This window comes from Desulforhopalus singaporensis, from assembly GCF_900104445.1.
GTDB classification, from domain to species: Bacteria; Desulfobacterota; Desulfobulbia; order Desulfobulbales; family Desulfocapsaceae; genus Desulforhopalus_A; species Desulforhopalus_A singaporensis.
In genome coordinates, this window is record NZ_FNJI01000006.1 from 1 (window position 1) to 57671 (window position 57671).

General features: G+C 50.7%; 51 protein-coding genes (1 of these 51 running past the window's edge). 22 read left to right on the top strand and 29 right to left on the bottom strand.

The genetic code is table 11. The features are described from left to right. On the bottom strand, nucleotides 1-387 hold a 387-nt coding region (locus BLQ17_RS05075), incomplete at its 3' end, for a carboxyl transferase domain-containing protein (RefSeq protein WP_281180498.1). An 859-nt stretch (nucleotides 388-1246) separates the two neighbouring features. Between BLQ17_RS05075 and BLQ17_RS05080 the strand changes: the two genes are divergently transcribed. Beyond that, nucleotides 1247-1564 carry a hypothetical protein gene (locus tag BLQ17_RS05080; protein WP_092220462.1) on the top strand — a complete coding sequence of 106 codons (318 nt, stop codon included), beginning with the start codon at nucleotides 1247-1249 and terminating at the stop codon, nucleotides 1562-1564. Nucleotides 1565-1653: 89 nt separating this feature from the next. Here the strand turns inward: BLQ17_RS05080 and BLQ17_RS05085 are convergent, their stop codons facing one another. The 3 genes from BLQ17_RS05085 to BLQ17_RS05095 all read right to left on the bottom strand — a co-directional run bounded on the left by BLQ17_RS05085 (nucleotide 1654) and on the right by BLQ17_RS05095 (nucleotide 4262). Beyond that, complete coding sequence (locus BLQ17_RS05085) at nucleotides 1654-2334, bottom strand: sulfite exporter TauE/SafE family protein (protein WP_176761099.1); 681 nt, start codon at nucleotides 2332-2334, stop codon at nucleotides 1654-1656. A gap of 334 nt (nucleotides 2335-2668) precedes the next feature. Next, nucleotides 2669-3565, bottom strand: coding sequence for a DMT family transporter (locus BLQ17_RS05090; protein ID WP_092220465.1), 897 nt, complete (start codon nucleotides 3563-3565; stop codon nucleotides 2669-2671). Nucleotides 3566-3686: 121 nt separating this feature from the next. Further along, nucleotides 3687-4262: a VOC family protein gene (locus BLQ17_RS05095; RefSeq protein WP_092220467.1), complete on the bottom strand. Its 576-nt coding sequence runs from the start codon at nucleotides 4260-4262 to the stop codon at nucleotides 3687-3689. 336 nt (nucleotides 4263-4598) lie between these two features. On the opposite strand from BLQ17_RS05095, the gene BLQ17_RS05100 reads away from it, so the two are divergent. From BLQ17_RS05100 to BLQ17_RS05110, 3 genes are all read left to right on the top strand, one after another. Continuing rightward, entirely contained in the window at nucleotides 4599-5489 is an 891-nt protein-coding gene (locus BLQ17_RS05100; protein ID WP_092220469.1) for a DMT family transporter, read from the top strand. Between the two features lie 259 nt (nucleotides 5490-5748). Continuing rightward, a complete protein-coding gene (locus BLQ17_RS05105; protein WP_092220471.1) occupies nucleotides 5749-6372 on the top strand; it encodes a thiol peroxidase in 624 nt (207 codons plus the stop codon). Nucleotides 6373-6617: 245 nt separating this feature from the next. Next, entirely contained in the window at nucleotides 6618-7427 is an 810-nt protein-coding gene (locus BLQ17_RS05110) for an alpha/beta fold hydrolase (RefSeq protein WP_092220474.1), read from the top strand. 33 nt (nucleotides 7428-7460) lie between these two features. Here BLQ17_RS05110 and BLQ17_RS05115 read toward each other — a convergent pair whose 3' ends face one another. Continuing rightward, nucleotides 7461-7802, bottom strand: a complete 342-nt coding sequence (locus BLQ17_RS05115) for a PilZ domain-containing protein (RefSeq protein ID WP_092220476.1) — start codon at nucleotides 7800-7802, stop codon at nucleotides 7461-7463. A 358-nt stretch (nucleotides 7803-8160) separates the two neighbouring features. Here BLQ17_RS05115 and BLQ17_RS05120 point away from each other — a divergent pair, with 358 nt between their 5' ends. Further along, nucleotides 8161-9372 (top strand): hypothetical protein, encoded by a 1212-nt coding sequence (locus tag BLQ17_RS05120; protein WP_092220478.1) that lies wholly within the window; start codon nucleotides 8161-8163, stop codon nucleotides 9370-9372. 143 nt (nucleotides 9373-9515) lie between these two features. On the opposite strand, the gene BLQ17_RS05125 is transcribed toward BLQ17_RS05120, so the two are convergent. Then, a complete protein-coding gene (locus tag BLQ17_RS05125) occupies nucleotides 9516-10136 on the bottom strand; it encodes an FmdE family protein (RefSeq protein WP_092220808.1) in 621 nt (206 codons plus the stop codon). A 458-nt stretch (nucleotides 10137-10594) separates the two neighbouring features. Between BLQ17_RS05125 and BLQ17_RS05130 the strand changes: the two genes are divergently transcribed. Further along, a complete protein-coding gene (locus BLQ17_RS05130) occupies nucleotides 10595-12766 on the top strand; it encodes an adenosylcobalamin-dependent ribonucleoside-diphosphate reductase (protein WP_092220480.1) in 2172 nt (723 codons plus the stop codon). 27 nt (nucleotides 12767-12793) lie between these two features. Then, nucleotides 12794-13315 carry an SEC-C metal-binding domain-containing protein gene (locus BLQ17_RS05135; RefSeq protein ID WP_092220482.1) on the top strand — a complete coding sequence of 174 codons (522 nt, stop codon included), beginning with the start codon at nucleotides 12794-12796 and terminating at the stop codon, nucleotides 13313-13315. A gap of 122 nt (nucleotides 13316-13437) precedes the next feature. Here the strand turns inward: BLQ17_RS05135 and hemB are convergent, their stop codons facing one another. The 4 genes from hemB to BLQ17_RS05155 are packed head-to-tail and all read right to left on the bottom strand — an operon-like array spanning nucleotide 13438 to nucleotide 18724. Continuing rightward, nucleotides 13438-14418 (bottom strand): porphobilinogen synthase, encoded by a 981-nt coding sequence (gene hemB / locus BLQ17_RS05140; protein ID WP_092220484.1) that lies wholly within the window; start codon nucleotides 14416-14418, stop codon nucleotides 13438-13440. A 43-nt stretch (nucleotides 14419-14461) separates the two neighbouring features. After that, nucleotides 14462-15829, bottom strand: coding sequence for a sigma-54-dependent transcriptional regulator (locus BLQ17_RS05145; protein WP_092220487.1), 1368 nt, complete (start codon nucleotides 15827-15829; stop codon nucleotides 14462-14464). A gap of 40 nt (nucleotides 15830-15869) precedes the next feature. Beyond that, nucleotides 15870-18137 carry a sensor histidine kinase gene (locus tag BLQ17_RS05150; protein ID WP_092220488.1) on the bottom strand — a complete coding sequence of 756 codons (2268 nt, stop codon included), beginning with the start codon at nucleotides 18135-18137 and terminating at the stop codon, nucleotides 15870-15872. A gap of 8 nt (nucleotides 18138-18145) precedes the next feature. Continuing rightward, nucleotides 18146-18724 (bottom strand): DUF4390 domain-containing protein, encoded by a 579-nt coding sequence (locus BLQ17_RS05155; protein WP_092220490.1) that lies wholly within the window; start codon nucleotides 18722-18724, stop codon nucleotides 18146-18148. Nucleotides 18725-19032: 308 nt separating this feature from the next. Between BLQ17_RS05155 and BLQ17_RS05160 the strand changes: the two genes are divergently transcribed. Both BLQ17_RS05160 and BLQ17_RS05165 read left to right on the top strand, forming a co-directional pair. Next, nucleotides 19033-19422 carry a NifB/NifX family molybdenum-iron cluster-binding protein gene (locus tag BLQ17_RS05160; protein WP_092220492.1) on the top strand — a complete coding sequence of 130 codons (390 nt, stop codon included), beginning with the start codon at nucleotides 19033-19035 and terminating at the stop codon, nucleotides 19420-19422. A gap of 162 nt (nucleotides 19423-19584) precedes the next feature. Then, the gene (locus BLQ17_RS05165; RefSeq protein WP_092220494.1) at nucleotides 19585-19875 is read left to right on the top strand and encodes a DUF134 domain-containing protein; all 291 of its coding nucleotides are present in this window, start codon (nucleotides 19585-19587) and stop codon (nucleotides 19873-19875) included. Nucleotides 19876-20021: 146 nt separating this feature from the next. Here BLQ17_RS05165 and BLQ17_RS05170 read toward each other — a convergent pair whose 3' ends face one another. Beyond that, on the bottom strand, nucleotides 20022-21608 hold the full coding sequence (locus BLQ17_RS05170; RefSeq protein ID WP_092220496.1) for a peptide chain release factor 3: 1587 nt from the start codon (nucleotides 21606-21608) through the stop codon (nucleotides 20022-20024). Between the two features lie 114 nt (nucleotides 21609-21722). On the opposite strand from BLQ17_RS05170, the gene rfbB reads away from it, so the two are divergent. The 3 genes from rfbB to BLQ17_RS05185 all read left to right on the top strand — a co-directional run bounded on the left by rfbB (nucleotide 21723) and on the right by BLQ17_RS05185 (nucleotide 24811). Continuing rightward, nucleotides 21723-22793 (top strand): dTDP-glucose 4,6-dehydratase, encoded by a 1071-nt coding sequence (gene rfbB / locus BLQ17_RS05175; RefSeq protein WP_092220498.1) that lies wholly within the window; start codon nucleotides 21723-21725, stop codon nucleotides 22791-22793. A 40-nt stretch (nucleotides 22794-22833) separates the two neighbouring features. Beyond that, a complete protein-coding gene (rfbC, locus tag BLQ17_RS05180; RefSeq protein WP_176761100.1) occupies nucleotides 22834-23397 on the top strand; it encodes a dTDP-4-dehydrorhamnose 3,5-epimerase in 564 nt (187 codons plus the stop codon). Between the two features lie 181 nt (nucleotides 23398-23578). Next, a complete protein-coding gene (locus BLQ17_RS05185; RefSeq protein ID WP_092220500.1) occupies nucleotides 23579-24811 on the top strand; it encodes an isocitrate dehydrogenase (NADP(+)) in 1233 nt (410 codons plus the stop codon). A gap of 83 nt (nucleotides 24812-24894) precedes the next feature. On the opposite strand, the gene BLQ17_RS05190 is transcribed toward BLQ17_RS05185, so the two are convergent. The 3 genes from BLQ17_RS05190 to BLQ17_RS05200 form a co-directional block, all read right to left on the bottom strand. Next, complete coding sequence (locus BLQ17_RS05190) at nucleotides 24895-25317, bottom strand: DUF2231 domain-containing protein (RefSeq protein ID WP_092220501.1); 423 nt, start codon at nucleotides 25315-25317, stop codon at nucleotides 24895-24897. 243 nt (nucleotides 25318-25560) lie between these two features. Next, on the bottom strand, nucleotides 25561-26826 hold the full coding sequence (gene dacB / locus BLQ17_RS05195) for a D-alanyl-D-alanine carboxypeptidase/D-alanyl-D-alanine endopeptidase (protein ID WP_092220503.1): 1266 nt from the start codon (nucleotides 26824-26826) through the stop codon (nucleotides 25561-25563). After that, the gene (locus BLQ17_RS05200; RefSeq protein WP_092220505.1) at nucleotides 26826-29378 is read right to left on the bottom strand and encodes a TIGR03960 family B12-binding radical SAM protein; all 2553 of its coding nucleotides are present in this window, start codon (nucleotides 29376-29378) and stop codon (nucleotides 26826-26828) included. The genes dacB and BLQ17_RS05200 overlap by 1 nt, the downstream gene beginning before the upstream one ends. A gap of 195 nt (nucleotides 29379-29573) precedes the next feature. On the opposite strand from BLQ17_RS05200, the gene BLQ17_RS05205 reads away from it, so the two are divergent. Continuing rightward, nucleotides 29574-30734, top strand: a complete 1161-nt coding sequence (locus tag BLQ17_RS05205; protein WP_092220507.1) for an AMIN domain-containing protein — start codon at nucleotides 29574-29576, stop codon at nucleotides 30732-30734. 8 nt (nucleotides 30735-30742) lie between these two features. Here the strand turns inward: BLQ17_RS05205 and BLQ17_RS05210 are convergent, their stop codons facing one another. The 14 genes from BLQ17_RS05210 to BLQ17_RS05275 form a co-directional block, all read right to left on the bottom strand. After that, nucleotides 30743-31597, bottom strand: a complete 855-nt coding sequence (locus BLQ17_RS05210; protein ID WP_143005442.1) for a hypothetical protein — start codon at nucleotides 31595-31597, stop codon at nucleotides 30743-30745. After that, nucleotides 31557-33269, bottom strand: coding sequence for a tetratricopeptide repeat protein (locus tag BLQ17_RS05215; protein ID WP_092220511.1), 1713 nt, complete (start codon nucleotides 33267-33269; stop codon nucleotides 31557-31559). Before BLQ17_RS05215 ends, BLQ17_RS05210 begins: the two co-directional genes overlap by 41 nt. Further along, a complete protein-coding gene (tmk, locus tag BLQ17_RS05220) occupies nucleotides 33266-33898 on the bottom strand; it encodes a dTMP kinase (protein ID WP_092220512.1) in 633 nt (210 codons plus the stop codon). The genes BLQ17_RS05215 and tmk overlap by 4 nt, the downstream gene beginning before the upstream one ends. Before the next feature lie 2 nt (nucleotides 33899-33900). Further along, complete coding sequence (gene pdxA, locus BLQ17_RS05225) at nucleotides 33901-34914, bottom strand: 4-hydroxythreonine-4-phosphate dehydrogenase PdxA (RefSeq protein ID WP_218121719.1); 1014 nt, start codon at nucleotides 34912-34914, stop codon at nucleotides 33901-33903. A 235-nt stretch (nucleotides 34915-35149) separates the two neighbouring features. Next, the gene (locus tag BLQ17_RS05230) at nucleotides 35150-35521 is read right to left on the bottom strand and encodes a YraN family protein (protein WP_092220514.1); all 372 of its coding nucleotides are present in this window, start codon (nucleotides 35519-35521) and stop codon (nucleotides 35150-35152) included. Next, nucleotides 35514-36155, bottom strand: coding sequence for a ribonuclease HII (locus tag BLQ17_RS05235; RefSeq protein WP_092220516.1), 642 nt, complete (start codon nucleotides 36153-36155; stop codon nucleotides 35514-35516). Before BLQ17_RS05235 ends, BLQ17_RS05230 begins: the two co-directional genes overlap by 8 nt. Nucleotides 36156-36243: 88 nt before the next feature. Next, nucleotides 36244-36597 carry a 50S ribosomal protein L19 gene (gene rplS / locus BLQ17_RS05240; protein ID WP_092220518.1) on the bottom strand — a complete coding sequence of 118 codons (354 nt, stop codon included), beginning with the start codon at nucleotides 36595-36597 and terminating at the stop codon, nucleotides 36244-36246. 73 nt (nucleotides 36598-36670) lie between these two features. After that, nucleotides 36671-37234, bottom strand: coding sequence for an RNA methyltransferase (locus tag BLQ17_RS05245; protein ID WP_092220520.1), 564 nt, complete (start codon nucleotides 37232-37234; stop codon nucleotides 36671-36673). Continuing rightward, the gene (gene trmD, locus BLQ17_RS05250) at nucleotides 37231-38001 is read right to left on the bottom strand and encodes a tRNA (guanosine(37)-N1)-methyltransferase TrmD (protein ID WP_092220522.1); all 771 of its coding nucleotides are present in this window, start codon (nucleotides 37999-38001) and stop codon (nucleotides 37231-37233) included. Before trmD ends, BLQ17_RS05245 begins: the two co-directional genes overlap by 4 nt. A gap of 19 nt (nucleotides 38002-38020) precedes the next feature. After that, on the bottom strand, nucleotides 38021-38569 hold the full coding sequence (rimM, locus tag BLQ17_RS05255; protein ID WP_092220524.1) for a ribosome maturation factor RimM: 549 nt from the start codon (nucleotides 38567-38569) through the stop codon (nucleotides 38021-38023). 14 nt (nucleotides 38570-38583) lie between these two features. Then, entirely contained in the window at nucleotides 38584-38814 is a 231-nt protein-coding gene (locus BLQ17_RS05260) for a KH domain-containing protein (protein ID WP_092220526.1), read from the bottom strand. 2 nt (nucleotides 38815-38816) lie between these two features. Beyond that, complete coding sequence (gene rpsP / locus BLQ17_RS05265; RefSeq protein WP_092220528.1) at nucleotides 38817-39065, bottom strand: 30S ribosomal protein S16; 249 nt, start codon at nucleotides 39063-39065, stop codon at nucleotides 38817-38819. A 75-nt stretch (nucleotides 39066-39140) separates the two neighbouring features. Then, nucleotides 39141-40496 (bottom strand): signal recognition particle protein, encoded by a 1356-nt coding sequence (ffh, locus tag BLQ17_RS05270; RefSeq protein ID WP_092220530.1) that lies wholly within the window; start codon nucleotides 40494-40496, stop codon nucleotides 39141-39143. A gap of 262 nt (nucleotides 40497-40758) precedes the next feature. Beyond that, nucleotides 40759-41046: a hypothetical protein gene (locus BLQ17_RS05275; RefSeq protein ID WP_092220532.1), complete on the bottom strand. Its 288-nt coding sequence runs from the start codon at nucleotides 41044-41046 to the stop codon at nucleotides 40759-40761. Nucleotides 41047-41305: 259 nt separating this feature from the next. Here BLQ17_RS05275 and BLQ17_RS05280 point away from each other — a divergent pair, with 259 nt between their 5' ends. From BLQ17_RS05280 to BLQ17_RS05300, 5 genes are all read left to right on the top strand, one after another. Then, nucleotides 41306-42121 (top strand): CbbQ/NirQ/NorQ/GpvN family protein, encoded by an 816-nt coding sequence (locus BLQ17_RS05280; RefSeq protein ID WP_092220533.1) that lies wholly within the window; start codon nucleotides 41306-41308, stop codon nucleotides 42119-42121. A 34-nt stretch (nucleotides 42122-42155) separates the two neighbouring features. Beyond that, a complete protein-coding gene (locus tag BLQ17_RS05285; protein ID WP_092220535.1) occupies nucleotides 42156-44438 on the top strand; it encodes a nitric oxide reductase activation protein NorD in 2283 nt (760 codons plus the stop codon). 706 nt (nucleotides 44439-45144) lie between these two features. Then, on the top strand, nucleotides 45145-46455 hold the full coding sequence (locus BLQ17_RS05290; protein WP_092220536.1) for an L-lactate MFS transporter: 1311 nt from the start codon (nucleotides 45145-45147) through the stop codon (nucleotides 46453-46455). 105 nt (nucleotides 46456-46560) lie between these two features. Continuing rightward, nucleotides 46561-48591 (top strand): acetate--CoA ligase, encoded by a 2031-nt coding sequence (gene acs / locus BLQ17_RS05295; protein WP_092220537.1) that lies wholly within the window; start codon nucleotides 46561-46563, stop codon nucleotides 48589-48591. A gap of 226 nt (nucleotides 48592-48817) precedes the next feature. After that, nucleotides 48818-49477, top strand: a complete 660-nt coding sequence (locus BLQ17_RS05300; protein ID WP_092220539.1) for a site-2 protease family protein — start codon at nucleotides 48818-48820, stop codon at nucleotides 49475-49477. A gap of 282 nt (nucleotides 49478-49759) precedes the next feature. On the opposite strand, the gene BLQ17_RS05305 is transcribed toward BLQ17_RS05300, so the two are convergent. Further along, nucleotides 49760-51646, bottom strand: a complete 1887-nt coding sequence (locus BLQ17_RS05305) for a GNAT family N-acetyltransferase (protein WP_092220541.1) — start codon at nucleotides 51644-51646, stop codon at nucleotides 49760-49762. Nucleotides 51647-52470: 824 nt separating this feature from the next. On the opposite strand from BLQ17_RS05305, the gene BLQ17_RS05315 reads away from it, so the two are divergent. The 4 genes from BLQ17_RS05315 to BLQ17_RS05330 all read left to right on the top strand — a co-directional run. Then, nucleotides 52471-54366, top strand: coding sequence for a propionyl-CoA synthetase (locus tag BLQ17_RS05315; RefSeq protein ID WP_092220544.1), 1896 nt, complete (start codon nucleotides 52471-52473; stop codon nucleotides 54364-54366). Nucleotides 54367-54465: 99 nt separating this feature from the next. Beyond that, on the top strand, nucleotides 54466-55623 hold the full coding sequence (gene sucC, locus BLQ17_RS05320; protein WP_092220546.1) for an ADP-forming succinate--CoA ligase subunit beta: 1158 nt from the start codon (nucleotides 54466-54468) through the stop codon (nucleotides 55621-55623). Between the two features lie 264 nt (nucleotides 55624-55887). Then, complete coding sequence (gene sucD / locus BLQ17_RS05325; RefSeq protein ID WP_092220548.1) at nucleotides 55888-56760, top strand: succinate--CoA ligase subunit alpha; 873 nt, start codon at nucleotides 55888-55890, stop codon at nucleotides 56758-56760. Nucleotides 56761-56824: 64 nt separating this feature from the next. Further along, on the top strand, nucleotides 56825-57671 hold the 5' portion of the coding sequence (locus BLQ17_RS05330; protein WP_092220550.1) for an acyl-CoA carboxylase subunit beta. Its footprint extends 704 nt past the window's final position; 847 of the gene's 1551 nt are visible here — the first part of the coding sequence; it begins with the start codon at nucleotides 56825-56827; the stop codon falls past the right edge of the window.

The following is a 57671-nucleotide window of genomic DNA, read 5'->3' on the forward strand; positions in this document are numbered from 1 at the left end:
GGAGTCATTTAAGCCGACCACCGGGGCGCCGACCTTTGCCGCGGCGTCCAGGACCTTGACTATCTTGCGGGCGTGCATTTCCCCCAAAGACCCGCCCTGCATGGTAAAGTCCTGGGAATAGGCGTACACCACCCTGCCGTCAATCTGGCCATATCCGGTCACGATGGATTCGCTTTCGAAATCGAGCTTGTCCATGCCGAACCTGGTACACCTGCTTTTGATAAAGGCATCAATCTCAATAAAAGTACCCTGGTCAAAGAGATGGGTAAGCCGCTCCCTGGCGGTCATCTTGCCCTTGGCATGCTGCTGCTCAATTCTCTTTGGCCCTCCACCTGACTTTATCTTTTCTTTTTTCTGTAGTAAGCATTCCTTCTTGTCTAAAGACATGTTCCGTGCTCCTTTAAAGTTGCTGTTTGATAACCACACTAAGGTTCAACTTTCGATTCCACCCCATGTGGCGGACACCATTCGCCTCCTCCGGGGGGCACCAGTCGTCCGGGCCGCAAAGCTCCGCAAGTGGGAGTTCTCTTTGAGCCTGGAATACGTTTTCGACCGATGATCTCGGTGATGAACAATCAACGTGTCAGTGTAGCAATGGTTTTGGCTCTGCTGCAGTTTATTCCGCCTGTCGGCCCCGTCTCAAACGGTTTTCGGTGCTGAATTTTTGCCAGTCCGGTAACGCTTTTGCAAGCCACAATTGAGACCTTTAACGTCCTGAGCAGGTAGTCAGTAAAGCCGACAGATATCTTTTTTGCACATGCAAAATGCTAAATGATGGCTATGAAACTTACCCAAAAAAAAGATCTGTGGGTACCAGAATATATAAAACAGGCTTATGTTTTCCGACTACTTTTTAAATAACTGAGGAAATTAGGCATTTTGCGGGAATCTGCCTACGGGCTTCCGTTAATTCCCATGTCCGGAATCCACCCTTGAAAACCGGGTTGGGTCATTCGCAGCCTGCAGGATTGGCGATATTGGTGGGTGGTAACGATCCCTGTCTGTGTTTATGGAAAATATATTCTGCGCTGAGTTGTAAAAGGGGAGATCTCGTCTGTCGGCCAGGCTGGGATTAAATGGCTGGCTGCGCCTCTCAGACTGGTGAAACATCTGCTTCTGGTTCATCTCACGAGGACACTGCAAGGTGGAGGTGGCTTAGAAGTCAAGGATAAAACCTGCTATAATAAATATATGTTCATTGACAGCAATCAATCTCGCCGCCATCTCTATCTATCAGGAGGTCGCCATGGACTGCCTCGTTATCATAGCCGTTATATGGGCAATGCTTTACTGTTTCATACAGTTCGCCAAGAAGGAATACGTCGAAGAGGAGTACCTGGCGATTCTCAGTGATGTCGAAGGGCGCCTTGAATGGGCACATACCCGCAGATTTTTCCCCTTCGGCATGAAAGCTCAACTTGAAGTAACAAGCAACCTTCTTGGCAAAGCCAAAAATCACTGGGGAAAGCATCAGTGGCAGCAGGCATACCGATCCATTGCCCAGTCCCAGGAAGCGATGAATAAGGCGCAGTGTCTTTATATTCAAGCTCTTGACATGAGGTAGCAAAAAAAGCATGTCGATCGGCGTGAAATGATGTCTGTTTCGTAACTGAAACGGTGCCTGGAATCGGGTGAAGAGGTTTGTAGTATATATTATCCCGCAACCATTATTGTCCCCATGATAATGAGGAAAAAATGGATAATCTTGAGGTAGAGACGGCGGTTTATCCTGTCGGTAAATCGCGCTCCAATGAAGGTTCCCAGTAAAATCATGGGGATGGTTACCGTGCAATATTGCAGAGTCAACAGAGACGAAATTCCGTTGGCGGCATGTGCCAGGGCGGTAAAAGATGAGTTGAACAGAAAGACCCCTATAAGCGTTGACCGTATCTCGTTTTTAGTCCAGTTAGTCAAGGTGGTGTAAACTATTAGCGGAGGACCTCCGGCACTCAGGAGCGAGGCGATGGTTCCAGCGCATAATCCGGCAAAATAACCGGCCCAGGAAGGCAGTTTCAGCGGTCTGGGGCGGACGAGTAAATTATACAGGCTATTCAGGATCAGGAGGGTGCCAAGGGAAGCACGCACCAGCTCGGGGTTGATTGCGTCAAAGAATATGGTGCCGATCATTATTCCAGGAACCGCTCCGCAAATAAGGGGTAGTATTTTTCTTTTGTCGAGGCACCCCCGTAATGTGTAGGCAAGGAAAATGTTTATAACCACCAGGTTCAGATTGCATAGCGGAACCACTTCCTTAACATCGATAATAAGGCAGAGAAGCGGGATGACGACGAGACCGGCACCGAAACCGGTCAACCCTTGGACTGCTCCACCCATAAAGAAGATCAGGCCGGTAAAAATAATGGAACTCATTGCATAAAATAGAGGAAAAATTGCACGATAATATTGCCGTTTCCGGCTTTTTCCCGGGTCGCGACTGGATCATCGATGGTTTGTGGCTTCATGGGTCACTGACTCGTGAACTATTCAAGATAGCACTCTGTTTTGCAAGATTAAAAACTGTCGGCAACGATCTCCGATAAACGTTCCGGCTGCATATTTCTGTGAAAATTATGCCTGGCGGTTCATTTGAGCGAGCCCGTCCTGCAGTGTCTGGCAGGACAACTCCGTGCGGTTGGCTTCGGTAACCACCATCATCGGCTAAAAGGTGTTACTTCTTATGGAAGCGGCGATCCTTTATATTGAAAAGTGTTGTCAATTTTTCGATTTTGATCGACACCAGCAGAATGCCGCCCATGGTCAGCGTTCCGCCAACAACCAATCTCCAGCCGAGTTGGTCGCCGAACCACCAGATCCCGAAAATCGAGGCGAGCAGGGGGGCGAGGAGCATAAGAGGGGTGACTGTGGCAACAGTGTAGCGGCCCAGCAGATAGTATAAGATGCCGTGACCGATGACGGATGCGCCGACAGCCGAATAACACACCGTCCAGAGATCAAAGAGTTGAAGGTTCTCGAGGAGTTGCAGTTGGCCGGATTCGAAAATCAGGCTGAGCAGGAGCAGGGAAGGAGTGGCAACCAGCGCTATCCATGCCTGCAGCCTGAATACTCCCATGTCGGGAAATCGGCGCATTAAAACAGTGCTGACAGCCATCAGGAAGGCGGCCCCCAGAACCCAGAAAACTGCGTTCAGGTGGTTGAAGACAATCGGGTCAAACCCTATGACAATGATGCCCAAAAAAGCTGTCGCTATGGCGAGAATCTTGATCATGGGAATGCGTTCTTTTAACAATATGGCGGCGAGAATTGCAGAAAACGGGACATACAACTGGGTGGTGATGGCTATGGAGGCGATATTGCCACCACCGTTCAGGCCGATAAACATCATGCTGAAATGCCCTACACCCAGCAAAAAAGCTACCCGGAGCAAAGGCTTCATGTATCCCGGCGCCGGACGGAGCCAGGGCAGCATGATAAGCAGCAGAAACAAGAAACGAAAGCTTGTGAAAAGCAGCGGCTGGAAATGATCTGCGCCTATTTTCCCGGCGATAAAATTAAACCCCCACGCGCAATTGGCTATCAGTGCCAGCACCAGATGAAACGGATTCATGTATGACCTGTAAGTTAAACTTGTCGGTTGCGGGCAAACAGCACCTGGGGTTCTGCAGCTGTCCTATCTTTTGGTGAGCCAAGATCGCGTTTATTAGAAAAGAGGTTAGGAAACATTACGGCTAGAGCAATTTTTTCAGGTCATCGATTAACTGTTCCACCTCCGATCGGCAAAGATCCAGTTCCGTTTTTCCCCCTCCGGGATGCCGTAGTTCCAATGTGGAACAGTTTTGTTTTTTCTGCACAGCCCATTTGGGGCCTTTTGGCATGGTCAAAGCCGGAGCAAGCCATTCATCAGGGGTGAATTCCGCTATCTGTATCAAGACGCCGAAACTGTCGCGGGGATGGATAAAAAGCTCTTTCCATGAAGGGTTTTCAGCATTAAACCCGAAATATGGTATCTGGTGGTTGTCCAACCGTTCCTTCATCTTATAAATATCAGGGGTTTCGAACGTGATGTGATGTACTGCCCCTTCTTTTTTGTCCAGGAGGAAAGAGTCGAGAAAACTGTTTTTTCCCGAGGGCGTCAGAAGCTCCATCCTGGAGAGGTCTCCGGTAGAAAGAAGCTGCCAGAAAAAGCCAAGCTCCTCACTGGTTCCCGATGCTCCCGGGACACCACCGAACACCTTGGTAAAGAATTCCAACCCACGCCTGTAATCCTTGACGGCAATTGATATATGATCGATTCTGGAAATCATCTGCTGCTCCTTAAGGTGAAAAATAAAAATAAAACGTTTGCTATGGCTTTTCGGGTGATCCTTCTTTCCGGATCAATCCGCCGGCCATTTGGGAACAGAGGGCTTTAACCTCTTGCCTGTCTTGGCAGAAAGCCGTAGAGTGCCCGATAACATTTTATATTTGCAAAGAAAAATTATGTCAAATCAGATCCTCCGTTCTTTTCTTGACATGGGGACAAGGATCTTTTATATACCCCGGATTCGATCAGGGCAATGTGGAGAGTTCTGCTCCGTGCAAGTGGGGTGATCGATAAAATATAACTGTTCAATGAACCTTTTCGTTCAGGAATAACGTTCATGTATATTGCCGAATGTTCCGCTTTGGCTGCCGCTCTGTGCTGGTCTTTCGGAGGGCTGGTATCCACTTCACCGACCCGGGCCCTGGGGGCTGTACGGTTTAATCGAATACGTCTTACTGTTGTCGCTGTCATTCTCATCGGTTGTGTGCTGATAACCGGAAGCTGGCGAAGTCTTGAACCTCACGCAATAGTGGTTCTGGCGGTATCGGCGATGATCGGCATTTTTCTCGGCGACACCCTTCTTTATGCAGCGCTCAAACGCCTTGGTCCGCGTCGAAGCGGAATCCTGTTTACGACCAATGCCCCCATTACCGTAATTATAGGGTATTTTTTCCTCAAAGAGTCATTGTCGTCAGCGGTAACCATAGGCTGCATCTTAATAATGACCGGAGTTTTTCTCGCAATTTTTTGCGGCACAACTTCCTCTCAGAAGCATACTTTTGAAAAAATCGAAGGATCTCTCGGAGTAGGAGTCTTTTTTGGTTTTCTATCAGCACTCTGCCAGGCGATCTCTGTTCTTATTGCCCGCCCGGTCATGGCATCCGGAGTTGATGCGGTGGCCGCGTCAGCGCTGCGGGTTGGTATTGCGGCCCTTGCCCTCAATTTTATTTTTGTGCTCAGACCGGCGGGATCGAAGCCTCCGGTTGTCCCCCTGAACTCCCGACTCATGTGGCAGACCGGGTTGAGTGGTATTATCGGTATGGCTGCAGGGATGACATTTCTCCTGTTTGCCCTAGCCCACGGTCCGGCAGGCCTCGTCTCCACCCTTTCTGCGACCTCGCCCATTCTGATCTTACCTGTGCTCTGGGTTGCAACCAGGGAAAAACCGGCGCCAGGCGCCTGGTTTGGGGCCTTTCTTGCTGTTCTCGGGGTGGCATTTATTTTTTAACCCTTGTCACAGGAAAAATCTCCACGTTTTTTCAGTAAAGCTTTCTGTAAACTTTTCTCTTTTTACATCAAGCCTTGGGGCTCAGCTTGTTCAATGTTGCAAAGGGTGTTGCCGGCAGTCAGGCCGGAGGGTTGTAAAAAGAGTGATTTACTGTCCTGTCATTGACCGGAAACAGACCGGTATTAAAGTTTTACTTGCACAGCAAGCTGTGATTGTGCGCCAAGTACCATACCATCAATCCTCATCGCAGGGAATTGCCATGAAACATATTATTTTTATTCTGGCCACCATATCTCTTGCCCTGGCTGTTTCGTCGTGCGGAGTAAAGCAGTCGGGCGTAACCGTTGATAGCCATAGTGTTTTACCTGGAACCGAGGTCGTGAGGAAGGGGAAGTCAATGACTCTGCTTGGCAACAGGATAGAGACCGGTCAAAGGATTCCGGCGACCGAACTTATCGATGCGGCAACAATGGATCGGGTCAACCTTGAGGATTACGCCGGAAATGTTCTTTTTCTAAGCATTGTACCGTCCATAGATACCAAAGTGTGCGAAGAGCAGACCCATCTGCTCGGCGAAAGAGGGGATATGCTGCCTGCAGACGTCAAACGGATCACTGTAAGCCGTGATACTCCTTTTGCCCAGACCCGTTTCGCCGTGGACGCGAATTTGACCGACATTCAATATCTGTCGGATTACAAAGAAGGTTCGTTCGGTTTATCCACCGGGCTGCTTGTTGACGATCTTCGTCTGCTGGCCAGAGCAGTTATTGTCATAGATAAGGACGGCATCGTGCGATATATTCAGGTTGTCCCGGATATCGGCCACTTGCCCGACATGGAAAGGGCCTTTTCCACGGCCCGTGAACTTGATGCGGAAAAGTGATGCATCGCACTATACCTTGAGGTTTTCCCCGTAGCCGTTGACGTTGCCCCTGCTGCTTGGTTTTTCTCGGCCGGTTGCAGAGAGCACGGAGCCCAGGTTCCAATGTGCTGATATACTATGTCTTTTAGGTTGTCAACATCGTCTCGGCGGTGATATTTACCGAATTCCTGTCCGTTAATATGTTATGATTAGTTATGACGTTTATATTCTTAGTTTTTGACAACTTCTCCGCTTATCTATAAACAATGCCTTCAATCCAGATCGGCGATATCAACATTTATTACGAAATTCACGGGAGAGGGGATGCACTCCTCTTTATCCACGGACTGGGGTCGAGCTCACAGGACTGGGAGTCGCAGGTTTCCTTTTTTGCGAGCAATTACAAAGTAGTGACTGTTGATCTGAGAGGCCATGGCAAGAGTGATAAGCCAAAAGAACAGTACAGTGTCGAGATGTTTTCTGCAGATATTGCGGCACTGTTGATCAAACTTTCGCTTTACCCTGTCCATGTGGTTGGGGTTTCCATGGGGGCGGCCGTTGGATGGCACCTTGCTCTTGACTACCCCGAGCTTGTCAAAAGTCTTGTTATTACCAACATGGCTGCAACAATTTCTGTCAGAACATTAGCGGAGAAGTGGCGATTCTATTCAAGGGTGGCTGTGGTACGGTTGCTGGGGATGGGGACTATGGGGAAGATAATTGCCAAGAATCTTTTCCCCGATCCCAACCAGCGAAATCTTCGGCGGGAAATGAAAAAACGTTGGTCGGGTAACGATCCGCACAGTTATCTGAACAGTCTTCTTGCGCTGAAAAACTGGAGCATTGCTGAGCGTCTGGAAAATATCGTCTGTCCGGTTCTGGTTGTTTCTGCAGAGTATGATTATGCTCCGCTGGAACATGTGAAAAATTATACTGCCAAAATGAGAAATGCCGAACTGGTGAGAATTGAGGGGAGTCACCACGCACTCCCGGTGGAAAGACCTGAAGCGTATAACAGAACAGTTGAAAATTTTCTCGTTAAGGCAAAAGAGTGGCAGACCGGCAGGAAAAAATAACCACGCGCTGCCGGCCTGGGACGGGTGTAAGCATTAAAAGGAAACGGCTGCCCGGATTACTGTATCCTGCGGTTCCAAATCCATGACATACTTAAACCACTCCCAAGGTGCGTCAAGAATTTTAACCCCCATTCTCGCCTTGCTTCCGGAACGATGGATCCATTTGGGGATCACTGAAAGCTTGCAGCTTTTTCGTCCGCAATTGACCACCAGGAAAAATTTACTGCACTGAGAGTCGATTTTTCCGGGGATGTCATCGATGAGCAGACCGGATCTTGAAATATTTTCCACGGTTCCCTGCACAAAACCTTTACCATCTGAAATATCCGTCTGTACATCAGCTACAGTTATTCTGGGATAATGTCTTCTGTCCATCGGTCCGCTGCCTCTTTTCTGATGTTAATACCTTGTGCAATCTAGTAGAATGATAGTTGATAATGTTGAAAAAAGCAAGGAAAATTGATGTCTTGTGTGGTTTTGCCAATGGCGTGTTCTGCTGGAGAGGAGAGGGCGGGAGAAGAACGGCCGTTTGTCTTTGACTAAAACGGGTATGGCGTTTTTTTTGCCAATGGTCGCAGTTGAAGAAAACAACGATGTCAACCAATAAATTTACCTTGCGCCATCAAAAAAATATTGTGCAAAACAAAAAAGTTAAGGTATCATTCGGCATCTAAAGTTGTTCAGGCAAGAGGGGTGTGAAATAAACAATTTGCAACTGCAAAGGAGGTACGTTTTGAACGGAAAATTTATATCAGTCGCAACAGTTGGGTTGGTGCTGTTTGCTCTGAGCGTGGCCAATGGTGCTACGACCCTCATGGAGATCGGTCGCAGTCCTTTTCATCAACCGCCGCTGACAACCATAGAGAGTCTGGTTGATATGGTCAGGGTCAAGGAAACAGACATACGCAAAGGGTTTGAGGTCGCCGGACGACCTGAGTTGGCGGAGCCTTTTATTTCGCAGCTTCCGACAGCGGATATTGAGGCCGGTGAGTTTGCCAAAGGGACCTCTTTTGAATGGATGTTTTTCAAGAAAAAAGGCAAGGGACAGGTACGGGTGGCGCGAGATGTGACCTGGGGCAACGAAAAGCCCTTCCCCGGCTTCAAACTGGCTGTTGACAGTGAAGGACAGCGGTATACCTTTGTCATTCCTCTGGGATGCGGAAATATTGCTCTGATGGATGTCGCTCCGGTACCGGTACCAGCCGCTGCCCCGGTGGCGGCAAAAAACCAGCCTCCGGTATGTACTGCGACGGTATCGCCTGCCGCTGGGTACTGTGGTGATAAAGCGGTGATTGACGCCACAGGCTCAACTGACAGTGACGGTACGGTGGTGGCGATGAGCGTGGTGGTTACCGATGCCGAGGGTAAAGTTGTCTCTGAGAGCGCAGGTGATGCCTCCACTCTCGTCAGTGAAATAGCAATACCCTGTGGCACCAATATGGTAACGGTAACGGTGATTGACGACGACGGAGAAAAAAGTACTTCTCCTGAGTGCACCACGGAAGTACGTGGGGAACAGAGGGCACGTTTCCTGGCTGACGCCGGATATTACCATATGCCCGATCCGGGGCATTACCTGTTTGGCAGGGTTGGACTGGAATACAAGTTGACCGACAATTGGGCGTTGCTGGGTCTGGTCGGCTATGCAGAACAGTTCGACGGTATTGACGGAGATTCCGCTTTTCTGATCGACTTTATGGGAGAATATTCTTTCTCCAGGTATTTCGTCGACTTTGGTGTCGGTGGATGGTTCTCCCAGGGGGACGATGACCTGGATACTGAAGACACCCAGATCGATTTTATCGTTGGGGCGGGAGCCAGACTCTTTGGCGAGCCCGACGCGTTTAACACCTCGATCTTCGTAGAAGTTCGTGCTGCAGCCGACGAATTTGACGATTTCATCGACTACGGGCGATTTGGTGCGGGGCTGCGGTTCAGATTTTAAAATGCGGACGACGGCATCGGGATAATCGAAGTCCCGCCGTCATATTTGCCTGACTGCCAAAATGCTCCGACGGACCTGTGGTCCGTCGGAGCATTTGTTATATTTGTGGTAACTGTTCCTGCCGGAAGTGGTTCTCTGGTCCTTTAATTGTCCAGGTGAGTGGCGCATGATCGGCAGACTGTCCGCCGGTTTTTTTCCAACAGCTTGGTCTTCATCACCATTTCACCGCAGTCCGCACACGCTACCGATTGGGCTATAACAGCCTTTTTCGGCAGCTCCAGGTTTGCAATCTGTTCGACGTCGAAAAAGGATTCGGCTCCCCTGGAGAACAGATCTTCTCCCCTTGCTTCATAGAGTTGTTCATACTCTTTCAGTTCGCTGTCTGAGCTGATGTTTGAACTGATTTTTTCCGCAAGATACTTTTCCCGCTCCGGGATATGGAAAATATCGTTTCTGAGCAACAGCCTTACCCCTCGTTTTGTGCTCCTGCTGCCAAAGGTAAAGGCCATTTTTCCATAATCGAGGTGAAAAAAATTCCCTTTCCCGAAGGTGCAGCCGGTGAGCACCTGTATTGCATCACAGCAACAGGCGTCATTTTCAACCACTGCAATGACCTCTTCATCCTCTGCACGTGCTTCGGCCAGCAGCGAAAGAGCGAGAGTGGCGGCAAGATACCCGATCGTGAGCCCCATGCAGGTGTGGCCGTGAAACTTGACGCATGCTTTATAATCATCTCTGGATCGTATTGACTCGGGAATATACATTGTTCCTCCTTGTGCCAGACCAACGGTTAATGGTTTAGTCTTTTCCCCAGTATCCTATTTCACCTGTTGCGAGGCAAGAAATATTTTATGTTTTACCGGCTGCATGTCGTCGCAGCTCCATAGACAAGGCGTCTGCCATGACAGGGGTTGCAAGACGACAAAAATAGATGTTTTGCTATTGACGGCCAATCGTTGAAAAAGATAGGCTGTCAATCACTTTTTGGTTGCAAAAAAATGTCGTTTTCAGAAGCTGTTGAAAATGTGTACTTTATGAAAAAAGATACTATATGTTGTAGTTTGACCTTGAGGTTGCCATAAATGTGGGGTATAAAATCACTCTTATGAACGGGGGATATCGGCGTCGGCAGGGCGCTGTCCCCGACCTTTTTTTTAGCAGCATTCTGCAATTTTTCAACTTAAAAATCGTTAATATAAATTCCTATTAAGAGAGGGGATGTATGACTCCTGATTTAACCAAACAGGTCTTGACGCCTACTGCCGAAACTGTTCTTGCGCGGCGATATTTTCTCAAAGACTCCGCCGGAAATCCTACTGAAACCTGGGAAACTCTGGCCCGTCGTGTGGCCGATGCGGTGGCGGAAGTCGATAGGGGACAGGAGAATTACAACCAGCTGCGGGAAGAGTTCTTCAACGTAATCTACAAACTCGATTTTCTGCCGAATTCACCTTGCCTGATGAATGCCGGGACTGATCTGGGGCAGCTGTCCGCCTGCTTTGTGCTACCTGTCGAGGACTCCATGGACGGGATTTTTACCGCTATTCGTAACGGTGCCCTCGTTCATAAAACCGGCGGAGGGACCGGGTATTCCTTTTCCCGACTGCGGTCGAAAAATGCTTCGGTAAGGTCCACCCAGGGTGTGGCATCCGGGCCGCTGTCGTTTGCCGCTGTTTTTGATGCTGCCACCGAAACGATCAAGCAGGGCGGAAAAAGACGCGGAGCCAATATGGGGGTGCTGCGCATCGATCATCCCGATATTATGGACTTTATCACCGCCAAAGAGGATCAGGAAAAATTCAACAATTTTAATTTCAGCGTCGGTATCACCGATGTTTTTATGCAGGCGGTGGAGGATGACGCCGAATACGACCTGGTCGAACCGTCCACCGGAGAGGTTACGAAAACCCTTGAAGCACGAGAGGTTTTTGAGAAGATTATCGACCTGGCCTGGCACAACGGCGAACCGGGAGTTCTCTTTATAGATTCCGCCAATCGGGACAATATGACCCCCCAGCTTGGCGAATTTGAAGCCACCAATCCTTGTGGAGAACAGTGGCTGCTGCCCTATGAGAGCTGTAACCTGGGATCGATAAACCTGGCAAATTTTGTGGTCAATGGCAGCATCGATTATGACAGGCTGGAACAGGTGGTTAAGACAGCAACAATATTTCTTGATAACGTCATAGACTGCAACCGTTTTCCGATTCCCGAAATTGAGAAGATGACTCTTAAAACCAGGAAAATCGGGATGGGTATCATGGGGCTGCACGATATGCTCATCCAGCTTGAAATTCCTTACGCTAGCGAAAAGGGGCGCAGCGTGTCCGCAGAAGTGATGAGTTTTATCCGTTCAATTGCGGAACAGAGTTCGATTGAACTGGCCCACACCAAAACTCCTTTTCCTGCTTACGACCCCCAGGTCAACAATTATTCCGCACGGAGAAACGCCGCACTCACCTCCATCCAGCCCACCGGTACGGTGTCGATGATTGCCGATTGTGCCTCCGGGTGCGAACCATATTTCTCCATCGTTACAATTAAACACGTGATGGACGATGACCGGTTGATGATGGTGAATAAATATTTCGAGTCAGTCGCCCGCAAAGAAGGGTTCTATTCGGAGGAGCTGATGAGTAAGGTCGCGGACTCGGGAACGGTCATCGGCCACGAGGAAATCCCCGGGAAATGGCAGGAAATCTTTCGCACGGCACAGGATATCCTGCCGGAAGATCATATCCGGATGCAGGGAAAGCTGCAGAAGAGCGGAGTCGACAGCTCTATTTCCAAGACCATAAACCTGCCCAATTCGGCGACGCGTGAAGAGGTGAAGCTTGCGTATATAAGCGGGTACAAACTGGGGTGCAAAGGGTTGACGGTATACCGGGATGGCTCCAGGGATCATCAGGTTCTCAATACCAAGGAGAGCTCGGAGAAGAAACAGCAGGCGACCGTCTCGACTGCCGGACCGGTAAAACAGATTCTCCCGGACACCCTTGATGCCAAACGTTATCGGGTAAAGGATCAGCAGCAGAAATCGGTGTACATCATAGTCTGTTTCGATGAAAATGAGAAGCCGATGGAGGTTTTTGCCAAGTTCCCGTTTGATAACCAGATAGATCTCAAGGATAAATCCACCATGTGGACCACCACCTGTCGCCTGGTCTCACTGGCGCTGAGGTTCAATGTGCCGATGGATGAAATCATCAAGCAGCTCGATCGTTCAAGCGGCCATATGCTCGATCTCCCGGCTCAGCTGAGCAAGTTGTTCAAATCTTTCATGGCGGGAACCCAGGCCGGTTTTTCCTCCACCTGTCCCGAATGTTCCGGGGTGTTGCGGTTTGAAGAGGGGTGTGAAACCTGCCACGATTGCGGTTACTCCAAATGTGCATAAGATTTTTTACAATATGAGGGATGTGTAATGGTCAAAATCGGTAGAAACGAAAAATGCCCCTGCCAGAGCGGCAAAAAATACAAATATTGCTGCGGTCGTAAAAATCAGCGGGCCGCACCGGCGAATTCTTCGGGACAAAACATGAAGGTGACGCTGATGGACGGGGTGAAGAGAATTCAGGAGGACGCACTCGCCAAAGAGCCGATGTGCCGGGAACTGGGAGTGTTTTTCTTTTTTGCAACCGCTGCAGGTGATGCGTGGATGATGGAGATGACCGCCCGTGACTGCGTACAGCTGGCCGACAATGGTGAACTGCTTGAACCGCCGATCGATGAAAATTCCGAGACCATCGAAATCAACTGGAGCCACGTGTACGAGGTGAAAAACAAAGAGGTGGTTCTTACAGCCTACGCTGATAAAACCAAGGGAGTCCTGGCCGATGCTCCGAGCAGAGAGCTCAGCGCAGCGACCAGAAGAATGTTGAAGCGATTTTCCCAGGAGCAGCTGGCCCAGCTGCATCTGCCGGCCCCTGCGGACCAGAGAAACTGAGCCGCTCATCAAACCTCTCCCGACCTGAAAGAGTTGGCGGTCCGGGGGGGGATCAGGCGCAGCGTAAAAAACGGGGTTACCGTTACCATGCTGCGCCTGTTTTCTGTCTGGTCTAACAAAGGTTACCGGGGGCTTTGCAGGATCTTTGCCATCTCCTTGGCGAAATAGGTGATGATGATATCGGCGCCAGCCCGCTTAATGGAAAGCAGTGTCTCCTCCATTACCTTCTCCCCGTCGATCCACCCCTTCTCTGCGGCAGCCTTGATCATCGCGTATTCTCCGCTCACGTGATATGCGGCCACCGGCAGGTCGAATTCTTCGCGAAGTCTGGCGATAACGTCCAAATACGCAACAGCGGGCTTGACCATCAGGATATCGGCGCCTTCGTCAACGTCGAGGGTGGCTTCACGCAGCGCTTCACGGCCGTTGGCCGGATCCATCTGGTAACTTCTTCTGTCGCCGAATTGCGGGGCGCATTCGGCCGCATCCCGGAACGGACCGTAGAAAGCCGAGGCGTATTTTACGGCGTAGGACATGATCGGGATCGATTCGAAATTATTTTCATCCAGAACGGCGCGGATCTCGGCTATCCTGCCGTCCATCATGTCGGACGGGGCCACCATGTCGGCGCCGGCCTGGGCGTGGGAGAGAGCTGTCTTGGCTAAAATCTCAAGGGTTGCGTCGTTGTCGACATCGTTGTCGATGATGCAGCCGCAATGGCCGTGATCGGTATATTCGCACAAACACACATCGGTGATGACGAGCATCTCGGGAACCTTTTTCTTTAGTTCCCTGACTGCCTGCTGGATGATTCCGTTCTTGGCGTGGGCACCTGACCCGACGCCGTCCTTTTTATCCGGCAGACCGAAGAGAAGAACGGACTTTATCCCCAGGGCAAGGCACTCCCTGGCTTCTTTTTCTAGCAGGTCGACGGTTATGCGAAATACCCCCGGCATTGAGACTATCTCTTCGCGTTTTTGGGTCCCGGTCATCACGAAAAGCGGGTAAACAAGTTGATCAACACTTAACCGGGTTTCACGGATAAGTCCCCTCAGGGCACTGTTGCGACGAAGACGACGGGGTCTGTATTCAGGGAAAACCATATGCACTCCTGTTATAATTTTTGTTGTCGGTTTACGGTGGGGTTTACTGGATTATTTCGTAAGATTTCAGCTTCTTGTGCAGGTGGCTGCGCTCCAGGCCCACCTGCTCCGCAGTTTTGGAAATGTTGTTGTCGTTTTCCAGAAGTTTCTGTTTAAGATACTCTTTTTCAAACAGCTTTTTAGCTGTTTTATAATCCGATGCGAGAAAAGGGTTCAGCTGCTTTTCGCTCATGGCAGAAGTTGTCGCTCCGTGGGGTGAGAGAAATAAATTAATGTGGCTTGCCAAAATATTTTCCTCCTGGCACATGATGGCTATTCTTTCTATGAAGTTTCTCAATTCCCTGACATTACCGGGCCAGTCGTGCTGCATCAGGACCTGATAGGCGTCTTCACCAAAGGTTTTGTTCGGCAGTCCTCTCTGCACCAGGTTTTTCATCAGTGCCTCGACCAGCAGCGGAATATCCTCCAGCCGATCTTTTAATGGGGGAACGTTTATGGGAACGACGTTCAGACGCCAGAAAAGATCCGCCCGGAAATTACCCGCTTCAATCTCCTCTTCCAGGTTTTTATTGGTTGCCGCCAGTACCCGCACATTGACGGTGATAGTCTTGTTGCCGCCGACCCGCTCGAATTTCTGTTCCTGGAGAATTCTCAGGATCTTTGCCTGGGTAGTCAGGCTCATGTCTCCTATTTCGTCGAGGAAAAGGATGCCGCCGTCGGCTTGATCGAACTTGCCCCTCTTGCTGCTGTGGGCGCCGGTGAAAGAACCTTTTTCGTGGCCGAACAGTTCGGATTCGATCAGTTCTTCGGGGATTGCGGCGCAATTTACCTCGATCATCGGCTGGTGACTTGACTGGGAAGCGCGGTGGATGGACTGCGCGACCAGCTCCTTGCCGGTGCCGTGGTCCCCACGGATGAGGACCCAGGCATCGGTCGGGGCGACCATTTCAATCTGTTTCTTTACCGCCAGGATCGATTCGGATTCTCCGGTGAGAATTGATTTCGGCCCCGAACCCTGGCGCAGCAATCTGTTTTCCTCTTCAAGTTTTGCAAACCGGAGCCCGTTGGTGATGGCGAGGATGATCTTGTCGTAGGAGAGCGGTTTCTCAATAAAATCAAACGCCCCTTTCTTGGTCGCCTGCACCGCTGTTTCCACGTTGCCGTGGCCGGAAATCATGATCACCGGGATATTGTGGAATTCCCGAATTTTTTCCAGGGCGGTCAGGCCATCCATGTTTTCGCCAAGCCAGATGTCGAGCAGTACCAGGTCGATGTTGCTGGTGGCAAGCAGTTCCAGTCCCCTCTCAGCGGATGGTGCCGAAAGGGGTTCGAACCCTTCATCTTCGAGTATTCCTTCAAGCGATTCCCTGATCGAGTGTTCGTCGTCAATTATTAGAATTCTTTTACTCATGGTATGATCTTTTCGCCGGGGTGCTGCCGTCCGGCTCTGTTTATTCACGGTTGTACAGCGGCAGTTCGATTATAAAAACGGTACCCTTGGGCTGGTTGTCCTGAACCCGTATATATCCTCCATGGTCGGATATAATAGTCGATACGATGGCAAGTCCCAATCCCGTTCCGCTCTTTTTGGTGGAAAAATATGGTTCGAACAGTTTCTGCTTGTTTTCCTTGGAGATTCCGGGACCATTGTCGGCGACCTGAATAAACACATTTTCCTGATCGTCGTCCAGGGAAAGATCAAGATCTACAACTCCTCCTTTTGGAAGTACGGCCACGGCGTTGTCGAGAAGATTTATCAGGGTGCGCTTGATCTGTTCGCTGTCAAAGCTGAAGATAGGAATTTCTTCACGTCTTTTGAAGTTGAAGGAGATATTCTTGTGGCCCTCCCGATACAGGAACAGGGTGTTCTTGATCAACTCCGGCAGATTGCCGCTGCTTTTATGGACCTTGGGCATTCGCGCGAACTGCGAGAACTCACTCACCAGCCGTTTGAGTTCGTCCACCTGGGTGATGATAGTATTGGTGCATTGATCGAAAACGCTGTTCTTTTCCCTGATGATTTCCGGGTAGCGGCGGCGCAGACGCTGGGCGGACAGTTGTATCGGGGTCAGGGGGTTTTTGATTTCATGGGCTATTCGTCTGGCGACCTCCCGCCAGGCTGCCATCCGCTGCATTTTTTCCATCTTGGTCAGGTTGTCGAATACCAGCACGAACCCGACAGATCTGTTTTCTTCGTCTTCCAGGCGGGTAAAGTTTATGAGCAGGGAATAACTTTTGCCCAGCACGTTGAGCTTGATGTGTTCCTCGACTGTTATTTTTTCGGTAATATCCAACTCCTCAATGAAGCCGTTGACTATTTCGGCCTGATAGGGTGGAAGTACCTCGTCGTATCGCAGGCCGATAAACAACGACTTGTCGATATTGAGCAGTTTTTCAGCAAACCTGTTTATAGTTGTGATTTTACCGTTTTCGTCTAGAGAGATTACCCCTGCGGAAACGTTCTGCAAAATAATCTCGGTATATCTTCTTCGCTGTTCCGACTCCTGGGAGCTTACCTGCAGGGCGGTGTGCGCCTCGGCGAGCTTTTTGTTGCTCTGGTTGAGGTTTGCCGTCATCAGGTTAAAGGAGTCGACAAGCAGTCCCATCTCGTCGTTTGACTGGCGTTCCATTTCAAACTCGAGATCGCCGTCGGCAATTCTCCTGGTTGCCAGAACCAGGTTCTCCAGGGGGTCGGTTATTCCTCGTGAGATATATAGCCCAAACCAGATTGCGGCGAAGATAATCAGCAGGGTTACAATCAGTAAAATAATGAGCAGCCAGAATTTAAACGGTTCCTTGAAATGTTTCAGCTGTCTGTAGCCCTCGATCCCCTGGGAAATGGAAGTCATCCGTGTGAGATATTTGTTCTGTACCAGGATTGAGGTGACCAGGATCGCATGCTGCTGGAGTTCGCTGCCGATTGTAATCGACGACACGCAGTTGACAAGAGCGCCCCGTTTTATTTCCTGGATATGAGTCTGGGGTTGTCCTCCTTCCCGCACCTTTTCCACAATATTTAGCGGTATTTTGGGTAAAATCGTATTGCGCAGACGATTTCCGGTGACCGACATCTCAAAATTTTTATCCCGTGCAAAAATGCGAATTGAGTCCGGCCCGTTGATCGGATTAAACGACAGCAGCTGTTCAAGGGTCTGGTTGATACGCTTGGGATCCTGTTCCGACAACTCCAGGGTCTCCAGTTTTGTTCCGATCGCTCCACTCATCAGGGTCACCTGATCCTTTTTTTCGTGAAGCAGAGATTGGGCAAGTTTAAGGGATTCCGTCAGGGAATCCTCAATTGATGCGTTGAACCAGTAATCCATGCTGGTGGATACGAACTGGAGGGAGACAAAAAAAAGCAGAATGGTTGGAATCAGGGTAAGGGAGAGAAACGACGCTATCAGCTTGGTCTTGAGTTTATTGCCCAGGCGATTGGATCGCCGCTCAAATAGAAATTCCGCAAGGTTGCGCAGCACCAGAAACAGAACGACCAGCACAAGTATCACATTGGTGTTGATCAGGGCAAAAATAAGCAGATTGTTGTCGTATGGCAGCTCAACTTCTTTTTGCAGAAGGACACTTTGAAAATAGATAAGCAAGGGGATCAGGAGGATACAGAAGAGTATAACCCGACGGATAAGCCTGCGTCGTTTACTTACCTGAAGCCTGTTCCGGAGCAAGGTCCCGGGTGGCTTGTTTCTGGAATTCTCAACACTCATGAACGGTATCAATATTTAAATTCAATGGTATTGGCAGACGTCTCGATATTGCCCCAGGAAAGAAAGGGGAGAACTGCCTGCAGGCTCAGAGGCAGTGTTTTTTCGAAGAGTTTTGCTTTTACCGTCAGTTTATAGACATTGTCCGGTACCAGCTGACTCAGGGCCACGACTTCGGCACCGTTTATCTCGTTCATGACGTTTTGCGCCTCAACAAACGAAGAGAAAGACTGTATCCGGTTGTTGTTTTCTTCCAGCGTTACCTGGTAGGACTCCTTGAGTGTATCGAAGACCATGCGGTGCTCAAAACTGTAGTCGATTATTTTCTCATTGGGGCGCTGGCCATCTGTTTTCAACAGCTCGACATGAAAAGTGAACTTCAGCGGAATTCCGCTGTGAAGCACTTCAACCATCTCCTCGGTAATACCGTCGCCGAGAGTACCAAAAAGAAGCAGATGGGTCTCGGAGGTGGTTGCCGTCAATTCCTTGATCGACACGTTGTCGTTGCGCGATTTATCGGCGATGGAAAAGAGGGGCAGCACAATGAGCAGTATAAGAAAAACAGTAAGGGTAAACAGCTTGTATGGCATGGTTGCTGGGTGTTGATACGTGACTGTGAATAATGGTTTATATGCAGTGATATTGCCACTTGCAGCACTTGTCCGGCGGGAAGGCTGGGGGAGTCTGGCACTACCGTCCTGTGCTGTCGTAAATTACCTGATCCCGGTATCGTTGTCTATCCGCTTCGTTGACCACTTAGTTTTGCAATCAGTCCTCGATCCATATCCGTCAGTTGCGGCTTGACAAAACGATCCGGGAAAAGTATTGTGCATATGCACGTCTGTCTTGCTGTGCAGCTTATACAAAAACAATATACTAACTTATGAGGAAAAAAGACATGCTTATAGCAATACCGTCAGACAACCCCGGAGGGATGGAGGCCCAGCGTTCAGATCACTTCGGACATTGCGATGTTTTCACTCTGGTGGAACTTGATGACAGCAAAGAGGTAAAGTCGGTTGTTACCCTGCAGAACGGCGAACACCAGGCGGGCGGCTGCATGGTCCCCGTGGCTCTTTTAAAAAATGCCGGGGTGGATGCGATCGTTGTTGGGGGCATCGGTGCCCGTCCCATGCAGGGGTTTGCCAACGAAGGAATAGCCGTCTATTTTGCCGATCGAAACAGTATCAGGACGGTGGCCCAGGCGGCAACATCTTTTGCAGCAGGTCGATTGCCTGTCATGCATCCGGAGCAGGTGTGCAAGGGTTCTGGGAACTGTAGTCATTGAAATATTGCAAAAAACAGCAGTTGCCGGTATAACCTCATCTTAGGTGTCACAGGCCGTATGTGGTATAGCGCAGAAATTAAAGACCGGCAGCTGTTGATATGAAGTAAAAAATACGTCCTGGTAAGCTCTGGACCAAAGTATCACCTTCTTGAAAAAGCATCTATGTCTCCTCGACCCAAAAAGATAAGGAATTGTCAAGGCCGGTTTTGCGGCAGGGCTTTTAAGCCCACCGGAAAACCGTTAACTGAACTGGTTCAGGTTGAAATGTACCGTGACGAGCTTGAGACCCTGCGCCTTTGCGACGGGGAGGGACTGACTCAGGAAGAGGCCGGCCGGAAGATGGGGGTTTCAAGGGGGACCATTCAGAGAATTATTACCGGGGCAAGGGCGAAGACGGCAAGGGCGCTGACTGAAGGCCACGCAATCATCTTCATCGATGATGACGAAACCTGAGCCGTCACTTTCGACCGAATTGACGTGTCACCTGGCTTTTCCCGAGCACCAGGTGGCTTGCCCGGGGTATCGTCGCGTCCCGGTTATGATCGGAGGTATAGGATACCACGGGATAGGCAGGTCGCGCGTGCAGGTCGTCCTGCACCTCACACGTTCTCTCTGGTTTTATCGAAGATAATGTCGGGCCATTTCTCCATAAAGTAGTTCAACATCCACTCGTTTTGCGCCAGGTAGGTGAGAAAACCTTCAGAGTCAAACGCTAGAGACGCCTGGTTCTTTCTTTCAAATTCATCCATCGATTTCGGGGTGTCGCTCCGAACCCAGCGGGCGGCCTGGTAGTCGACAGGTTCGTAGACGGCATTGACGCTGTATTCGTTTTTAAGACGCGCCATGGTTACCTCGAACTGCAGTACGCCGACTGCTCCTATGATGTAATCGGAGCCTATAAGCGGACGAAAAACCTGAATTGCGCCTTCCTCGGCGAGCTGGATAAGGCCTTTCTGCAGCTGCTTTGTCTTGAGCGGGTCCTTAAGCAGTACCCTGCGGAAATGTTCGGGGGCAAAGTTCGGGATTCCGGTGAACTTGAGCATCTCCTTCGGCGTAAAAGTATCACCTATCTTGATAGTACCGTGATTGTGCAGGCCGATAATGTCTCCGGGCCAGGCTTCGTCGATATTGGCCCTTTCCTGGGCCATGAATATCGTGGCGTTGGCCAGGGTTATATCTTTGCCCAGACGATGGTGTTTTACTTTCATTCCTCGGGTGAATTTGCCGGAGCATATTCGAAAAAAGGCGATCCTGTCCCTGTGGGCCGGGTCCATATTGGCCTGTATCTTGAACACGAATCCGGAAAAAGATTCTTCAGCGGGAAGAACCTCCCTGGTCACTGTTCTTCGTGGTCCGGGAGCGGGTGCCATCTCCACAAAGCAGTCAAGCATTTCCTGGACCCCGAAGTTGTTTATGGCGCTGCCGAAAAAGACCGGAGTCTGGCTGGCTTGAAGATAATGTTCGTATTCAAAGGGATTGGCTGCTCCTTCGAGGAGTTCGATGTCCTCCCTGAGATCGTCAGCCTGGCTGCCGAGCAGGCTGTCGACCTGGGGATCGTTCAGGTCTTCAATGACGATTTTTTTGATGTCCCTTGTGGTCTGGCCCGGCTTGAAGAGGTGAAGGGTCTTGTGATACAGGTTGTAGACTCCTTTGAAGGTCTTGCCCATGCCGATCGGCCAGGATAAAGGCGTGCATTCGATCTGCAGCTTTTCCTCAATCTCATCCATCAGGTCCAGGGGGGATCGGCCCTCCCGGTCGAGCTTGTTGATAAACGTCATGATCGGGGTGTTGCGCATTCGGCAGACTTCCATCAGTTTTTCCGTCTGCGACTCGACCCCTTTGGCGCTGTCGATTACCATCACCGCAGAGTCTACGGCGGTGAGCACCCGATACGTATCCTCGGAAAAATCCTGATGGCCGGGGGTGTCGAGAAGATTGACCTCGTAATCCCGGTAGGTGAATTTCATAACCGAGGTGGTGACCGAAATTCCCCGCTCCTGTTCGATGGCCATCCAGTCACTTGTCGCGTGTCGATCCACCTTGCGCGATTTGACTGCACCCGCCATATTGATCGCGCCGCCGAAGAGTAGAAGCTTCTCGGTCAGGGTGGTTTTTCCGGCATCGGGGTGGCTGATGATGCCGAAGGTGCGTCTTCTGGTTATTTCCTGTTGGAGTTGTTTACTCATGAGCTGCAAAAAATATGACTTTGAATTATTTGGTGAACTTATTATAAGAACAGACAAGAAAATCTTGTAGAATATGGTCTTTTTCCAGGAATGCAAACAGAATTATGAAAAAACATGAAAAATAATAGAACGGTGCTTGTGACCGGAGGGTGTGGTTTTATAGGAGCTAATTTTGTACGTCTGCTCACCGGCAGTTGCAGGAACTGGCGGGTAATCAATCTCGATAAACTGACCTATGCCGGAAATCTGAGCAATTTGCAAGGAATAGATGAGAAAAATTATCGTTTTGTGAAAGGCGACATATGTGACAGCAAAATGGTTGACGCGCTTTTTAGTGAGGAACACATCGACACCGTTGTCCATTTTGCCGCGGAATCTCATGTCGACCGTTCGATCACTGGTCCGGCAGAATTTATCCAGACCAATATCGTCGGGACATTCACCCTGCTGGAGGCGGCCAGGAAACATTGGCTGGGAGATGAAAAAAAGGTGGACGGCAGGTGTTTTCTTCATGTGAGTACCGATGAAGTGTACGGCTCCCTGGGGGAGATCGGGTTGTTTACAGAAGAGACACCCTACGATCCGCGTTCGCCCTACTCGGCGTCAAAAGCGTCTTCTGACCACTTGGCCAGCAGTTATTTTCACACTTATGGTCTTCCCGTAAGGATTACCAACTGCTCCAACAATTACGGCGCTTATCAGTTTCCGGAAAAATTGATTCCGCTTATCTTCAACAATGCCATGCACGAACGGACGCTGCCGGTTTATGGGGACGGGAAGAATGTGCGTGATTGGCTCTACGTACAGGATCATTGCGAAGCGATTGTCGAGGTCTTGCAGAAGGGAGTTGACGGTGAGTGCTACAATATCGGCGGCAACAATGAAAAACAGAATATAGAGGTTGTGACCCTGGTGTGCGACCTGCTGGATGAAAAGCTGGGGCTTGTCCCGTCGAAAAATCCGCGGCGCTCTCTTATCACCTACGTCAAGGATCGGCTGGGACATGATCGGAGATACGCGATAGACGCGACCAAGATCAGGCAGCAGATCGGCTGGGAGCCGAAAGTGACTTTTGAACAGGGGATTGAAAAGACCGTCGACTGGTATCTGGCAAACCAGCAATGGGTTGCTCGGATAGTCAACGGGACATATCGGGACTATTACGACCAGATGTATGCGCTGTAACTTTGGTAACTAAAAAAAGAGAGGCAGCTTGCCTGCCGTAATGAATATGAACGTTATTCCAACAAAAATACCCGAGGTTCTGGTCATAGAACCGACAGTTTACGGGGATGACCGGGGTTTTTTTTATGAAAGCTTCAACCAGCGCACCTGGCGGGAGAAGACCGGTCTCGACACAAAATTTGTTCAGGACAACCACTCCCGGTCGATAAAGGGAGTACTGCGCGGTCTTCACTATCAGATAAAGCAGCCGCAGGGAAAACTGGTCCGCGCTGTGGTCGGTGAAGTTTTCGACGTGGCAGTGGATATAAGAAAAGGCTCTCCCACCTATGGCCAGTGGGTGGGGGAATATCTATCGGCTGAAAATAAAAAGCAGTTCTGGGTTCCGGAAGGATTTGCCCACGGGTTTGTCGTGCTCTCGGAAAATGCCGAGTTTCTTTATCGAACAACCGATTTCTGGGCCCAGCAACACGAGCGGTGCATTATCTGGAACGATCCGACTCTGGGCATTGACTGGCCGGTAGATGGTGAACCTGTTTTATCGTCAAAGGATGCTCAGGGGGTAAATTTTCAGGAAGCCGAGATCTTTGATTACATGCCGGACTGACAACCTAAGAGGTGAATGTGGCCAGAAGATAGTAAAACAGGTAATATCGATGGCTGTTATACGGGTTGCGTATATTTTTTATTTTGCTGTAAAAAATATACGCACCATTGAAGCATTAGATGAAAATATCGACAAGTGTTAACTGGCAGAATCTGCTTTAAACATTTAACTATATGGGATTATGGAAAAAATTAAAGTTAAAAATCCGGTTGTGGAGTTGGATGGCGACGAGATGACTCGCATCATCTGGCAATTTATCAAAGAAAAACTGATTTTTCCTTACGTAGATGTCGATGTTAAATATTACGATCTCGGCATCGAAATGCGTGACCGAACCGATGATCAGGTTACCGTCGATGCGGCAAATGCAATCAAGCAATACGGGGTCGGTATTAAATGCGCGACCATCACCCCTGACGAGGCGCGGGTAAAAGAGTTCGGGTTGAAGGAGATGTATCGTTCACCCAACGGAACGATCAGGAATATACTTGGCGGAACGGTGTTTCGGGAACCGATTCTGGTGAAAAATATTCCCCGTCTCGTCACTACCTGGAAAAAACCGATCTGTATTGGCCGTCATGCTTTCGGCGATCAATACCGGGCGACTGATTTTGTGGTGAAGGGCAAGGGGAAGCTGACCGTGAGCTTTATTCCCGAAGATGGTAGCGAGCCGCAGAGTTATGATGTCTTTGATTTTGAAGATGGCGGCGTGGCGCTCACCATGTATAACACCGACGAGTCGATCTACGGGTTCGCCCACTCCTGCTTCAACCAGGCAATTCATAAGAAGTGGCCTCTGTATCTTTCAACCAAGAACACCATCCTGAAAAAATACGATGGACGTTTCAAGGATATTTTTGAAGAGCTGTATCAGTCCACCTACAAAAAGAAGATGGATGAGCTGGGAGTCGTTTATGAACATCGGCTGATCGACGACATGGTCGCTGCGGCGCTGAAATGGGATGGCGGTTTCGTCTGGGCCTGTAAAAATTATGACGGTGATGTGCAGTCGGACACCCTTGCCCAGGGATTCGGGTCTCTGGGCCTCATGACTTCCACCCTGGTTACGCCGGACGGTACCACCATGGAGGCTGAAGCGGCCCATGGGACGGTTACCAGGCACTACCGTGAACACCAGAAGGGCAATCCGACCTCAACCAACCCGATTGCGTCTATTTTTGCATGGACCAGGGGACTTGCGTTCCGGGGGGAGCTGGATGGCAACCAGCAGCTGGTGGATTTCTGCCAGGCTCTTGAGACGGTTTGTGTTGAAACGGTCGAAGAAGGGAAGATGACCAAAGATCTGGCCTTGTGTATTCACGGCAAGAACACCACTGCCGATCATTATCTGTCAACGGAGCAGTTCCTGGAGGCGCTTGACAGTAACCTGCAGAAAAAGTTAACCGCCCTCTGATCCTGAAAAAAACGCTGCCCGGCTGTCTGGGGGGCTGATCCCGCTCCTGTGTTTTTATACACGGAAGCGGGTTTTTTTTTTGATTATCCATAGACAAGTTCGCCACCGGAAAATCCCAGACCGCCTGCACAGAGCAGGCAAGCGAGGTAGATCAGAAACATTTTCCTGCGTGAACTGTCGTTTCTTTTGAGCTTGATTGAGAGTCCGAGCAGCACGGTCAACACAACGGCCAGGATCATTTTAACAATGATAAAAATGTTCCACTCGGCAGACTGCAAGTGGACCCAGTCCAGCAGTCCTGCAACGATAACGGGAAACACGCTGATAAAGGCCAGGATGGAGCAGTGGTATGCCGATCTGTCCAGGGTTCCGTTACGCCAGAAGAGTGCTAAAAATGAGAATACGACCATGCCGATGATCATCCCCATGGGGGCATGGGTCAGCATCGGATGGAGAGGATGGGTAATGCCGATTTTTTCCAGTAAGGAATAGAGACTCTCTACCATACTTTTCTCCTTGAAGAAGTTTTGATTTATAAACTAAACGTTCTGCAACGATTTACGGTCATGACCATTTTTAAAAGCGTCGGTAAGATAAACAATAATCATCGACTGCAGGATACAAACGGGTTTTTCAGGTAACATATGGCATAACTATACTATTTTTTTCATTTTATGAAAAATAATACCAGCAGGAAAGCATATCGCACATTCATGATGTGATTTTTACCCGAATAAACAGGGCTCGTTTTATTCATGATGAACCAGGGCGGCCAGCCGGGTTAGCAGCGCATCTCTTGAATTTTCTTCCTGGTTGAGCAGCAGCGCAAAGGGACAGAGTTTTTTTTTCGACTCAAGGTATCCTGCGTAACAGTATACACCGTCCAGGGTTCCGCTTTTGACCAGGTGGCCTCTTTTGCGGGGCAACAGGTGAGCGTACGGCCTGAATCTGTCGAGTATTGCGACAAGGGTTGCACAGGTTATCTTGTTGTCCCTGGACAGTCCCGATCCGTCAACAACCCGGACCGTGCCTTTTTTCGTTTTCAAGATTTTGTCGATAAACTCGGCCATGACCCGCCTGGATTTATCCCACCGGGCGGGCTCGCCGTATACCTTCATGCCGATGGCCAGAAAGAGCTGGTTCGCTATAAAATTATTGGAGTATTTAAGGCACTGCTCGATTATTTCCTGAAGGGATTTCTGTCCCCGGTATATATAGAGCGGTTGCCCTTTTTCATTGAGCCGGGGTGGAGTCTGGCGACGACCAAATCCGCGCTTGACAGTGATACCCGCTTTTTCCAGCTGAGCTTGAAACAGTTCCCCGGCATAACGTAGCGACGGGGACATCTTCCCCGGTACAGGGGCGGTGGCGATATTGATCCGGAAATCGCCCTTTGGCAGGGTACGGCCGGCGTCCTTCATAAGAGGGAGCAGGGGAGTCTGGGGTTCTCCGGGACTGATCAGGCCGGTCCCGGTTTTCTTTACTGGCAGGGAATTGAAGTTTACGGCAAGACCGCTGCTTGGCGCATCGTACGGGTTGCTGCTTGGCGGCACTTTTACCCCTGGTAGCATCGGATTACCCAAAGCGAAACTGGTGTCGTCGAGAAAGAGGGTATTTACGCGAACAACTCCGCGCTGTTTCAGCTCCCTTGCTATGTGCAGGACAGCTTCCGAGGTGAGGAAGGGATCGCCGGAACCTTTGATAAAAAGATTTTCCTGACGGTCGACAAAGAAGAGGGTGGTGAATCTGTATTCTTTGCCCAATATGTTAATGGCTGCAAGACTTGTAAGTATTTTCAGAGTGGACGCAGGTATAAACTGATCGTGCTGCCGATAGCCAAAAGACGAGTCCGACCGGTCAACTAAAAATCCGCCGTTGTCAATTAGGGAGCGGGGATCAAAGGTGTCAGCCACCCCCTTCAGGGGCAGACATGACACCAGTAATATCGTTACCGCCAGGGCCAGGCCGTGCAGAACCGGAGCCTTTGTTGTTGCACAGCCCGTTGCGGTTTCCATCACCGCTGCCCTGGTGATTTCTGACTTTTCGGTTTGTCAAGCGAGGTCCAGCCGGTCTTGACCACTCGCAGCTGTTGGGCCTGTTCCGGGGAAAGTTCCAGGATTGCACTCAAGGCTTCAACCGGTTTTATGCCAGGTGTTGCAGTTTCCGAAAAAAATTCCATCTCAATCCTGCCGTCATCGCCAAAGGAGCAACTGTTTACCATCGGCCTAATGTCCAGTTTTTTGGTTTTTCCTTTTCTGGTCTTGGCGACAAAAAAACTGTCGGCCTCCATGAAGCTGTCGAGTCGGAATAGGTCGAATTCCTTGGACTCGCCGGGGAGGTAAATAACATAGGCGACTGTTGTTTTCTGCGGTGTTTTGCCGCTGTGCAACTCGATCCCGGTGACCTTGATGCCGACAGGAAGACTTGAATTGAGACGGGTTATAGTGCGTCCGATGCTGTCAAGGGGACTATTCAGGTCCATGATGAAATACTCAGCCATGCTCTCGGTTCCCACCGGCAGCGCGGGGCCAAGGGAAATCTTCGGCAATGGATTGAATCCACGGGAATAATGGGTCGGCAGTTCGCAGCGCTTGAGAGCCCGGAAGATAACCTGCATTATCTCAAGATGACCGAGATAGCAGATGTCGCCTGTTCTGCTGTAGTGGACCATATACTTGAAATGTGTCTCGCTCCCATTGGTGCGGGCTTTGACCGGTGTTGGTGGGTGGGGTTTCTGGCTGCGGTTATGAACTATCGGCATGATGCGTTTGAAGTCGCACACCCCGCATTTCTGGCAGGCATGATAGCGACAGTCCGGGGTGTAGACAAGGTTCTTGGATTTTTTCAGTTCATCTGCCAGGAAATCGTTTGAAACAGCACTGTCCAGATGGCTCCAGGGTAGAATTTCGTTAATATCCCTGCGCCTTAGGTAGGAATCCAGGTCGATTCCGCACTGGTCGCCGCTGTTGCGCCATGTCTCAAGGTCGAAATGTTCGGCCCAGCCGTCGAGGCGAGCCCCGTTTTTCCAGGCGGTCTCCAGGAGTCGCGACAACCGCCTGTCCCCGCGGGAGAAGACGCCTTCGAGGAAGCTGGTCTCGGGGTCGTGATATTTGAAGTTACATCCTTTTCTTGGTAATCCATCGCGCAGGGTTCGGAAGTTTTCCCTGCTATTTTCAATGGACAGCTGCTGCTCCCATTGAAAAGGGGTATGGGGTTTGGGCACGAAGGTACCTACACTCACGTTGACCTGTCTGCTGGTTCCCGATTTCCCAAGGTTATGACCCGCGAGAATCTTGCGTACCAGGAGGATAATCTCATTAATATCCGTTGCAGTTTCGGTGGGCAGACCAATCATGAAATAACATTTGATCAGACGCCAGCCCAGCGAAAAAGCGGTGTCGCATGTCTGTATCAGGTCGTCTTCGGTTATCCCTTTGTTGATCACCTGGCGCAACCTCTCGCTCCCGGCTTCCGGCGCGAGGGTGAACCCGGTTTTACGCACTCTTTTGACCTGTTCCATTATCGTACTGGTAAGAGTGCCGACACGCATGGACGGCATTGCAACAGACACATAGCTGTCGCCGAATTTATCCATCAGCGCCGGGAGGCTCTGATCAAGACAGGAGTAGTCGCCCGTGGAAAGTGATAGCAGGGCGAGTTCTTCAAAACCTGAGTTGGTGATTCCCTCAATGGCGAGCCGTTTCACCTGTTCAGGGGTGCGCTCTCTCACCGGGCGATAGGTCATTCCCGCCTGACAAAATCTGCATCCCCTGGTGCATCCTCTTGCAACCTCCACGCCCAGACGATCGTGGACAATCTTGGCATTGGGCACGAGGGGGGTAAGCAGATGATCGAGGCTGTCGAGGTTTTCGACTATCCTGCGGGAGACGGTGCCTTTCCCGCTGAGGCGGACGATCTCACGCAGCCTGCCCTGGTGGTCGTTTTCCATATGGACCGGTTTGAAATGGGAGGGGATATAGATGCCCTCAATGGTCTCGAGCTGTTGTAGCAGTTGTTTCTTGTCGATGTTTTTGTGGTCCCGTATTATCTCGCCGATTTCGATAATCGCTTCTTCCCCGTCGCCGAGGAGGATTGCATCAAAAAAATCGGCTACCGGTTCAGGGTTGAGCGAGCATGCGCCTCCACCGAGTATAAGAGGGTAGGAATCGTCTCTGTCAGCGGAACGGAATGGGATACCGGCAAGTTCCAGTACCGTCAGGATATTAGTGTAGCAAAGTTCATACGGCAGGGTAAAGCCGATAACGTCAAAGTCGGTCAGGAAACGACCGGTCTCCAGGCTGGTGAGAGGGGTGCGGTTGCTGCGCAGCAGCTGTTCCGCGTCGATATCGGGACAGTAGCACCGCTCGGCCACCATCCGGGGTCGCCTGTTGAGAATATGGTAAAGAATCTGAAGTCCCTGGTGGGACATGCCGATCTCGTAGAGATCCGGGAAGATAAGAGCAAACTTTACCGCATCGTCACTCCATTCGGGAAAATATGAATTGTGTTCCCGGCCAAGATATCTGCCGGGCCGGGTTACTGCTGAAAGAAATTTTTTGTCTGTCATTGAAGTATCGCTGTGCATCGGGTTATATGTGAGAAGGAGTTGTCGTCCGTTCAACTCGCTGTCCTGCTGATTTAAAGCCGTATCATCATTTACTTAAAATTGGTTGACTTTTCAAGTCGGGATGCTTTAATCGGGTTGCAATAGGGAGTAGGCCCCGCGCAAGCCAATGAAAAAGCTACTTGAGGATCACTATTTATGAAACCTGTTTCGGCAATTGTGTCCGTCTTCTTTTTTTTAATCCTGCTGCTGCTGCCGTGCTGGACCAATGCGAAACAGCATGATGTTGCTATCGAGCGCCTGGTCTTTGAGCAGCAGTCAGAAGACGAAGAACGACTGGTGGTGGTCCTGCAAGAAGAACTGACTCCGCGTATTTTTCGTATCGACGGAGAAAAACCGCGAATCGTGATCGACCTGCCAAGCACCAGATATCACGGTGAAAACGTAATTACCCTGCCGGAGGCGAATCTGGCCCGGAAAATCAGGGTGGGCAGTCACGACGATCCTGTCGCCAAAACTCGGATCGTACTTGATCTTGTCAGCAATATTCCGGTGCGTTACCAGCAGCAATATTCGCCTGAAACCCGGCAGTTGAAGATTATCCTCACCTCCGGTCTGGTGCAACTCAAACAGAGCGGAACCATAGCCCCTGACAAGAGGAACAGCGAAGACTACGGTGTAAAAGAGGAGCAGTCGAGCCCGGAAAAAGGCCCGCAACCGGACACCGATGAGCTGGTAGCAGCAGACGAGCCGGCGGATGAGATCTCAGCGTCGGAGCAGGAGATCGATGAGCAGAAGGCGGCTCCGTCCTCGCCATCAGAACACCTTCCGGAGGCGGTGCAGACCGCTCAGGATGGCCGCGCGGATGTCGCCGTTTCCGGGGCAGAGCAGATATCGCCTTCAGGTGTGGAAGATGACGGCGGGGACAGCCAGGATCCTCCCGGTGCGGATTTTGCGGCTGACGACGTTTTGGTTTCCACCGGTGAAGTAGAGAGTCTTGTACCTCCTGATCTGGTCAATATAACCTTTGACAGAACTTCCGGAGAGGGTGAGATGGTAAAGTTTCATCTTAACGATTATGATCTGCCAAGGGTTTCGGTGCAGGAACAGGAGCAGCCACGGATATACTGTGACTTCACCAACCCCAAACACGATACAACAGTGGAAGAAACGATACTGCCGCAAGGTGATTTTGTCAGGAAAATCCATATAGAGACCCGGGGGATGCCTGAGTTGCTTCGGGTTGTGATAGATCTTGTCCCCGGAAAAAACTACGACCTGCGCCAGGTTCTTTTCAAGGCTGACCGGCTTTTCGTCCTGGTTATCACCGAGCTGGAACCGGAATTCCAAAGGGAGTGAGGACGAATTCAGGGCAGCAGCCGTTTAAAATAGTATGGCGGCGACGGTAGTGAATATGTTGCAGGTTCCGGGTAAAGCTCCATCTCCGAAAGATGCAGCTTGAGCAATGTCTTATATCCCAGACCGGTGATTTCTATCTCTTGCGGCTGGTAGCATCCGCCAAGCTGTTGGAATTTGCTGTAGTGGATCTGGGCAAGTTTTTTGCCCTCGCCTGTTTCCACTATTCTTGTCTGTATCAGCCCCGATTCCCCGCTGACGAGTGAACGGGTCACAACAACAGGAGTGCTGTGTTGACGGGTGGCGACCCAGTACCCTCTTTTCTCAGTGTCTTCTCTGATATCAAGCGGCGCCATTTCAGGGAACAGGGCCCTGGCTGTGAGCCATTGTCCCCAGTCTCCCGTAACAAGAAAAGGGGCGATACCGTTTCTGGTACCGAATGATTTGACGTTGCCCCAGGTGTACTGGCTATTGGCTGTGTCGAGAATCCGGTACTCATGACGGTCTCCTGCCACGGCCCAGACCGGTTGGCCAAACGGGTTGGTTACGACAAATTTGAACGAAGAGGGAAAGGAAAAAAGAAAGCTGCCCTGTATCGATTTTCGCGTTAGCGGGGATTGATAGGAAAGGGCAAGATCAGCGCCGATGGTAGGGGCGCACCGGCGATCCCTTGCCGCTGCGGAATCAACGAGTGCTGCAGCGGATGTGTACTCAGGAGGCGCAAGTGGATCACCCCATGGTAACTTGGCGGTACAACCGGTAACACAACACCAGACCAGGATCATACAAAGGGGCCAGAAGATACCTGGAAACGATTTGGGGATATTACTTTTTTCCGGTATCGAGAAGTTGCTTAAGAGCTTCAATTTCCTTTTCCAGTTTCTTCTTTTTGGCATTTTTGCCGAACAGTTCGACCGCACGCTGGAACATCTCCAGCGCCTGGCTGTGCTTGTCCTGTACCTGGTATACCCGTCCGAGGTGTTCGTAGATATTGGGGTCGCCCGACTCAAGGGTAAGGGAGTGCTGAAAAGCTTCTTCAGCTTCCCGGTACCTGCCAAGCCTGAAATATACCCAGCCCAAACTGTCGATTATAAAGCCGTTATCCGGTTTGAGCCGATTGGCCTTTTCGATATATTCAAGGGCCTTGTCAAGATTGACGTTGTTGTCCGCCCATGTATAGCCGATAAAATTCAGGGCTTCAGCATGGTCGGCCTGCAGCTTTAGTACCTGCTGCATGGTTTTCATGGCAACCTGGTGACGACCTGTTTTTTCCAGCAGCAACCCGTACTCGAAAAGGATCTGAGGGTCGTCAGGGTAGCGCAGGACGCCTTCCTTTAAAATTTCGACAGCCTTGTCCGGTTCATCACGTTCCTGGTAGAGCGAAGAGAGCAGCGCGAAGAACAGAGGGGATACGATTTGATCGTCGGCGATATAATGCAGCAGGTTGTTTATCGCGGGCCTGCTGTCTCCTGTCTTCTGGTAGATCCTGGTCTGCAGGTAAACGGCCTCCTCGAACTCCTCGTCATGCGGGGTGATTTGCTTGAGCAGTTCCAGGCTCAAGCCATACTGCTGTTGCTGGAAGTAGATAAGTGCGAGCATGTAGGCGGCTTCGGGGCCGGCATCACCTTTTCGGGTCAGCCGGAGAAGGATTGGCCTGGCCTTGTCAGGTCGATTCTGTCCGAGATAGACCTTGCTGATGATAAGATCTATTTTATCCGGAGCGGAGCTGAAGTCGCGCAATCGATAGAGTTCGCCCAGTGCGTCATCGTAGCGGCCAAGATCAAAAAGTGCCTGGATACGGCTCAGAGACGCCTGTTCATCAAACTCATCCTGATCGATTATCTGAGCATAGATGCGTAATGCCTCGGAATATTTCTGCCTGTCCACATAGAGAAAGCCGAGTTCAAAAGCGATCTCTTTGGACCAGTTCAGGTCGAGTGCCTGTTCGAACTGGGTGATCGACTCGTCATATCGCCCTCTTTCCTTAAGCAACCTGGCGAGGCAGAGACGGGGAAGGTAGGAGGTTGGACTGGTCTGGAGCAGTTTACGAAATATCGTCTCAGCTTCGTCATAGTTCTTGAGATGGGTGTGGAGCAGGCCCAGTCGAATCTGTACCGCTTCGTTTGCCGGATTCTTGTCGAGAACCTGGCGATACAACCCGATGGCGGCGTCGAGCTTGTCCTGCTGTACGTATAGATTGGCCAGGAACAGCTTGAATGTGTCGTTGTCGGGTTGTGCTTCAATGGCGCTTAAAAGCCAGGCGGCGCCAGCCTCAAAATCGCCCATCTTAAACATTACGATGGGGATTTTTTCTTCAATATAACGGGCAGACGGGTCGCATATAAGCGCTTTTTCGTAGGCTTCAAGGGCTTCGGGATAGCGTCCGCTGTATTCTGCGTGGGTGGCCCAGAGAAAGTAAAAGTACGAACAGGAATAGTCGGTTTGTTCCTGTGGCTCCTGCAACTCCAGTACCGCCGTTGGTCTGCCGCACCCGGTAACCAGCGTCAGGCAGAGTATGGCAAAGGAAAAAAACTTCATTGGCAGTCACCGGTGCCTGGTAAGCGCTTGAGAAGTGGAGCTATCGCATTTTTCACCCTCTGGTGGACCTCGTCAACTGAGCCTTCTGCGTCTATGGTACGAATATAGGGCTTATCGAGTCGCGAGAAGATAGTCGCGACCTTGACCAGGTTGTCCAGCTGTTCGAAATCGTTGAGTTCTTCATTGCGGCCGAGAACAATGCGTTGCCTGCTTGTTTCCACGGATGCCTGGAAGATCAGGGCCATGTCCGGTTCGGGAGCGAACCTGTTTTTATCGAAAATGTCGTCAACGTCAAAGCCCAGAGCGCTCTGGTAGGCGACGGTGGAGAGAAAATAGCGGTCGCAAAGGACGACCTTCCCTGCCATGAGGGCAGGAGTGAGCTGCTGCTGCACATGTTCTTTTCGGTCGTTGACAAACAGTTCGAGTTCATACTCGGGGCTGTGTTGCTGCCGGTTGACATAAAGCTCCCTGATTTTTTGTCCCCACTGGCCGTCAGTGGGTTCCCTGGTGGTTACGACATCAAGTCCGAGACCGTTGAGATGATCAGCGAGCAGCTTAAGCTGCGTCGACTTTCCGGTGCCGTCGGCGCCTTCGAACACTATGAGAATACCTCTATGGCTGGTTGTCATAACTATTGCTTGGGGCAGCTGTCAAACTTTTTTCGGTTGGTGCATATCGAGTCGGCAAGGTTTACGGCGGCGGCAAGACTCAGGTGGCTGGCCACTCCTTTGCCCGCTATGTCATAGGCGGTGCCGTGATCGACGGAAGTACGTACTATGGGCAGCCCAAGGGTTACGTTTACCCCGTCGTCGAAATGCAGTAATTTAAAGGGAATCAACCCCTGGTCGTGATACATGCAAACTACCGCGTCATAGTTGCCGGACGCAGCCGAGTAAAAAACGGTATCCGGCGGAAACGGCCCGCTAACATCTATGGTTCTGCGCTTTGCTGCTTCAACCGCGGGTCTGATTATATCCCTTTCCTCGCGGCCGAAAAGCGCGTCCTCTCCAGCGTGGGGGTTGAGTCCGGCAACAGCTATTTTTGGCGCGGGGATGCCAAAATCGCGAACAAGACTATTGCTGGTCACATCTATAAGTGAGTTGACCGCCTCAGAGGTGATCATTGCCGGTACAGTTTTTAGTGCACAGTGGATGGTGACCAGGGTCACCTTCAGCCTTGTGCCGGCCATCATCATGACAACATCCCGTGTGCCGGTGAGGTGGGCGAGCATTTCGGTGTGTCCGGGGTAGTCGTAGCCGGCGCTGTTAAGGGTTGTCTTGGCAATGGGACAGGTAGTGATGCCGTCGATAATGTTTTTCTGGATAAGGTCGACCCCGGTCTCGATATAGTGAGCCATGGCTCTGCCGGTCTCCATGGTGGGGTGCCCCCAGCTGAATTCTGTTTCTGGCAATTGCGACAAATTTAGTACCGGGATGGTTCTTTCGGTAAAAGGGCGGCCTGGCTGCCAGTCGCTGATCGGGGGGCAACCGATACCAAGTTCTGCTGCACATCGCTCAAGTACGGCGGCGTCGCCAAGCACCACCGGCTGCAGGCTGGCAGACAAGGTCGGGTCGGCGAAAAATTTGAGGATGATCTCCGGGCCGATTCCAGCCGGGCAGCCCATGGTGATTCCAATTGTATTCATAGCTCCAGTGTACCGTTAATTTATCAAGTTGCAAGATTGGATCAGCTCCCTTATGGAGAAAATGTATCGAATACATTAATCCGCTTGCTTTACGAAAACAATCCTTTGCTTTCATTAAAGTTTTCAGCTTCGACCACGCACCGGTACGCATCGTCTGGATGGGGACGAAAACTTTCGTTGTCTAATGTCAGGGGAGCTGGGCAGACGGCCGGGGTGGTTGCTGTTTCGCCGGGCGCTACAGGCAGTACTCGAAGGCGTTTTTTACCAGATCTATGCGGGGAGGCTGACCTTTTTGGTGTAAAACAGCCACAACGTCAAACCGGACCTGGCAGTGGTACAAGTTCTTCTGGGCAAGAAACAGTTGTGCAGCCTTGCATATCTGCTGCTGTTTTCTGGCGGTAACGGCAGAAAGCGGGTTCCCGTAGTCGTTTGAGCTTCTGGTCTTTACCTCGACAAAGACAAGACACGGACCGTCGTAGGCTATGATGTCAATCTCTCCATATCTGCAGCGAAAATTCTGTTCCACCAGCTTGAAACCGTTCCGTTTAAGAAAGCCTGCGGCCCTTTTTTCACCATTTTTCCCAAGAAGCTGGAGCCTGTTAAGCATGTTCCCTGACACCTTTGAAGCTCAACCGATGGAGGGGGCAGGGGCCGTGTTTAATTATCGCTTCCCGGTGTTCCCGGGTCGGGTAGCCCTTGTTTTTGATGAAATTGTACTGGGGGAATTTATCATGCAGTTCAGTCATCATCTGGTCTCTTGCAACTTTTGCAACGATACTGGCTGCGGCGATTGAACCGCTTTTGGATTCCCCTTTTATCAGAGCTTGCTGGGGGATAGCGAGCGGCACGTTGAACTTGCCGTCGACGAGGATGTAGTCTGGAGCCGGGCGAGCCAGATTTTCAACTGCCCTTTTCATGGCGAGAAGTGAAGCCTGAAGAATATTGAGGGAGTCGATTTTGCTCTGGCTTACCACGCCAATGCCGATATGCGCCCCCATTTCTGTGAGTCGCAGGTTGAGTTCAACCCGCTTTTTGTGGCTGAGCTGTTTGGAGTCGATAAATTGACTCGCACAAAGGTCGCCAGGCAGAATCACCGCGGCGGCCACCACCGGCCCGGCGAGTGGACCACGACCCACTTCATCGCATCCGGCTATGCGGTCGTACCCCTGTCGCTTGAGATATCTTTCGAAAACAAGATTATCTTCACCCGTCATTTCGCAGGTAAAAAGCGGCGTCAGCATACCTGTATGGAAATCGGCGTGGCCGTACTTCGGCCATCACCGCACAACTTTTGAGGCGGTGCGGTGATGGTGCAGCTGGTCGGCCAGATTAGCGAATAAGTCCGCGCTCCCTGATACGCGCGGCCTTACCGGTTCGCTTGCGCAGGTAGTAGAGACGGGACCGACGTACCCGCCCGCGGGTTACTACCTCGATCTTCTCAATTCGCGGGTTGTGCAGAGAGAAGGTTTTTTCAACGCCGACTCCGTGGGAGATCTTGCGGACGGTGTAGGTGGCGTTCATGGTACCGCGTTTGCGCTTGATGACCACCCCCTGAAACACCTGGACACGTTCTTTGCTGCCCTCGATGATACGGATATGTACTTTTATGGTGTCGCCCGGACGAAAATCCGGGTGGTCCATCCTCAGCTGTTCTTGATTGATTCTTTCGATTATTGTGCTCATAACGTCTTTTATAGGTTGAGGTATCAGTGTTAATGACCCAGATTAATTGTTTTTTGGGTTATTCCTAATGGTTTCAGGATCCGAGCAGCCTGTCAAGAATAATTGACGAGGCGGACCGGACCGAGAGATGGTTGTAATCTGTGCCGCCCTTGATCGGCGGCAGACCAATATCCGCCTGTTTCATTATCTCCGGTGCAAGGCCGTGAGCGGTGCCGAACAGCAGCAGGATATGTTCCCCATCTGCAATTCTATCTCTTAACTCCGCATAACTCACGTTGTTTTTCTGTTCAAGCGCGCTGGTAGTTACCACCAGCGGTGATTTGCCGTACTGAGCTGCAACTGTTTCCCTAATCTCCGCAAGCGAGTTGGCAAGCTTTACGATTGCCAGGGCTTCTTTCCTTGCCGGGTTGTATCTGGCACCGTGCCCGTCACGCCAGTGTTGGAGAATTTCCTCCACGAGCTGGTGCTGATCAGAATAGGGGGTGGCAATGAAATAATTCAGCACGCCGTAGGTTCTTGCCATCCTCGCGATATCATGTATGTCGAGGTTGGTAACTGCCGAACCTATTGTTTCCCTGTTCTTGTTCATGACCGGATGGTGTATCAGCGCCAGATGTACGTTTACGCGGCTGTTCATCCCGTCGGTCCTGCTTTGGTCTTGATTTGTTCTATCCTGTCAAGCAGGTTGTGCTGCTTAAGCAGTTTTCTTTCTTCACTGGTAAACGTTTCTGCAGCGATCAGGTCGGGTCGTCTCTTCATGGTTTTTTTGACCGATTCCACAAAACGAAATTTTTCTATCCTGGCATGGTCTCCGGAAAGCAGCGCTTCCGGCACCTCCACCTGCTCAAAGTATCTCGGTCTGGTGTACTGAGAATGCTTGAGAAGGCTTCTGCTGAAACTGTCTTTTGCTACACTGTCGCTGCAACCGAGAACACCCGGCAGTAGCCTGGTAACCGAATCGATAATTACCATGGCGCCAAGTTCTCCGCCGGTGAGAATATAGTCGCCGATGGAGATCTCTTCATCGACATAATGATCGACGAACCTCTCATCAACTCCTTCGTATCGCCCGCATATCAGGATAAGGTGCTTTCTGCCGGCAAATTCCTCAGCCACCCGCTGGGTGTAGGGTCGCCCCTGCGGGGTCAACAGAACAACAGTGGCTTCTGCGTGTTTCCCTGTCCTTGACCTGACCGCTGCGGCAAGAGGCTCGGCCTTCATCACCATCCCTTCGCCTCCTCCGAAAGGGCGGTCATCCGTCATCTGATGACGGTCGCTTGCAAAGTCCCGGAGATTGATGATATTTGCCTCTATCTGCTCTTTCGCCAGCGCTCTTCGGATGATGCCTTCCTGAAGAGGAGATTGCAGAAGCTCAGGAAAAATAGTGATAATATCAAAAATCATCGCACGACAGTTCCGGGTCTCAGAGTGAAGTCCGGTTGATCTCGATCAGTCCCTCAGGCGGATCGATAATCAGACATTCCTCAGATACGCTCACAACGATTTCCCTGGTAACCGGGACGAAAAATTCGTCGTTGCCGTCAGAGGCCACGATTACGTCCTGGGCACCGTTATTAAACAACGAAACCACTTTGCCCAGATAATTGCCGTCTCTGTCAGTGATGTTCTTGCCGACATACTGATGCCAGTAGAATTCTCCCGCCTCTGGTTCGGGCAGATCTTTCTTGGCAACGAGCACCCCTGCGCCGACCGTCTCTTCTGCCCCCTGGCGATCTGATATGCCCTCAAGACCAATCACCACGTTTTTTCCCTGGGGCCTGCAGCTTGCAAGCTTGAGGGGCACAGATAAACGACCGTCACGGTTGACCAGTACAAGCTCCGGATAGTCTGCTATCCTCTCAGGCTGACCGGAAAAAGAGACAACCTTGAGCTCTCCCTTGAGGCCGTGTGGCTTTGCTATCTTGCCTATCAGCAGGTGCGTGTCTTCGGGATAACGAAAATTCTCACCCATCTGCAACAAAACCGTTATTCGACAATATCCAGACGGGAGCGCTTATTCTCTTTTTCCGCCGCCGCGGCAAGAACGGACCGCAAGGCTCTTGCCGTACGGCCCTGTTTGCCGATTACCTTGCCTAGATCTCCCTGGGCGACTGTCAACTCGAGCGTGACAGTGTCGTCTTCATCACTCCTTTTGACCTGGACTGCATCCGGGTCGTCGACGAGTGATTTGGCAATATAGGAAATCAGTTCTTCCATCTCTACTGTTCTGATCCAGCAGCTTTTTTGAGCAGGCTCTTTACGGTAGTTGTCGGAAGGGCGCCTTTGCCAAGCCAGTCCTGCAGCTTGGTCTCATCTATCTTGATCGCCGCCGGATCCTGCAGAGGATCATAGGTTCCCAAGACGTCAAGGAATTTGCCGTCGCGCTTGCTTTCACTGTCAGCGACGATAATACGATAGAACGGTTGTTTTTTTCTGCCAAGTCGAGTTAGACGAATACGTACTGCCATTCCGGTTAATCCTCCGGTTTAATTATTCTTATTTATGGTCCTGTAATTCTGAAAAGTACAGTCTTCAGGTTCGAACTATCTTCTTTTCATACCTTTAGGTATCTTGCGTCTCTTAACTCCGGTTATAGCACCGGGTTTACCGCTGATCTTCTTCATCATTTTCAACATCTCCGAATAGCTTTTCAACACCCGGTTGACATCGCCGATGGTTGTCCCGGAGCCGGCAGCAATTCGTTTTCTTCTGCTTGCGTTGATCATCTGATGATTTCTTCGCTCTTTGATGGTCATCGAGCGAATGATCGCTTCGGTTTTAACAAGCTCCTTCTCGTCCGGCTTGGGCACGTCCTTGAGCTTTTTCAGCTTACTGATGCCCGGAACCATATCAAGAATCTGATCCAGAGATCCCATTTTCTTGATCTGTTGAATCTGGTCAAGAAAATCCTCCAGGGTGAACTTGTTTTTTTTCAGCTTCTTGGCGATTTTGTCGGCTTCTTTTTTATCGACAACCGCCTCGGCTTTTTCTATCAGGGTGAGAATATCTCCCATCCCGAGGATACGGGAGGCGACCCGCTCCGGATGGAATACTTCCAGGTCGTCAAGTCCTTCGCCGATACCGACGAATTTTATCGGTTTACCGGTTATATTCTTGATGGAGAGCGCAGCCCCGCCTCTCGCATCACCTTCCATTTTGGTGAGAACAATGCCGGAAACTTCAAGGTCGCTGTTGAACTTGTCGGCGACAGTGACTGCGTCCTGTCCGGTCATTGCATCGGCAACAAACAGAACCTCTGAAAGTGGAATAGCCGCCTGAATTTCCTTGAGCTCGTCCATCAGGGCTTCATCTATGTGGAGTCGCCCTGCTGTATCGATTATCAGTGTATCATAGTTTCGTACTTCGGCTTCTTTCAGGGCCTGGTGGCAGATTTCGACCGGCTTGATGTCGGTTGTGGAAGGGTGTACCGGTATTTCCAGACGCTCGCCGAGTACCTGCAGCTGCTCAATGGCGGCCGGTCGGTAAATATCGGCGGGAACAAGATAAGGTTTGCGCCCCTTCGCCTTCAGCATCTTGGCGAGTTTGCCGGAGGTGGTCGTCTTCCCAGAACCCTGAAGACCTGCCATCATGATGACCACCGGCTGTCTGCCGTCAAGTTCAATCTGCTCGGTTACTCCGCCCAGAAGTTCAACCAGTTCTTCGTGGACAATCTTGATAACCTGTTGCCCGGGGGACAGTGCCCCGGAGACTTCTCTGCCGACAGCCTTCTGGGTTACGGTTGCAACAAAATCCTTGGCTACTTTGAAGTTGACATCAGCCTCCAGCAGGGCTGTGCGAACTTCGCGCATGGCCTCTGCTATGTTTTCTTCGGAAAGTTTGCCGTGGCCTCGAAGTTTTTTGAATACCCCTTCAAGTCTGTCAGATAAATTTTCAAACATAATTTGTTATTGCAATCAGAAAAGTCCTATAAACGACAATGTCGTGCCACACAGATCTTGGTTGATTAAGTCTGTTAAAAATGTCAAAAGTGCGTAAAAATAACCGTTTGGCGGCAACAGAAAGCAAACTGCCTGTCAACCGGAGCTCAAAAGAGATGAAAAATACTTCGATTTGCTGGTGTTGTCAAGAAAGGAACGACCGCAGGAGCAAAAAAGAGCCGTGAATCATGGCCATGGCTTTTCGGTCGGCGGTGCCACTGATTTAGCATCTTGGTTTGAACCCGTACCTGGGGAGGTAATATATTATTGTAGGCCATATCAGCAGTACCAGGGTGAGCCAGAGGTATTTCCGGGATATCGGAGAAAAGGGTCGATAAAAAATATCCCGTAATACAATGAACATAAGACCGACATTAATGACGAACCCCACACTGCAGAGCGTGATAAGCCGGTTGGCGTAGCGAAGTTCGGGGTATACGGCCAGGGCGAGGATCAGGATGGCGGCAAAACAGATGGCAAATACCGAGTATATCTTTTCAAAAACGTTCATGAGTCCTGAGAAGTAGGATGAATCTGAGCAAGTGGGCCGGACCAGGAGCGAGGCGCCTTGGGCCTGAGAGTAAGTACAATACGCTATTTTACCGCCGGGAGCCATAGAATTATCTTTTCATCACAGTGGAACTCGATGACTGATGAGGTATAGAACAAGGGGGCGGTGGTAAACGCTTAACAGGGTCGGATTTTTTTCGGTGCCTTGCCCATTGTCCGCAGGTGTCATACACTTTGTGGTATGCAATGGGAGAAAAATTATGACCAACACCCTTGAGTATAACATTGACGAACACCTCATTGAGAAGGAGCCTTTCTATATGGCACAGTCCAATGAGGTGGAGATCGGCTTAACAGCTCAGGCCAACCAGTTGCCGCTGCTGCTGAAAGGGCCGACCGGTTGCGGTAAAACCCGTTTTATGCAATATCTTGCCTGGAGACTCAAAAGCCCGCTCATCACCGTCTCCTGCCATGACGATCTCTCGACGTCAGATCTGGTCGGCAGGTATCTTGTCAAGGCAAGCGAGGCGGTCTGGCAGGATGGTCCTCTTACCCTGGCCCTGCGTGCCGGGGGGATCTGTTATCTTGATGAGATCGTCGAGGCGAGAAAAGATACCACGGTGGTGATTCACCCACTGACCGATGACCGGCGGGAGCTGCCGGTTGAAAAACTTGGGAAACTGTATAAGGCGCCGGACGATTTCATGCTCGCCGTCTCATACAATCCCGGGTACCAGAGTGTCACTAAAGATTTGAAGCCTTCGACCAGACAGCGCTTTGTGTCGTTGAACTTCGATTATCCGGACCCGGAGCTGGAAGCTGAGATCGTGGGCAGGGAAAGTGGCTGTGATCCAGGACTCAGTCGGAAGATGGTGAAACTAGCGGCAATGACCAGGAGCCTGAAGGAGTCTGGCCTGCCGGAGGGAGCTTCCACCAGGCTGATTATTCAGGCCGTCAAGCTGATGCAGGGAGGAATCTGCGCAGTTGACGCCTGTCGTGCCGGGGTAATCGAAAGTCTCACCGATGACCCTGAGCTTCTGGAGGCAATGGATGATATGATCACTTCTCTGTTTTAGCGGGGATCCAGATACCAGACAGAGAGGGACCGCTATGGCCGGTTCTAAAATTAAAGCCCAGAAACAGAAATTCTACGAGACCGTTCTGCCTGCCTGGCCAAATGAGTGGGAAATAACCGAGATTTTCGATCGACTTGAACTTCTTGACAGTGGCAGCCGCGAGATGGTGTTGTCCCAGGTCGAGGTGCTCTGGCCCGTCAGCCACAGCCTTTGTATTGCCTATATGACGGAAGCTATACCGGCCCTGCAGAGCCTTCCCCGGGAGCGGCTAGGAGACTGGATACGCTGTCTGCTCGATGTTTATGAAAAACAAGGACTTTCGGGAGCGCGCCAATTTATGGCCGATGTCGAGCACCATCTCGTCCGCCAACGTGAGCCCGCACTGGTCCGTCTTGACGACATCGGGGCCCGGATGACCCATTTTCTCAACGGAATCGGTGGAAAGCGTTATGAACTCGGGGTTGCCGATCTGCCTGCCACCGATACTTCTAAAGTGTATCTGCCGGACAGCGTTGAGTTTTTTACGGACCTGGACGCCAACAGGCTGGTGTATAAACTGCTGGCGGCGCTGCAGTGGGCAAACATTGAAACCGGTCTGTATCGTGAAATAACCGATATATCCCGTACAGCCGGTGATCTGGACAGGATAGAACAGATTGTGTTGTCCGGTGTTGATGATGGAAAAAAGGCAATGGATCTTTTGCGGGTACTGCAGTTCTTAAGGGCCTACCAACTTGTAAAACTCGATTTGCCGGGACTTTTCCGGGACTCCAGGTCAATAGTGGGCCACCTGGTAGATAAGTTGTTCCCCAGGCTTGAGAGCGAACCGCTGGCACAGGTCATGAACGGGCTGCTTGTCGGGGCGACAGGTGCAGGCGAACGGTTGTCGGCCGGTTGTAACCAATGGTTGCCGGAGGGTAAATTGCTGGCGGGGGGAGAATGGATCAAAAAGAGTGCGTTGTCACTTATGGCTGAATTCTATCCCAAGATTGCCGACATCGGCGGTTCACTGACCTTTGGCAGTGGTGAACTGCTACTTGGCCGGCTCGATTTTAGAGGCGGTGTTGCAGAAATCAGGAAAACAAGGCGTGATGACAGGGGAAAATTTGTGCTTCTGCTTGCCGACCATCTCAACCAGGCGACCACCGGGGCGGGGCCGGAGCAGGCCGACAGCAAAAAATTAGCAAAACAGATAGAAGGTCAACTGGCGGTTGTCCTGCAGAAAAGTGAAGCAAAAAGCACCAGACGGCAACGAGCGGTCCGGCTAGTCATAGATAACAGATCGGCTGAGCTCTCGGACGAACTTGTTGCGACGATGAATCGGATACAAAATGATCTGGGAGTGGTGCCTGAAGCTTACGTGCAGGCCGCGGTCGGTATGGCGGGGCATGGAGTACACCGTCTAGAGGAAGGCGGCGGTGGTGTCGACCGGGCAGCACCGCCGCGGTCGCAATTTGTCTACGATGAATGGGACTACCGGAGAGCCGGTTACCGGAGAGACTGGTGCACCCTTTATGAGAAGCCCCTGACGGGGGTGAAATCACAGTTTGTCGTAAATATCCTGGCCAGGTATGCGCCCCTGTTGAAAAAACTGAAATACAGGTTCGAGATGCTGAGGAGTCGGGAGCGGTATGCGCGTAGACGGCGGCACGGCGATGATATTGATCTCGATGCGCTGATCGATGCTCTTGGCGACGTGCGCGCGGGACTTGTTCCCAGCGACAGGCTTTTTGTAAGGCTTATTCGGGATGAGCGGGATGTCGGGACCTGTTTTCTTGTCGATATGTCAAACTCGACCGAAGGGTGGGTGGGAACAGCGATCAAGGAATCGCTGGTTCTGCTTGCCCAGAGCCTGGAGGCTGCCGGCGATCCTTACGGAATTTACGGATTTTCCGGTATGCGCCGCTTGAAAAGTGAATTCTACAATATAAAGGAATTTACAGAACCTTACAGCTTGAAGGTGGAACAGAAGATTGCCGCTATGAAGCCGATGGAATTCACCCGGATGGGACCTCCGATCCGCCACCTGACGAAGAAAATGATGAATCTGCAGAACAGGGTCAGGTTGCTGGTGGTAATTTCCGACGGCAAGCCTGAAGATTATGACGACTATAAAGGCCGGTACGCAATCGAGGACACCAGAAAAGCATTGCTGGAGGCAAAGGGGATGGGAATTCATGTTTTCTGCATAACCGTCGACAAGCAGGCGCAGCAATATCTGCCCCATATGTTCGGCCGGTCAAATTATGTCGTCGTCGATAACGTCTCATCCCTGCCGCTGAAGCTGGTGAATCTGTATCGCATGTTGACGGGGTAGACCTCTGTGCCGGGGACGAGGGGTGGTGCAATGGGCGGAGGTTTGTTTTTCGCCGAGAATTATTGTTATAGAGAATTGTCGCACTGGTGCGTGGGTGGAATGGCGAGGAGACAGCTGCCATCAGGTTGGAAAAAGTAAAAGCGGAATCGTTTTCGTGAAATATGGTAGTTAGGGTAGGGTAAAAGAGTTTTATTAAAGTGTTGTCGTCGGGGATTCGATTTCGGCTCTGATATTATCACTACAATGTGGTGCTACAATATTGTAGTTATATCTTCTAACAATTAGATATTGTTATGTTATTCAGTGAAATACGGGCTGTGGAACTTATTTAGAATGCTCTAATTAATGAATGACGAATGTATTGAATCAAGGTTTTTGCCTTGAGTAAATTTTTATTTTTTGATAAGTAAAATTGATACAAAGTAATTACGATTGAAGTTACAGTGTGTTAGCGACATTTTCAGTGAAATCACTTAGAAGTTTCAAAATAAAAAACCAATAGAAGGTAACAGGCCCATAACAATAAACTTAACGGAAAAGGAGGAAAACAGGAAAAACCAGCGCCGCAAATGAAAAGTGAAACAGCATTTCATTGTGAACCAATTCGGTCACCCGTACTGAGGTTTCTTAAGCCAATCAGTATATTGGGCTGATGTGAGGACGGGTGGTTGACAATGTCTTATCACTATTTCAAAAGGAGAATCTGATGTCGCAACAAAATCAATCCGTACCGGCTCAAGCGTGGATAACCGTCTTTGCCGGTATGTCGATCAATCTCTGTTTGGGAATTCTATATGCCTGGAGTATCTGGAAATCGGCTCTTGTAAATGTGGATCTGGCGGGCCAGGCAATGACAGGAATGAATGTAGGATGGACATACCTGACCAACGCCCAGGCGGCAACACCGTTTTCTCTTTGTGTCATTATCTTCGCCCTGTTGATGATCCCCGGAGGGCGGATACAGGATACGATCAGCCCGCGTTTCGGAGCAACGGTTGGCGGGCTTACCCTGGCAGCCGGATGTATCGTAGCTGGTATGATGAAAAGCTATCTTGGTATAGTTATCGGGTTTGGTGTTCTCGGGGGTATAGGTATGGGAATAGGTTATGCTGCCCCGACTCCCGCAGCACTCAAGTGGTTTGGCCCCCACAAAAGAGGGCTCATCGCCGGTATAGTGGTTGGTGGGTACGGTGGAGCTGCCCTTTATATCGGGTATCTGGGTCAGTTTCTTATCAATAAGTTCGGCATTACCGGAAGTTTCGTCGGCCTCGGTGTTTTCTTTGCGGTGGTTGTTGTCGTTGCCGGGCAGTTGCTGAAAACTCCGCCTGAAGATTATAAACCGCCAACTCTTGCCGGTGCAAACGTGGCTACTGCGAGTTCAACAATCACCAACTGGGAAGCGTCTGAGGTTATCAGGACATGGCAGTTTTATGCCCTGGTCATAATGTTTATTCTCACCACTCAGTCAGGGCTCCTGATTATTGCCAATGCCAAGGGGTTGATGGTGGGAGCCGCACAGGGAATGCCTTTCTTTGCTGCAAACGCCTGGCTGCTGGTCTCCTACGGCGGGTTCGTCAATGCTGCCGGTCGTGTTGGGACGGGATTTTATTCAGATAAGATCGGTCGGCTGAACGCCTATTGCCTTAACTGTGGTATCTCTGCTATCTGTTTGTTCTCACTGCCTTATATTATCGGTACCCAGAACCTGCTGCTGCTTTTTGTCGCGGTCGGGATTGCCTACTGGCAATATGGCGGAGGCCTTGCCCTGATGCCTTCCTTTACCTCGGATTTCTTCGGACCGAAAAATCTCGGCATGAATTACGGCCTGGTTTTTATGGGCTGGGGACTCGGGTTTTTCATGGCACGTCTTGGCGGGACTATTGAGGATATAACAGGAAGCCTGAATTACGCGTTCTACATCTCAGGAGCTTTGCTTGTGGCTGGAGTAATCCTGGCCCAGTTGACCAGACGGCCGTTGCACGCAACCGAGCTGGAGGCGGAAAAAGCTTCTGCCTGAGCAATACCCAAAAGATTTCTGGATGATATGTTTTTGCAAGAGCCGCAGGGATGGTTGCTTGCGGCCCTGTTAATGATAGAGGGTCATACATAAGGAGCTACATTTATGAGCGACAAGAACACTGTTGAAACTTCTGAAGCGGAAATTGCTGTACACTGGAAAGAAGAAGAGTATTATTATCCTTCCCCCGGATTTATCGCTCAGGCCAACTTGACTGACGAATCTGTTTTCGATCGTTTCAGTCTTGAAAATTTTCCGGACTATTACACCGAGTTTGCCGAATTGCTGACCTGGTACAAGTACTGGGATGAAGTTCTTGATACCTCCGACGCGCCCTGCTGGAAATGGTTCAGGGGCGGACAACTCAACGCCAGTTACAACTGCATCGATCGTCACCTGGCAAAAAACAGGAACAAGACCGCAATTCATTTTGTACCCGAACTCGAAGATGAACCGGTCCATCATATGACGTATCAGGAGCTCTATGTTCGTGTCAATGAGTTTGCAGCGCTGTTGAAAGAGACCGCCGGACTGAAAAGAGGCGATAGGGTGACCATCCATATGCCGATGTCGGCAGAATTGCCGATCACCATGCTGGCCTGTGCCCGCCTGGGGGTTATTCACTCGGTTGTTTTTGGCGGATTTTCATCAAGCGCCTGTGCAGACAGGGTCGTAGACTCCAACAGTCGGGTGTTGATCACCATGGACGCCTACTACCGGGCCGGCAAACTGCTGAACCATAAAGCGGTGGACGACGAAGCGTGTGAGCTGGCGGAAAAGGATGGCCAGAAAGTTGACAAGATGCTTGTGTGGCAGCGTTATCCCGGCAAGATGTCGAGCGACGCGCCGCTGGTGGAAGGGCGCGATGTTGTCGTCAATGATGAACTGAAAAAATATTACGGGGCCAGGGTAGAGCCGGAAAAGATGCTTTCCGAGGAGCCGCTGTTTCTCATGTATACCAGCGGAACTACCGGCAAACCCAAAGGGGCGCAGCACGGAACAGGCGGGTACCTCGCCTATGTTACCGCAATGTCGAAGTATATTCAGGACATCCATCCTGAAGATGTGTACTGGTGCATGGCGGATATCGGCTGGATAACCGGTCACTCGTTCATCGTTTACGGCCCCCTTGCACTATGCGCCTCAACGGTCATATACGAAGGTGTCCCCACCTATCCCGACGCCGGACGTTCATGGAGGATTGCTCAGGATCTGGGGGTGAACATTTTCCATACTGCACCCACAGCTATCAGGGCGTTAAGGAAGGTCGGTCCTGATGAGCCGGCAAAGTATGACTTCCACTTCAAGCATATGACAACCGTGGGCGAACCCATTGAACCCGAAGTGTGGAAGTGGTACGAAAAGGAGGTGGGAAAAGGCAAGGCGGTGATCGTCGATACCTATTGGCAGACCGAGACGGGCGGATTCCTCTGCTCGACAGTTCCCGGTCTTCAGCCGATGAAACCCGGAAGCGCCGGTCCGGGGGTTCCGGGAATTCATCCGATTATCTTTGACGAGGATGGCAACGAAATAATTAAGGGCGCCGGTAAAGCAGGAAATATCTGCATCCAGAATCCTTGGCCGGGGTGCTTCCAGACCATATGGGGCAACAGGCAGCGGTTTGTTGATACCTATTTCGGCATGTATAACAAGGACCCGAACAGCAAGGATTGGAGGGACTGGCCCTATCTGACCGGCGATGCCGCGGTGATGTCCGAAGATGGATATGTAAGGGTTCTCGGCCGGATCGATGACGTGATAAATGTGTCCGGACACAGACTGGGAACCAAGGAGATCGAGTCGGCGGCGCTGACCGTTCCCGAGGTGGCGGAAGCCGCCGTGGTGCCGGTGAATCACGAAGTCAAGGGGAAAGAGCCTGAACTGTATGTGTCGCTGAAGCCGGGGTATGAAGCGTCCCCCGAGCTCGTCCAGAAAGTGGCAGATGCCATCACCTTTGAAATAGGCAAGATTGCCAAGTGCAGGAACGTATGGATTGTGCCCGATATGCCGAAAACCCGGTCGGGTAAAATCATGAGAAGGGTCCTTGGCGCGATATCGAACAAAGGGGATGTGGGCAACGTCATGACCCTGGCCAACCCCGAGATTGTCGAGGAAATCCAGAAAATGGTTGGGTAACCACTGAAAAATGGCGGCGACAACTTAATCTCCATCCACCGGCCGCCAAATGGCGGGAGTCCCGAGGCTCCCGCCATTTTCAGTTTTCGGGTTGTTTGCGATACAGATTGTAATAAAAACAGTTTTGCGGTTCTCGTGTTACTGTAGAAATACAAGGAAACAGGCCGTAACCATAAATGTTCAGGAACCATCCGGAGAACCCGGATGATCCACCCCCATACGTGCCATGGCTAAAGAATTTTATCTCCCCTATCTTATCAAATATTGCCCGGCCGTTCCCGAGGAAATGGTTATCATGGGTGTTGCCATGTTGACAGCGGTAATGGTCAGTGCCGAAGGGCAGGGGTTTGTGGCGACTTTGCTGGGTGATGCGGTTGCCGGGAAAAAAGATCGGCTCCATTTCAACGTATTCCTTCATCTGTCGCTGCTGGGAACTATAAATTTTTTTGTAGCCGGCTTCGGTTGGCCAAAAGAGGTACGGATAGACAAGGAAAACTTTAAGGTATATCCGCGGCTGTTTCTGTTTCTGAGCCGTTGTGCAGGGCCGGTTGCCAATCTCCTGATGGCCAATATAGCCGCAAGTATTGTGTGGATCCTCGGGAGGTGGGGTGTAGAAGACCAGGTGTTCAGCGCAATTGTGGTGGTCAATGTAACCATGGCACTGTACGGACTGTTAATTATTCCACCGCTTCCAGGTTTTGGACTGGTGGCTGCACTGTTGCCGGAAAAGGTGATGAAAACAAGGGGAATGCAGTTGCTGCAAAGCGGCGGTCCTTTTCTGGTAGTGATCTCTTTTCTGCTTATAAGGATCTCGGGGTATCAGGGAGTCGGAGCGTTTTTTAATCCTGTTGTCCGCGCAGTCACCGATTTTATGCTCCATATCTGACTGCGGTTAAAAAACGCGGAAGGCTTTTACGTCAATAAAAATTCTGCGGGTCATGCGGGTTGCGCCAGCTGGCCGAAGGAGAGTTCAGCGCTGCCGCGGGTAAATTGTAAATCCAGGTTTCAACTACCCGGCACCAACGTCGACGACCACGGTGGCAGCCCCGGCGCTGAAGGAAAAGAGCGGTCGGTGGTGTAGACACCGGGGCATATTTTTACTGATACCGCAAACAGCAAATTTTTTGTTAGCGAGTGTTGCCACCTGATCTCTGGTGTAACACTCAGGTCAGTCGGCCAGCTGGTTGAATTTGCAGGTCAGTATCAGGTCGCCGTCCTCAAAAGCGGTGTTGACCTTGTACGGCAATGTCTTGAACAGGTTGATCATCGCTTTATTGCTCGGGAAAGTGTATGCCATGAGCCCGCTGATACCGTTTTCTCTGGCCACTGCGGCAAGTTTTTTGATGAACAGCGTTCCCAGTCCCTTCCCCTGGTAGTCCTCACTCACCGAAAAAGCCACTTCCGCAATGTTCTCATTTTCCAGCTTCATACTCTCGGCAACACCCACCACTCGGCCGAAACCGAAATCACCGACCACAGCCACCAGTGTCAGGTCCTTGACGTAGTCGACATGGAAACGTGTCTCCATCTCGTTACGGGCAAAGATGGTTTTTTGGCAGAAGAATCTCGTCAGCACGTCTTCTTTCGGCAGGCTGTAGTAATGCTCCTGAATGCGCCGTTCATCCACCGGTTTGGCCGGACGGATGAGCAGCGTTTCACCGTTAATTTCATAGATTTCCTCAAGCTGGACCGGGTAGACCGCCCGGGCGGCTTCGCCGAGAGTTCGCTCCGGACCTATAAATCCACGTTCCTTAGCGGCTTCAAAGAGCGTTTCGCGGAAAGAGGGATGAGCAATGCTGATCATGGCCATAGCCCTTTCCTGGATCGACTTTCCAAAAAGATTCACCGAGCCGTACTCGGTCACCACATAGTGTACGTCCCCGCGTGGAACTACGGTCACCGTATCGTTGAGCTGTGGGACTATGTTGGAATGGAGGCCGGAGTCGTCTTCATAGGTGGAAAAAAGCATCAGAATCGATTTTCCACCGGGAGATCTCCTCGCCCCCCGGACAAAATCGGGAATTCCCGACACCCCTGCAAATCTGGTCGCCGCAGATGCTTCGGCGGATACCTGACCGGTCAGGTCCATGGTTTTGGCAACATTCATGGAGACCATTTTGTTGTGCCTGGCGATGACAAACGGATCGTTGACGTAATCCGAGGGATGAAAATCGATGGCCGGGTTGTCGTTGAGAAATTCATAGAGGTTGGCACTTCCAACGGCCATAGATGAGACCATCTTGCCCTCGTTTAATCCCTTCTTTTTGTTGTTAATATTTCCGGTGGCATACAGATGCATGATGTCTTCGGTAAAAAACTGCGAATGGATACCGAGGTCGTTCTTGTTGGAAAGCGCCTGCATGGTGGCTTGAGAAATCGCGTCAAGGCCTAGCTGAAGGGTTGCGCCGTCTTCGATAAGCCTGGCAATATGACTACCCATTTTCTGGGCTCGTTCGGAAGAGAGGTTGGTAGTGGGAACTGTAAGCAGTTCCTCTTCATATTCGACCAGCAGGTCGACATCGTTGACATGGATAAAACTCTGTCCCATGACCCTTGGCATTTTGGGGTTGACCTGGGCTATGACAAAATCTGCGGAGCGAGCCGCCGCCATGGTCACATCAACTGATATGCCAAGACTCATCCAGCCGAAATCGTCCGCCGGCGAAACCTGGATTAGAGCCACGTTCAGCGGTAATTTACGGGTAGTGAACAGCATCGGGACATCTGACATGTTCATGGGAGTTATGAAGCGCTGCTGCCTGGCAATCATTTCCGGTCCGGTGGAGCCGAGATAGATGGAGCGGATATTGAGGTTGGTGTCCCTGGTCTTGTCGGCAATTGCCGTCAGAGAGGAGGTCTCCTGGCCAAGGAGACGGACGATTTCCAGCCCGCTGAAATCGTTGGTGTGTTCCACCAGGGTTTTTATTAGTTTCTGGGGTTCTCCACATCCCGAGCTGATAAAAACCCGCTGTCCGGACCGAATATGTTTTATTGCAACATCCGCCGATACCGATTTCTCCAGATAAGAGTCCGCCCAGTAATCTCTGCTTGGCATTGTCTGCTCCTTGTCACCTTTGGAACCGTTAAAAGTTGTGAATCACTGATTCTAAACCCGTTCGTGTGCTTCGGGTATTGGCAAGCTTTGGCTGTCTTCGTCATATGAACTTACTATGTGCTTAAAATTATACCTATTAATGAGCAAGCGCAAGTAAAAACGGTCAGGAATCGGATTAGTGACGACAGTCGGGAGCCGGGGCGGATCCACCGCCGGTGATATTGGCCCGGATTTTTGTTTTAAATGGTCCGGGTGTTTGCGTATATTGTATACAGAACAGTTTTGCTTTTCTGGAAACATGGGTGCCTATATCAAAAAAAAACAGGTAAAAAGCAACCTGTTCTGCATGTTTTCACCGGGCGAAACAGCTCAAATATATAACCTCAAAATTACAATGTGTTACTCTTTTCAGATCTTGCTCTTCGGCGAGCCGCTCCGCATGGCGGAATGATCAGAATTTTTTAATCTTCAAATCACATCGATTTTAGATATTACTTAATGGAGTAACAATGTTCTTTTTTTGAGTGCACTGTTAGGTTTTGCAAGTGTTAAGGTGATGATAATACACGTAAATATAATTGTTAGATAATAGCTGTAATGCGGTTTCAAAGGAAATAAATATGGTTTGGCATGAAAAAAACGAGAAATAATAAAAAATTATCTAACTATTTGTATGTAAAGGAAATAATATTATTTTTGCCGAAAGCTGTTATTGCGCATGAGTAACAATGTTAAATTTATCCCTTGAAGATTGGCTATTGATGAAGTATACAGAACAATGGAGGTAAGGTGGATGGCTATAAAACAAAGCAAAAGGAGCGATTATGGGAAAGTTTGAAGAAGTATTTCAGCAAAGCATAGGTAATCCTGAAGCGTTTTGGGGAGAAGCGGCCAAAGAAATCACCTGGTTCAAGGAGTTTGAAAAAGTTCTGGATGATTCTAATCCTCCTTTTTATAGATGGTTTCAAGGCGGGAAAATGAATACCTGCTACAATGCTGTCGATCGTCATGTTGCTAATGGCCGAGCTGACCAGACTGCAATTATCTATGACAGTCCTGTTACCAAGACCATCAAAAAAATAAGCTACAAACAGTTGTTGGATCAGGTCTCGACCTTTGCCGGCGGGCTTGCCGATCTGGGGGTGGGGAAAGGGGATACCGTAGTTATCTACATGCCGATGGTACCTGAGGCCGCAATCGCCATGCTCGCATGCGCCCGCCTGGGCGCCGTGCACTCGGTGGTGTTCGGAGGATTCGCTCCCCACGAGCTTGCCATCCGTATAGACCATGCTCAACCCAAGATACTGATTACGGCGTCCGGCGCCATTGAGGGAGCCAAGACCCTTGAGTACAAGCCACTGGTAGACAGCGCCATCGAACAGTCCACCCACATTGTTGACAAGGTGGTTCTGTTCCAGCGTGACTTTGTCTCTGCGAGTATGATTGACGGTCGCGACTATGACTGGAACGAATTGATGGCCAATAGTAAGCCGGTGGACTGTGTTGAGCTTGATGCCACCGACCCTCTCTATATCCTTTATACGTCCGGAACAACCGGCATGCCCAAAGGTGTCCTGCGGGACAATGGCGGCCATGCTGTGGCCCTGAACTGGACTATGAAGAATCTCTACAACATAAATCCAGGAGAAGTCTGGTGGTCCGCGTCCGATGTCGGGTGGGTCGTGGGGCACTCCTATATCGTGTATGCGCCCCTGATCCAGGGGGCCACTACTGTGTTCTATGAGGGCAAACCCATCGGGACCCCGGATGCCGGTGCTTTCTGGCGAGTGATATCAGAGCATAAGGTGAAGTGCCTGTTTACCGCTCCTACGGCATTCAGGGCGATAAAAAAAGAAGATCCGAAAGGCGAGTTGTTCGCCAAGTACGATACGTCATGTTTTGATTGTCTTTATCTTGCCGGGGAAAGAACCGATCCTGACACGTTGCACTGGGCGGAAGATCTGATCGGGGTACCGGTCATCGATCACTGGTGGCAGACGGAAACCGGCTGGGCAATTGTCGGCAACTGCCGCGGGATCGAAGAGCTTCCGGTCAAGGAGGGATCGCCGACCAAGCCTATGCCTGGATGGGACGTCAAAATAGTTGACGACGAAGGCGAAGAGCTTTCTGCGGGTACTGAGGGTAATATCGTAGTCAAGCTTCCGTTGCCGCCGGGAACCCTGGTGACTTTGTGGCGCAACGAGGAGCGGTTTGTCAAGTCATATATGACAAAGTTCCCCGGTTATTATGAAACCAGTGACGGCGGCTATATGGACGAGGATGGTTACGTGTATGTCATGGGAAGGATGGATGATGTTATCAACGTGGCCGGGCATCGTCTTTCCACCGGAGCCATGGAGGAGATTATCTCCAATCATCCGGATGTTGCCGAATGTGCGGTGTTCGGTGCAAATGATTCCCTCAAGGGGCAGCTGCCTGTGGGTTTCTTTGTCGTCAAGGCCGGAGTTACCCGCAGCGGTGAGGAGATCAAGGACGAGCTTGTGAAGATGGTGCGCGAATCCATTGGCCCGATCGCCTGTTTCCGTGACGCCTGTCAGGTGCCAAGATTGCCGAAGACGAGATCAGGGAAGATTCTCAGGGGCACCATGCGAGCTATTGCCAACAACAAAGAGTACAAGATGCCATCGACAATCGATGATCCGGCCATCCTGGATGAGATTACCGAAACATTGACCAAGATGGGATATGTGAAGAAGTAAATCGATCGTCAGGGCAACTGTTCCCGTGACCGGTTGCCCTGTTTTTCTAATCTTAAGGGGTAGGGCTCATCCCACTCCGATTTCTTAGGACAAATTTCTATGAAGATCCATGAATATCAGGCCAAGGAACTGTTTCGTAAATACCAGGTTCCTACTCTTGAAGGCGGTGTCGCGACAACAGTGGAGGGAATTGAAAAAACTGCCAAGGAACTGGGATTGCCCGTTGCCGTAAAAGCCCAGATCCATGCCGGGGGACGAGGAAAGGGTGGAGGGGTTAAAATTGCCAGAAGCAGTGAGGATGTGAAAAAAGCTGCTGAAGCTATACTGGGAATGACCCTTGTCACCAAGCAGACCGGGCCTGAGGGCAGGCTGGTCAAGACGGTCCTGGTTGAAAAAGGAGTGGCGATAAAAAAAGAATTGTATCTCTCCATAATCCCTGATCGTGCTACCGCCACGATAACCATAGTTGCGAGCCAGGACGGAGGGATGGACATAGAAGATGTTGCGGAAAAAACACCAGAACGAATCATCAAGGTGGCGATCAATCCGGTTACCGGAATCAGATCCTACCATGTGCAGCAGGTACTGTTCGGCCTTGAGCTTGAAAAGTCGGTGATGAAGGAGTTTGCTGGTGTCTTGCGGAATCTGTACAATTTGTTTGTCGATTATGACTGTTCGATGGTCGAGATCAACCCGCTGATTATAACGGAAGATGACAGGATTATCGCCCTTGATGCCAAAGTCGATATCGATTCCAATGCGTTGTACAGGCATCCCGACGTGGTGGAGATGCATGATCCCAATGAAGACGACCCGGCCGAAGCTGAGGCTGCCAAGTATAACCTCAATTACATTAATCTCGATGGCAACGTGGGCAACATGGTGAACGGAGCGGGGCTGGCCATGGCAACCATGGACATCATAAAGCAGGCAGGTGCGGAACCGGCCAACTTTCTTGACGTGGGCGGCGGGGCCAACGCCGAGATGGTGGAAAACGGGTTCAGAATCATACTCAGCGACAAAAAGGTCAAGGGAATCCTTATCAACATATTCGGCGGAATTCTTCGGTGTGACGTGTTGGCCCAGGGGGTGGTGCAGGCTGCAGAAAAGGTCAAGCTGTCGGTGCCGGTGGTAGTGCGTATGGAAGGAACCAATGTTGAGGAAGGACGGCGTATTCTCAGCGAGTCGGGGCTGAGCCTGATCAGCGCTTCCGATCTGGCCGACGCTGCAAAAAAAGTAGCTGAAATCGTTGCCTGACATAACCTGGACCGCGCAATTTCCGACTGTTTAACACAATCATAACCGAAACAGAAAAAGTGAATTTTGGCTTTATGAAAGAGACCAAGGGGATGCAAGTGTCAACTATTGGTTTGTCGAGCGGTTATCGCGGAGCAGAACAGGTATCAGAAATATTGTTATCACTGTACAAAACAGCTGATAGGCCACCGTTGTCAATTAGCGGGCGACGCCTTGCCTGGCAATGAAGTGGAGTATCAGGTATATCAACTGCAAAGGAAAAAGATGAGCATTCTAATAAATTCCCAAACACGTGTTCTCGTTCAGGGTATAACCGGCAAAGAAGGGCAGTTTCATACCAGGCAGTGCATAGAGTATGGAACCAATGTGGTCGCAGGAGTAACCCCAGGAAAAGGCGGCCAGACCATGGACAGTGTGCCAGTCTATAACACCGTCGCGGATGCCAAGAAGGCTACCGGGGCAAATGCTTCAATGATCCTGGTTCCACCGCCATTTGCCGCAGATGCCATTCTTGAAGCGGTGGATGCCGACATGGATGTTATTGTGTGCATTACCGAAGGTGTTCCCGTAATGGACATGCTCAGGGTGAAAAATTATCTTGCAGTCAAGAAAAGCCGGCTGATCGGCCCCAACTGTCCGGGAATCATTACCCCAGGTGAGTGTAAGATAGGGATCATGCCCGGAGCCATCCACACCCCGGGCGGTCCGGTAGGGGTGGTATCGAGGTCAGGAACCCTGACCTATGAAGTGGTTCACCAGCTTACCGCGGTAGGGCTTGGCCAGACGACCTGCGTCGGCATAGGCGGGGATCCGGTTAACGGCACCGGTTTTATCGACTGTCTGGAGGCATTTAACGAGGATCCGCAGACTGAAGCGGTGGTTATGGTGGGGGAAATTGGCGGTAATGCCGAGGAAGAGGCCTCCGCCTGGATCAAGGCCAACATGAAAAAACCGGTGGTCGGCTTTATTGCAGGTCTCACCGCACCTCCGGGACGGCGGATGGGGCATGCCGGGGCCATTGTCAGTGGCGGACAGGGAACTGCGGCGGCAAAGATTGAAGCCATGCAGCGGGCGGGGCTTTATGTCTGTGAAGATCTCGGAACGCTGGGCAAGCTCTGTAAAGAAGCATTCTCGTGATAAGTTCCAGCAGCTCGGCTGGTTTTAGAACAGGTACTGTGAAATATTGTTTCAAGGAGAGATGATGAAAACCAATGAACAACTTGACCGGTTGATGAAACTCAGAGCCGAAGCGCGGCTCGGTGGTGGTCAAGATCGGATTGACAAGCAGCATGCCAAGGGCAGTATGACCGCCCGCGAAAGAATAGACCTGTTGCTCGATAAAGGTTCGTTCGAAGAATTTGACATGTTCAAAGTGCACAGATGTACTGATTTCGGGATGGAAAAGAAACAGTACCTCGGCGACGGTGTGGTGACTGGCCATGGGACCGTGGGGGGGCGGACGGTTTACGTTTACGCCCAGGATTTTACGGTACTGGGCGGCTCGCTGTCCAAGACGATGTCTGAGAAGATATGCAAGATTATGGACCTTGCGATGAAGAACGGCGCTCCGGTAATCGGCCTTGGTGATTCCGGAGGAGCGAGGATTCAGGAAGGAATCGAGAGCCTTGCGGGATTTTCAGATATTTTCCAGAGAAATGTCATGGCCTCGGGGGTTGTTCCGCAAATTTCGGCGATTTTTGGTCCCTGTGCCGGGGGTGCGGTCTATTCTCCGGCGCTCACCGATTTTGTCATAATGGTGCAGCATAAATCCTACATGTTTCTCACTGGTCCCAAGGTCGTTAAATCGGTCACTCATGAAGATGTTACTACCGAAGAGCTGGGCGGTGCGGAGATGCATTCGACCAAAAGCGGGGTCTGTGATTATGCTGCCAAGTCGGGACAGGACGCAATCGAATACATCAAAAAGATGCTCTCCTTTCTGCCCCAGAACAATATGGAAAATCCCCCGGTGATACCGACTGACGACCCCATCACCAGGACGTCGCCCAGACTCAACGAGATTGTACCTGACAATCCTAATGCCGCAT

Coding starts and splice junctions, on each gene's coding strand:
- BLQ17_RS05080 (WP_092220462.1), top strand. CDS start 1,247: ATGGACTGCCTCGTTATCATAGCCGTTATATGGGCAATGCTTTACTGT.
- BLQ17_RS05085 (WP_176761099.1), bottom strand. CDS start 2,334: ATGGGTGGAGCAGTCCAAGGGTTGACCGGTTTCGGTGCCGGTCTCGTC.
- BLQ17_RS05090 (WP_092220465.1), bottom strand. CDS start 3,565: ATGAATCCGTTTCATCTGGTGCTGGCACTGATAGCCAATTGCGCGTGG.
- BLQ17_RS05095 (WP_092220467.1), bottom strand. CDS start 4,262: ATGATTTCCAGAATCGATCATATATCAATTGCCGTCAAGGATTACAGG.
- BLQ17_RS05100 (WP_092220469.1), top strand. CDS start 4,599: ATGTATATTGCCGAATGTTCCGCTTTGGCTGCCGCTCTGTGCTGGTCT.
- BLQ17_RS05105 (WP_092220471.1), top strand. CDS start 5,749: ATGAAACATATTATTTTTATTCTGGCCACCATATCTCTTGCCCTGGCT.
- BLQ17_RS05110 (WP_092220474.1), top strand. CDS start 6,618: ATGCCTTCAATCCAGATCGGCGATATCAACATTTATTACGAAATTCAC.
- BLQ17_RS05115 (WP_092220476.1), bottom strand. CDS start 7,802: ATGGACAGAAGACATTATCCCAGAATAACTGTAGCTGATGTACAGACG.
- BLQ17_RS05125 (WP_092220808.1), bottom strand. CDS start 10,136: ATGTATATTCCCGAGTCAATACGATCCAGAGATGATTATAAAGCATGC.
- BLQ17_RS05130 (WP_092220480.1), top strand. CDS start 10,595: ATGACTCCTGATTTAACCAAACAGGTCTTGACGCCTACTGCCGAAACT.
- BLQ17_RS05135 (WP_092220482.1), top strand. CDS start 12,794: ATGGTCAAAATCGGTAGAAACGAAAAATGCCCCTGCCAGAGCGGCAAA.
- hemB (WP_092220484.1), bottom strand. CDS start 14,418: ATGGTTTTCCCTGAATACAGACCCCGTCGTCTTCGTCGCAACAGTGCC.
- BLQ17_RS05145 (WP_092220487.1), bottom strand. CDS start 15,829: ATGAGTAAAAGAATTCTAATAATTGACGACGAACACTCGATCAGGGAA.
- BLQ17_RS05150 (WP_092220488.1), bottom strand. CDS start 18,137: ATGAGTGTTGAGAATTCCAGAAACAAGCCACCCGGGACCTTGCTCCGG.
- BLQ17_RS05155 (WP_092220490.1), bottom strand. CDS start 18,724: ATGCCATACAAGCTGTTTACCCTTACTGTTTTTCTTATACTGCTCATT.
- BLQ17_RS05160 (WP_092220492.1), top strand. CDS start 19,033: ATGCTTATAGCAATACCGTCAGACAACCCCGGAGGGATGGAGGCCCAG.
- BLQ17_RS05165 (WP_092220494.1), top strand. CDS start 19,585: ATGTCTCCTCGACCCAAAAAGATAAGGAATTGTCAAGGCCGGTTTTGC.
- BLQ17_RS05170 (WP_092220496.1), bottom strand. CDS start 21,608: ATGAGTAAACAACTCCAACAGGAAATAACCAGAAGACGCACCTTCGGC.
- rfbB (WP_092220498.1), top strand. CDS start 21,723: ATGAAAAATAATAGAACGGTGCTTGTGACCGGAGGGTGTGGTTTTATA.
- rfbC (WP_176761100.1), top strand. CDS start 22,834: ATGAATATGAACGTTATTCCAACAAAAATACCCGAGGTTCTGGTCATA.
- BLQ17_RS05185 (WP_092220500.1), top strand. CDS start 23,579: ATGGAAAAAATTAAAGTTAAAAATCCGGTTGTGGAGTTGGATGGCGAC.
- BLQ17_RS05190 (WP_092220501.1), bottom strand. CDS start 25,317: ATGGTAGAGAGTCTCTATTCCTTACTGGAAAAAATCGGCATTACCCAT.
- dacB (WP_092220503.1), bottom strand. CDS start 26,826: ATGGAAACCGCAACGGGCTGTGCAACAACAAAGGCTCCGGTTCTGCAC.
- BLQ17_RS05200 (WP_092220505.1), bottom strand. CDS start 29,378: ATGACAGACAAAAAATTTCTTTCAGCAGTAACCCGGCCCGGCAGATAT.
- BLQ17_RS05205 (WP_092220507.1), top strand. CDS start 29,574: ATGAAACCTGTTTCGGCAATTGTGTCCGTCTTCTTTTTTTTAATCCTG.
- BLQ17_RS05215 (WP_092220511.1), bottom strand. CDS start 33,269: ATGAAGTTTTTTTCCTTTGCCATACTCTGCCTGACGCTGGTTACCGGG.
- tmk (WP_092220512.1), bottom strand. CDS start 33,898: ATGACAACCAGCCATAGAGGTATTCTCATAGTGTTCGAAGGCGCCGAC.
- pdxA (WP_218121719.1), bottom strand. CDS start 34,914: ATGAATACAATTGGAATCACCATGGGCTGCCCGGCTGGAATCGGCCCG.
- BLQ17_RS05230 (WP_092220514.1), bottom strand. CDS start 35,521: ATGCTTAACAGGCTCCAGCTTCTTGGGAAAAATGGTGAAAAAAGGGCC.
- BLQ17_RS05235 (WP_092220516.1), bottom strand. CDS start 36,155: ATGCTGACGCCGCTTTTTACCTGCGAAATGACGGGTGAAGATAATCTT.
- rplS (WP_092220518.1), bottom strand. CDS start 36,597: ATGAGCACAATAATCGAAAGAATCAATCAAGAACAGCTGAGGATGGAC.
- BLQ17_RS05245 (WP_092220520.1), bottom strand. CDS start 37,234: ATGAACAGCCGCGTAAACGTACATCTGGCGCTGATACACCATCCGGTC.
- trmD (WP_092220522.1), bottom strand. CDS start 38,001: ATGATTTTTGATATTATCACTATTTTTCCTGAGCTTCTGCAATCTCCT.
- rimM (WP_092220524.1), bottom strand. CDS start 38,569: ATGGGTGAGAATTTTCGTTATCCCGAAGACACGCACCTGCTGATAGGC.
- BLQ17_RS05260 (WP_092220526.1), bottom strand. CDS start 38,814: ATGGAAGAACTGATTTCCTATATTGCCAAATCACTCGTCGACGACCCG.
- rpsP (WP_092220528.1), bottom strand. CDS start 39,065: ATGGCAGTACGTATTCGTCTAACTCGACTTGGCAGAAAAAAACAACCG.
- ffh (WP_092220530.1), bottom strand. CDS start 40,496: ATGTTTGAAAATTTATCTGACAGACTTGAAGGGGTATTCAAAAAACTT.
- BLQ17_RS05275 (WP_092220532.1), bottom strand. CDS start 41,046: ATGAACGTTTTTGAAAAGATATACTCGGTATTTGCCATCTGTTTTGCC.
- BLQ17_RS05280 (WP_092220533.1), top strand. CDS start 41,306: ATGACCAACACCCTTGAGTATAACATTGACGAACACCTCATTGAGAAG.
- BLQ17_RS05285 (WP_092220535.1), top strand. CDS start 42,156: ATGGCCGGTTCTAAAATTAAAGCCCAGAAACAGAAATTCTACGAGACC.
- BLQ17_RS05290 (WP_092220536.1), top strand. CDS start 45,145: ATGTCGCAACAAAATCAATCCGTACCGGCTCAAGCGTGGATAACCGTC.
- acs (WP_092220537.1), top strand. CDS start 46,561: ATGAGCGACAAGAACACTGTTGAAACTTCTGAAGCGGAAATTGCTGTA.
- BLQ17_RS05300 (WP_092220539.1), top strand. CDS start 48,818: ATGGCTAAAGAATTTTATCTCCCCTATCTTATCAAATATTGCCCGGCC.
- BLQ17_RS05305 (WP_092220541.1), bottom strand. CDS start 51,646: ATGCCAAGCAGAGATTACTGGGCGGACTCTTATCTGGAGAAATCGGTA.
- BLQ17_RS05315 (WP_092220544.1), top strand. CDS start 52,471: ATGGGAAAGTTTGAAGAAGTATTTCAGCAAAGCATAGGTAATCCTGAA.
- sucC (WP_092220546.1), top strand. CDS start 54,466: ATGAAGATCCATGAATATCAGGCCAAGGAACTGTTTCGTAAATACCAG.
- sucD (WP_092220548.1), top strand. CDS start 55,888: ATGAGCATTCTAATAAATTCCCAAACACGTGTTCTCGTTCAGGGTATA.